The sequence below is a fragment of the Streptomyces sp. NPDC104106 genome, assembly GCF_055584345.1.
In genome coordinates this window covers 57263-101030 of sequence record NZ_JBVJMF010000029.1, presented here as the reverse complement: position 1 = coordinate 101030, position 43768 = coordinate 57263, and the positions used below count along the sequence as shown (strand labels likewise).

40 protein-coding genes and 6 pseudogenes (1 of these 46 only partly in view) are annotated in these 43768 nt (G+C 67.4%); 12 read left to right on the top strand and 34 right to left on the bottom strand.

Annotation, left to right across the window (positions count from 1 at the left end; translation table 11 throughout):
* Positions 1-205 (top strand): DUF6233 domain-containing protein (locus tag ACZ60X_RS40725; RefSeq protein WP_469610247.1); only part of this gene is annotated, 205 nt, incomplete at its 5' end.
* A gap of 148 nt (positions 206-353) precedes the next feature.
* On the opposite strand, the gene ACZ60X_RS40720 is transcribed toward ACZ60X_RS40725, so the two are convergent.
* The 7 genes from ACZ60X_RS40720 to mobF form a co-directional block, all read right to left on the bottom strand.
* A complete protein-coding gene (locus ACZ60X_RS40720) occupies positions 354-797 on the bottom strand; it encodes a peptidase inhibitor family I36 protein (protein ID WP_469610245.1) in 444 nt (147 codons plus the stop codon).
* A gap of 279 nt (positions 798-1076) precedes the next feature.
* Complete coding sequence (locus ACZ60X_RS40715) at positions 1077-1607, bottom strand: Ku protein (protein WP_469610242.1); 531 nt, start codon at positions 1605-1607, stop codon at positions 1077-1079.
* A 155-nt stretch (positions 1608-1762) separates the two neighbouring features.
* Positions 1763-1966: a hypothetical protein gene (locus tag ACZ60X_RS40710; protein WP_469610239.1), complete on the bottom strand. Its 204-nt coding sequence runs from the start codon at positions 1964-1966 to the stop codon at positions 1763-1765.
* Between the two features lie 321 nt (positions 1967-2287).
* Positions 2288-2980 carry a hypothetical protein gene (locus tag ACZ60X_RS40705; RefSeq protein ID WP_469610237.1) on the bottom strand — a complete coding sequence of 231 codons (693 nt, stop codon included), beginning with the start codon at positions 2978-2980 and terminating at the stop codon, positions 2288-2290.
* Between the two features lie 40 nt (positions 2981-3020).
* A complete protein-coding gene (locus tag ACZ60X_RS40700) occupies positions 3021-3629 on the bottom strand; it encodes a hypothetical protein (protein WP_469610234.1) in 609 nt (202 codons plus the stop codon).
* Between the two features lie 424 nt (positions 3630-4053).
* Entirely contained in the window at positions 4054-5217 is a 1164-nt protein-coding gene (locus ACZ60X_RS40695; RefSeq protein WP_469610232.1) for a hypothetical protein, read from the bottom strand.
* Positions 5111-6001: a MobF family relaxase gene (gene mobF, locus ACZ60X_RS40690; RefSeq protein ID WP_469610229.1), complete on the bottom strand. Its 891-nt coding sequence runs from the start codon at positions 5999-6001 to the stop codon at positions 5111-5113. The genes ACZ60X_RS40695 and mobF overlap by 107 nt, the downstream gene beginning before the upstream one ends.
* Positions 6002-6447: 446 nt before the next feature.
* Between mobF and ACZ60X_RS40685 the strand changes: the two genes are divergently transcribed.
* The 3 genes from ACZ60X_RS40685 (at position 6448) to ACZ60X_RS40675 (ending at position 11055) form a co-directional block, all read left to right on the top strand.
* Positions 6448-8076, top strand: coding sequence for a restriction endonuclease fold toxin-2 domain-containing protein (locus ACZ60X_RS40685; RefSeq protein WP_469610227.1), 1629 nt, complete (start codon positions 6448-6450; stop codon positions 8074-8076).
* A gap of 34 nt (positions 8077-8110) precedes the next feature.
* On the top strand, positions 8111-8545 hold the full coding sequence (locus tag ACZ60X_RS40680) for a hypothetical protein (RefSeq protein ID WP_469610225.1): 435 nt from the start codon (positions 8111-8113) through the stop codon (positions 8543-8545).
* Between the two features lie 698 nt (positions 8546-9243).
* Complete coding sequence (locus ACZ60X_RS40675; protein ID WP_469610223.1) at positions 9244-11055, top strand: NAD-binding protein; 1812 nt, start codon at positions 9244-9246, stop codon at positions 11053-11055.
* Here ACZ60X_RS40675 and ACZ60X_RS40670 read toward each other — a convergent pair.
* Both ACZ60X_RS40670 and ACZ60X_RS40665 read right to left on the bottom strand, forming a co-directional pair.
* Entirely contained in the window at positions 11035-11676 is a 642-nt protein-coding gene (locus ACZ60X_RS40670) for a hypothetical protein (RefSeq protein WP_469610220.1), read from the bottom strand. The two genes, ACZ60X_RS40675 and ACZ60X_RS40670, sit on opposite strands and share 21 nt — an antisense overlap.
* 443 nt (positions 11677-12119) lie before the next feature.
* Positions 12120-14840, bottom strand: coding sequence for a BTAD domain-containing putative transcriptional regulator (locus ACZ60X_RS40665; protein WP_469610216.1), 2721 nt, complete (start codon positions 14838-14840; stop codon positions 12120-12122).
* A 267-nt stretch (positions 14841-15107) separates the two neighbouring features.
* Between ACZ60X_RS40665 and ACZ60X_RS40660 the strand changes: the two genes are divergently transcribed.
* From ACZ60X_RS40660 to ACZ60X_RS40650, 3 genes are all read left to right on the top strand, one after another.
* The gene (locus ACZ60X_RS40660) at positions 15108-15491 is read left to right on the top strand and encodes a peptidoglycan-binding domain-containing protein (protein WP_469610213.1); all 384 of its coding nucleotides are present in this window, start codon (positions 15108-15110) and stop codon (positions 15489-15491) included.
* 146 nt (positions 15492-15637) lie between these two features.
* Positions 15638-16015: a peptidoglycan-binding domain-containing protein gene (locus ACZ60X_RS40655; RefSeq protein WP_469610211.1), complete on the top strand. Its 378-nt coding sequence runs from the start codon at positions 15638-15640 to the stop codon at positions 16013-16015.
* Between the two features lie 428 nt (positions 16016-16443).
* Entirely contained in the window at positions 16444-16764 is a 321-nt protein-coding gene (locus tag ACZ60X_RS40650) for a hypothetical protein (protein ID WP_469610208.1), read from the top strand.
* A gap of 91 nt (positions 16765-16855) precedes the next feature.
* Here ACZ60X_RS40650 and ACZ60X_RS40645 read toward each other — a convergent pair whose 3' ends face one another.
* Positions 16856-17173 (bottom strand): hypothetical protein, encoded by a 318-nt coding sequence (locus tag ACZ60X_RS40645; protein WP_469610206.1) that lies wholly within the window; start codon positions 17171-17173, stop codon positions 16856-16858.
* A 302-nt stretch (positions 17174-17475) separates the two neighbouring features.
* On the opposite strand from ACZ60X_RS40645, the gene ACZ60X_RS40640 reads away from it, so the two are divergent.
* The gene (locus tag ACZ60X_RS40640) at positions 17476-17766 is read left to right on the top strand and encodes a hypothetical protein (protein WP_469610204.1); all 291 of its coding nucleotides are present in this window, start codon (positions 17476-17478) and stop codon (positions 17764-17766) included.
* Positions 17767-17790: 24 nt separating this feature from the next.
* Here the strand turns inward: ACZ60X_RS40640 and ACZ60X_RS40635 are convergent, their stop codons facing one another.
* From ACZ60X_RS40635 to ACZ60X_RS40580, 12 genes and pseudogenes are all read right to left on the bottom strand, one after another.
* The gene (locus tag ACZ60X_RS40635; protein ID WP_469610201.1) at positions 17791-17991 is read right to left on the bottom strand and encodes an SCO3870 family protein; all 201 of its coding nucleotides are present in this window, start codon (positions 17989-17991) and stop codon (positions 17791-17793) included.
* A 64-nt stretch (positions 17992-18055) separates the two neighbouring features.
* Positions 18056-18670, bottom strand: a complete 615-nt coding sequence (locus tag ACZ60X_RS40630) for a response regulator (protein WP_469610198.1) — start codon at positions 18668-18670, stop codon at positions 18056-18058.
* Positions 18667-18828 (bottom strand): hypothetical protein, encoded by a 162-nt coding sequence (locus ACZ60X_RS40625; protein ID WP_469610196.1) that lies wholly within the window; start codon positions 18826-18828, stop codon positions 18667-18669. The genes ACZ60X_RS40630 and ACZ60X_RS40625 overlap by 4 nt, the downstream gene beginning before the upstream one ends.
* A gap of 257 nt (positions 18829-19085) precedes the next feature.
* Positions 19086-19274 carry a hypothetical protein gene (locus tag ACZ60X_RS40620; RefSeq protein ID WP_469610193.1) on the bottom strand — a complete coding sequence of 63 codons (189 nt, stop codon included), beginning with the start codon at positions 19272-19274 and terminating at the stop codon, positions 19086-19088.
* A 118-nt stretch (positions 19275-19392) separates the two neighbouring features.
* Positions 19393-19704 (bottom strand): hypothetical protein, encoded by a 312-nt coding sequence (locus tag ACZ60X_RS40615; RefSeq protein WP_469610191.1) that lies wholly within the window; start codon positions 19702-19704, stop codon positions 19393-19395.
* A gap of 101 nt (positions 19705-19805) precedes the next feature.
* Positions 19806-20687: a transposase family protein gene (locus ACZ60X_RS40610; RefSeq protein ID WP_469610189.1), complete on the bottom strand. Its 882-nt coding sequence runs from the start codon at positions 20685-20687 to the stop codon at positions 19806-19808.
* 577 nt (positions 20688-21264) lie between these two features.
* Positions 21265-22145, bottom strand: a pseudogene (locus tag ACZ60X_RS40605) (IS1380 family transposase); the annotation flags it as partial.
* Between the two features lie 49 nt (positions 22146-22194).
* A pseudogene (locus tag ACZ60X_RS40600) lies at positions 22195-22673 on the bottom strand (transposase); the annotation flags it as partial.
* 505 nt (positions 22674-23178) lie between these two features.
* Positions 23179-23511, bottom strand: coding sequence for a hypothetical protein (locus tag ACZ60X_RS40595; protein WP_469610186.1), 333 nt, complete (start codon positions 23509-23511; stop codon positions 23179-23181).
* Positions 23512-23602: 91 nt separating this feature from the next.
* On the bottom strand, positions 23603-27814 hold the full coding sequence (locus ACZ60X_RS40590; protein ID WP_469610184.1) for a golvesin C-terminal-like domain-containing protein: 4212 nt from the start codon (positions 27812-27814) through the stop codon (positions 23603-23605).
* 477 nt (positions 27815-28291) lie between these two features.
* On the bottom strand, positions 28292-28600 hold the full coding sequence (locus tag ACZ60X_RS40585; RefSeq protein WP_469610182.1) for a hypothetical protein: 309 nt from the start codon (positions 28598-28600) through the stop codon (positions 28292-28294).
* A gap of 114 nt (positions 28601-28714) precedes the next feature.
* Complete coding sequence (locus ACZ60X_RS40580) at positions 28715-29344, bottom strand: hypothetical protein (protein ID WP_469610180.1); 630 nt, start codon at positions 29342-29344, stop codon at positions 28715-28717.
* 247 nt (positions 29345-29591) lie between these two features.
* Here ACZ60X_RS40580 and ACZ60X_RS40575 point away from each other — a divergent pair.
* Both ACZ60X_RS40575 and ACZ60X_RS40570 read left to right on the top strand, forming a co-directional pair.
* Positions 29592-29777 (top strand): annotated as a pseudogene (locus ACZ60X_RS40575) (ISAzo13-like element transposase-related protein); the annotation flags it as partial.
* Positions 29701-30947: pseudogene (locus tag ACZ60X_RS40570) on the top strand (telomere-associated protein Tap); the annotation flags it as partial. The pseudogenes ACZ60X_RS40575 and ACZ60X_RS40570, both read left to right, overlap by 77 nt.
* Positions 30948-30979: 32 nt before the next feature.
* Here the strand turns inward: ACZ60X_RS40570 and ACZ60X_RS40565 are convergent.
* From ACZ60X_RS40565 to ACZ60X_RS40555, 3 genes and pseudogenes are all read right to left on the bottom strand, one after another.
* Positions 30980-32212 carry a cytochrome P450 family protein gene (locus ACZ60X_RS40565; protein ID WP_469610178.1) on the bottom strand — a complete coding sequence of 411 codons (1233 nt, stop codon included), beginning with the start codon at positions 32210-32212 and terminating at the stop codon, positions 30980-30982.
* A 339-nt stretch (positions 32213-32551) separates the two neighbouring features.
* A complete protein-coding gene (locus ACZ60X_RS40560) occupies positions 32552-33685 on the bottom strand; it encodes a SagB/ThcOx family dehydrogenase (protein ID WP_469610175.1) in 1134 nt (377 codons plus the stop codon).
* A gap of 189 nt (positions 33686-33874) precedes the next feature.
* Positions 33875-34324: pseudogene (locus tag ACZ60X_RS40555) on the bottom strand (YaaC family protein); the annotation flags it as partial.
* Positions 34325-34948: 624 nt separating this feature from the next.
* Between ACZ60X_RS40555 and ACZ60X_RS40550 the strand changes: the two are divergent.
* Positions 34949-35572: an RICIN domain-containing protein gene (locus ACZ60X_RS40550; protein ID WP_469610173.1), complete on the top strand. Its 624-nt coding sequence runs from the start codon at positions 34949-34951 to the stop codon at positions 35570-35572.
* Between the two features lie 516 nt (positions 35573-36088).
* Here ACZ60X_RS40550 and ACZ60X_RS40545 read toward each other — a convergent pair.
* Entirely contained in the window at positions 36089-36991 is a 903-nt protein-coding gene (locus ACZ60X_RS40545; RefSeq protein WP_469610170.1) for a LysR family transcriptional regulator, read from the bottom strand.
* 98 nt (positions 36992-37089) lie between these two features.
* Here ACZ60X_RS40545 and ACZ60X_RS40540 point away from each other — a divergent pair, with 98 nt between their 5' ends.
* Positions 37090-37833 (top strand): SDR family oxidoreductase, encoded by a 744-nt coding sequence (locus ACZ60X_RS40540; protein ID WP_469610168.1) that lies wholly within the window; start codon positions 37090-37092, stop codon positions 37831-37833.
* A 25-nt stretch (positions 37834-37858) separates the two neighbouring features.
* Here ACZ60X_RS40540 and ACZ60X_RS40535 read toward each other — a convergent pair.
* The 8 genes and pseudogenes from ACZ60X_RS40535 to ACZ60X_RS40500 form a co-directional block, all read right to left on the bottom strand.
* A pseudogene (locus ACZ60X_RS40535) lies at positions 37859-38595 on the bottom strand (transposase).
* 344 nt (positions 38596-38939) lie between these two features.
* Positions 38940-39359 carry a DUF1349 domain-containing protein gene (locus tag ACZ60X_RS40530; RefSeq protein WP_469610165.1) on the bottom strand — a complete coding sequence of 140 codons (420 nt, stop codon included), beginning with the start codon at positions 39357-39359 and terminating at the stop codon, positions 38940-38942.
* 12 nt (positions 39360-39371) lie between these two features.
* Positions 39372-40163 carry a cyclic nucleotide-binding domain-containing protein gene (locus tag ACZ60X_RS40525; protein WP_469610163.1) on the bottom strand — a complete coding sequence of 264 codons (792 nt, stop codon included), beginning with the start codon at positions 40161-40163 and terminating at the stop codon, positions 39372-39374.
* A gap of 2 nt (positions 40164-40165) precedes the next feature.
* A complete protein-coding gene (locus ACZ60X_RS40520) occupies positions 40166-40474 on the bottom strand; it encodes a hypothetical protein (RefSeq protein WP_469610161.1) in 309 nt (102 codons plus the stop codon).
* 768 nt (positions 40475-41242) lie between these two features.
* The gene (locus ACZ60X_RS40515; RefSeq protein ID WP_469610158.1) at positions 41243-41731 is read right to left on the bottom strand and encodes an HIT family protein; all 489 of its coding nucleotides are present in this window, start codon (positions 41729-41731) and stop codon (positions 41243-41245) included.
* A 228-nt stretch (positions 41732-41959) separates the two neighbouring features.
* Positions 41960-42523 (bottom strand): DinB family protein, encoded by a 564-nt coding sequence (locus ACZ60X_RS40510; protein ID WP_469610155.1) that lies wholly within the window; start codon positions 42521-42523, stop codon positions 41960-41962.
* A gap of 226 nt (positions 42524-42749) precedes the next feature.
* Entirely contained in the window at positions 42750-43313 is a 564-nt protein-coding gene (locus ACZ60X_RS40505) for a hypothetical protein (protein ID WP_469610152.1), read from the bottom strand.
* A gap of 393 nt (positions 43314-43706) precedes the next feature.
* Positions 43707-43768, bottom strand: partial view of a PPOX class F420-dependent oxidoreductase gene (locus tag ACZ60X_RS40500; RefSeq protein WP_469610261.1) — the end only. The gene runs 397 nt beyond the window's last position; 62 of the gene's 459 nt are visible here — the last part of the coding sequence; its start codon lies off the right edge, out of view — the gene reads right to left on this strand; it ends in the stop codon at positions 43707-43709.

Below are 43768 nucleotides of genomic sequence, written 5' to 3'. Positions count from 1 at the left end.
CCGGCCGCCGCAGCCGGAGTGGCTGAGCCAGTACGGGCTCAACCGCAGCAACGTCGACGCCGTGCACACCGGCGGCTGCTGGGCGGCCGCCCAGAGCGGGCGGTGCCGCCCCGCGACCCGGGACCAGGCCGTGGACGCACTGCGGCGCCAAGTACCCGCATGCCCCCACTGCCGGCCGGACACCGCCCTCGGCATCCTGGACTAGGGCCTGGCCGATAGATCAGCCTGCTCCACGTGTTTCACATCAGTCCCGCTGCCTGCCTTTCCGTGGATGTCCGAGATGAAGACGTCCCTCCCCTGGGGGCGGGCCCGTTGCACGCCGCCAAAGGAGGAACGCCGACAGGCCCTTCCGCCTATCCGATGGTGTAGGGCAGGAACTTGACGGAGGAGGCCACGTCGTTGAAACCGTTGCCGTTGTTGAAGCTGATGGACTCGCCGGGAAGGAGCGTCACGGGCACGCCCTTGAAGTCGTAGTCCGGGTAGATCCGCACGAGGTAGCGGCTGTTGTTGACGACGGAACTGGTCACGTCGTTGAAGTTGTAGTCGTCCAGGTGCGAGATGTCCTCGGTGGTGCGCAGGATCCGGGCGCTGCCTGAGGCGTTGTAGTCCCAGTTGTCGTAGAGGCAGACATAGTTCCGGGTGCAGGCGTCGCGGCCCTGGCCCCGGATGATCGACGCGTCGGCGAAGGCCGGCGCGGCCGCCGTCAGCAGGGCGGCGGTGACGAGTGCGGCACCGGGCACGAGGCGGGAAAGAGCGGCAGCGATGCTGCGCGTACGCGAGGGGGCAGCACGGAGCACAAGCGATCCCTTCTGGAGAAGGAAGAGGGGCCGGCCACACGGCCGACCGTGAACCCTCACCCAGGATTACGACCACGAGGCGTGACGGCAATACTACAATTCGTAGTCTTCGAAGGTGCGGGAGCACATCCCAGCAGCGCACCCTGCATCAGCGCCTCCACGCCCCCGCCCACCCAGCATCACCGCTGGCAACGCTCCAGCTTGGACGGCTCATGACGGGGGGCGGCCCGGACAGATGACGGGACCTGACTCATCGGACAGGCCGTAGTGTCAGCGTGGTCAGGCGCTGCGCGGACGGCGGCCCGTCGTCTTCTTCACCGCGGTCTTCTTGGCCGGCTGCTTCTTCGCGGCCGCCTTCTTCGTCGGCTTGGGCAGCTCGTGCACCTCGGCCGGGCCTGCCTTCTCACCCCGGGATGCCCTGGCCTGTTGCACGGAGGCGTTCAGCGCGGCCATCAGATCCAGGACCTGGGCCGGCTCCTCCGGTTCCGGCGCCTTTGGGAGCGGCTGCTCCTCGCGCTTGGCCTCGATGAGCTGGGCTACCGCCTCGGTGTAGCGGTCGGTGAACTCCTCGCCTTCCAGCGCATCAACCGTCAGGGTGTCCATCAGGGCCAGCGCGCCCTCGATCTCCTCCTCCGACACCTCCACCGGCGGCGGGAGCAGCTCGGTGGGGTCGCGGATCTCGTCCGGCCACAGCAGCTCCTGCAGGACCAGGGCGTCGCCGCGGACCCGGAGCATGCCCAGCCTCTCCCGGCCGGACCAGGCGTACTTAGCAATGGCCACCCTGCTGGAGCGGCGCAGCGCTTCGACCACCCGGTGCGCACCCGCCGCGTTTCTCCTTGACCACGACCCGTGTCAAGGAGAAACGCACCGCCCTCAACCGGCCCGCTCCACCGCACACAATTCCAACGGCCGCCAGGGGCACGCCGGTTACGCCCGCGCCGCGCTGCTGCAGGCGGCAGATCAGGTCACTGGCGGGTGGTGAACCGGCCGTCGGTCAGTTTGCGCAGCCAGCCGCGGTCGACGAGTCTGACCAGCTTCCCACGCAGCGGTTCCAGCTTGGACCGCACGCTGACGTCGATTCCCCATGCGTCGCCGACGTGCCGGGCCATGACCGGACCGGCGGCCTGCCGCACGGCGGCGAGAATGCGCTGGTAGTCCGGCGGGAGCATGGTTTCCTCCATGTCCGTTGTGCGGTGCGGGATCAGCATCACCGCACGTCCACCCCACCTGCCCGGGCATCGGAGTGACAGAGGCGCGTTCGTCGGCGAGCTGTTCGCTCATCCGCTCAAGGCCCCGCTCGGCGACGGCGAGCTCGTCCCGCTCGGCCCGCACCTCCGCCAACTGCTTGCCCAGCTGTTCTTCGAGCGCTCCACGCGCCGCGCAGTGATCCGTTCCAGCAGTTCGGGCTCCATGCACCGGATGGTAGAAGGCCAGCCGGCCCCAGCGAGCAGGAACCGGCGAGCCGATCTGCACACTCGGCGGGCAGCGTGCTACGCCCAATGAGTGAGGTCGTAGACGGCGTCACAGTTGGGGTCCTCTGCGTCCGACACCAGGTGCGCAGCGAGCGTGGTTGGCTCGTCAGGGGTGAGGATGGCGTTGAGCTTGGTCGAGGCCCACCAGCCCGTCGAACGGGGCATGCCCGTTTCCTCATCGACAACAGCCAGATCGATGCCGATCGTACGCGGGGAGTACGGAAGTTCCAGATATACGCGGACGCGTTCTTCCGTCATAAGGTCGAACCCGATGAGCTGGTACAGCTCGGGGGCGGGACTGTGCCGATTGTGCCAGGCGGGGTCAGCGAGGAGATCGCCGATCACGTAGTCCAGGCTGTCGTCCGTGGTCGTTTCGGATGCAGCCGGAATCACGCCGTCGGCGATCAGAGTTTCGCCGTCGAGCACCTGCGCCTCATGCCCTTGGGAGGAGAGTCGGCCGTTGGTCTCGGCCCACTGAGCGGCATGACGGAGGGCGCCCACGTACCACCAGGTGGCGATCGGGACTGCCTCGTTGGGGCGACGCGTGGGAAGGGTGAGCATCACGTGGCGGCGTTCTGAGTCTTCCAGACGCAATCGCAGCCCTTCGCCTTCCCCGACGAATCCGCGCAGCCGCAGACGCGTGTCCGGAATGGGGACGCCGATAAAGCGCCGCAGCGCCAGCAGAACGTCGGTGGTGTGGGCGTTCTTCACAGCAACTCCTACCCTCGATTGCTGGCGCTGCGGGCTGGGATCAGAGGTTGTTGACCCAGTCGCGGCAAACCGTTTGGCCGCGGCAGAAGGCGGTCACTGTGCCGATGGGGCGGCCGTCAGGAGTGTGGACTCCGCCGGGGCCCTTTTCGCCTTCCTCAGCTACGCTGGTGGTCACCATCCTGACGCTCGAACCATCGGTGACAACGCCGTCGTACTCGAGCCGGGTTCCGTTCACTCTGTCGGGCTTGCCGTTGTAGGGAGCGTTGATCGGGTGTTTTGCGCACATGTTGTGTTTCTGGCACGCGTGGTGCTGCCCGAAGCCGTCGTTCCCGTGGCGCGTCGGGATGTCGCGGTGGTCCCAGTCGAGCGTCGACCAGTAGATGTGGTACCAGGGAATGCTCGGATCCCGAGGCAAAGCCGGGCCGTTCTCGGTAGTGCCAGTCGGCAGCGGGACTCCCTGTTCCAGCGCCTTCTTCACGCCGAATCGCGCGACATACTCGTCGTTCGACATCACCTGAAGCTTGCCTTGAGGAGCGCTGCTTCCAGAAGCCGGTGATGGTTCCGCATGGGCACCGCCAGCCATCGCAGAGCCGACAATACAAAGAGTGGCGGCGCTTATAAACGCCGTCTTCTTGAAGAACGAATGCATAGACCCCTCCCGTCTATGGGCGTCCACGACGCCCATACCAGCCCGGATTGCCCGGGCATCTCCGCATTCGGCCCCGTGGTCAAAGGGGCCGCAGAGGTGCCTGCGGCAGCAGAGACTCCTGCAATCTACAGATCGTCATACAACGACTACAAGCAATAAAGAGGCATCGAGACGACATCCGGCCACCCGCTACCCACCTCTTGCGCGCCCTGCTCGTCTTGACGAACCTCGGAGTCAACCGCTGACGGATGATCTACTCCTCAGACAGCGGCCCACGACCAGCGTGAGCCCCCTGAAGGCCCATCACACCAGCCCTGTGACCTGCGGCTTCAAGTTGGCGGAGGCTCAGTGGACGCCACTCGGTGGAGTGGAGTTGAGCATCGCCGGTGCGCACCACTACACCGGGTGCGCAAAACCGGGTGCATCAGTGGCCGGCCTCCCGGCCACGGTGCAGTCCGGGCTCCTGCGGGCGGTGCGCCCGCTGGTCGTCCTGGCGCACCGGGCGCACTGCGTCGGCGTCGTCCTGATCGGTGTAGCGGTCCCTGCGGGCGAGGGAGTCGTCGGCCGCCTTGGTGAACGCGTCCTGGAGGCGACGCAGCCTCTCGGCCGTGAGATCGAGAGCTTCCACGTCCGTACGGGACTCCCGCAAGGCCCGCAGCGCCGTCATGTCGATCGCCTCCCGGCGTCCAGCCTCCGGCTCCTGGGGGTCGTGCCCAAGGTCGACGGCCGGGGGCGCGAGCAGCTGCTCGGGCATCGCCGCCTGCTGGTGCGCGACGACGTCGTACGCCCGGCCCCGCGCGACGGTGGTGCGCAGCTTCTCGCGGACCACCGCACCGGCGAGGACGGCCCGTTCGTACTGCAACGGGACGCGGGGTATCTCCCGCTCCCCCGGCTCCAGGTCCAAAGGCCGGGACGCGGGCGGTGTGCGCCGGTCGGCCGGGGGCTGCCGGTCTGGTGCGGCGGTGGGCGGGCGGCGGGCGGGTTCGAGGTCGGCCAGCGACCAGCGGGCGGTGTAGAGCCGGTAGCCGGGCTCCAGGCCGCGCGCGGTCTTCGGCTCGCTGATGTCCAGGCACTGGGTGGAGATGGCGGCCGCCACGATCCGGTCGTCCAGGCCGGGGTCGCGGCGGCGGCCGCGAAGGGCCAGGGCGAGGTGGCGGCGCGCTTCGGCGAGCAGGTGCCGGCGGTGGAACCGGCCGCCGTCGTTCATCACGAACACCGGCGCGGTGACGTCGACGGCCGCCAGGGCGACATCGACCACGGCGGCGATCCGGGACCGGATCGCCGCAGCCGCGGCATGGGCGTACTCGAGGAGGGAGTTGATGACGTCGACGGATACACCGGAAAGGATCGCGCTCACCTTCCACCACGCGCGCAACTGCGCGAGCGGCCGGGCCTTCTGCTTCGGCGGGCGCGTCATCTTCGCGGCGATCCCGTTCAGCTTGGCGCGGGCCCGCTCGGAGACCACGGGCAGGAACCGCGGCTCACCGTCGTCGTCGACGGCGGTGACGTACTCGTGCTCCAGCTCTGCCAGGCAGGCGGCGATCTGGTCGCTGCGCCGGGAAGTCCAGCGGATCAGCTCGTGCGGCACCCCGGCAATCTCCATCACCGGCCGGCGCCCCGACGGCGCGCGGCTCGGCCGCCAGCCCCAGCGCCTCGCAGACCTCCGCGGCCACGATCTCGTTGTAGAGCGCCGAGGCGGCGACGGTGTTCTCGTGCAGCGCCAGGGTGTGGATCGAGCCCCACTTGCCGTCCAGGCGCTGCCCCTTCACGGACAGAAGTAGATGGTCATGGAGCAAGGGCATCCCCGACCGTGCCTCGTAGTGGCGGAAGCGGGCGGCGACCAGACCCCCGGGCGGCCGTACCCGGTAGATGCCGCTCTTGCCGTACCGGATCACCGCCACCTCGTCCTCGATCCACTCCAGTACCCGCTCGATCGCGCGCTCGTGCGCGGCCTCGATCACCCGCCGGGTCTCGTCATCCCCCAGCGCCCACAACAGGTAGATCGTCGGCTGCGGCCGGAAGACGAAGTCGACACCCGTGGCCGTCACCTGGCGTCCGAGGGCGCCGGCCCTCCACGCCTTCTTCGGGGAGTTGCCCATGGCGAGCAGGTCGGCCTCGATCCGGTCCGCGTACGGATGCCGGCCCCGCTCGCCGAAGAGGTTCCGCAGCTGCTGCTCGGTGACCTCCTCACCCGGCGGCAGTCCGAGCACGGCCAGGCCGCGGCCCATCCATCGCCCGACCGGGACACCGGCCTCCTCCTGAGCCTCGCGCAACGGCGTACGGGCCGGGCGGCGGCCGTCGCCGACGACGGTCTGGCGCAGGTAGTAGCGGTACATCTGCCCGGCTCGGACGACCCTGATATCCACTGTCATGGAGACCACGCCACACAGCCCTGACCTGCAATAAAGGGCCGATCTGGCTCATGTTCCGCCACGCGGGAGCAGCGCCCGAACTTTCTTCTCAGTTGCCCGTCAGACGGGAAGCGGCCCCGGGCCGGCGAGCCAGTGTCATCGCTCTCCGGCACAACCACCCGGACGACACCACCCATCAGCCCCCGGCACCCTCGCCGCGGGCTTCGTCGTGGTACAGCCCGGAGAGCACAGTGCCTGCCGACGAGACAGCCCTCCGTTTCAGAGCCGACTTCCATTACCTCGCCCGCCCAGCGTCGGCATTTCCGTCCGGGGCATATCGGCAGAGGCTCGATATGCCTTGCCTCCGTGGTCTTTGGCTCGACGCGACGCTGTCATGAGGATCTTCGTGCGATAGAACGGAGGTCTGATCGCCCGCCTTTCCGGGCGAGTGAGCGCGGAGGGATTCTGTGGGGCTGGCACCTGACGTGAAACTGGTCGTGGACGGGATGATCAAGGCGTCCATGGGCATGGTGGACACGGTCATGGTCGGCACCCGGGACACCGCTATCGCCCTCTTCCACGAACTCGACCGGCAGCACGGCATGGCTGGCGACGACGATGCGGGACACGCGTTCGCGAAGGTGTACAGGTCCGCGGCAGCCACGACGCTCGACAAGATCGGCTTCAGTGCTTACGTGATGGGCGAGACCGGCAAGGGGCTGATGCGTACGTCCCGCGAGCTCATGGCGCGGGAGAGCAGTGTCGCCTCGGCGGCTCTCGGCCGGCAGGTGGATCTGACCGACGGCATGGGCGATCCCGCAGCGGACTGCTCGGAGAGCTTCCTCGGGCTGGGGCAGGAGCTTCCGGAGGTCGTCGGCGACACCGCGTGGTACGACCGGTACGCGCCCGCCGGGATGAGCGACCGTTTCCGCGGCTCGCCGGAGAAGCTGCGGGACGTGGCGGGTACCTGGCGCAGGGGCGCGAAGCTGATGGTGCGCTTTCTGGAGGACGCGCAGGCGTGCGCCCACACCGCTGACAAGGCCCACTCCGGGCAGGCCGCAGACGCGTTCCGCAGCTACTTCAAGGGCTTCGTCGGTTTCGCCGCCCCGCCCGAGCAGGCTCACCCCGACGAGCCGCTGGTCGCGAATCTCGTGGCTGCCTGCACCCAGCTAGCCAAGGCGTGCGACCGCTACGCCGACCACGTCGAGTCGGCCAAGGTGAAGATCGCAGACGACCGGGCGAACATCTTCCACGTGGAGATGCCCTGGGACTCTCCCATGTTCGGCGGCAACGGCGACGACGGCGGCCTCCTCGACGCCGTGCTGGGTGATCCGTGGATCCACCGGCTCGGCGATGTCGCTCACGCGCTGGATGATTCCGAGAAACGCGTCAAGCTCCCCCAGGGCTCGGACGGTCCACCGGGCCTCCCCGGCCTGCCGTTTCTCCCAGTTCCTGAGCCGGTGCCCGTGCCGGTGGCTCTCGCGTCGTACAAGGGCGGCCTGCCCGGCGTCATACCCGCCGCCTACCGGGACCCCGACTCCAACGTTCCGTACAAGGCTCCGCTGCCGCCGGTGGCGGGTACCACCCAGTTGCTCAACGCCGCCGACCGGAAGGCGTTCGTGACGTGGGTGAACACGCTGCGGCCCATGGGATTCGGCGGGAAGGGCACCGACCCGACCGATCCCGCCAACGCCTACCAGCTGCGCACCGCCGGTTATCCCGAGCGGCTCATCCCGCTGCCCGCCGACGCCCGGAAGGGCGCCATCGCGGACGGGATGCGGCCGGACGACGGATACATGGTCGACGCCAAGTACGTGCAGAACACGGACGACGAGTGCAAGAAGAACGCGTGGCGCACGCCGGACACCTTCGCGCTCGAAGACCAGTACGACAAGAACGGCAAGAAGAAGTGGAGCAAGAAGGACATCCTCGTCGGCAAGGACGAGGACGAACTGGGCGACTACGGGCAAGCCATGAAGGAACACAAGCAGATCCGCGGCCTGGAGATCATCACCAACGACAACGAGGCAGCCGCATACTGGCAGACGCTCATGGCGGCCCAGGGAGTCAAGGGAACCTCCCGGTACGTGCCCTAGCCCCGAACGCGAACGACGAAGGACGCCTCCCGCTGTGGACCTCGACGAGTACCAGACGACCTACCTGCTCTACGCACCCGCCAAGAACCCCGCCGGCTGGAACCTCGACCTGGCCGCATTCGCAGCCGCGCTCGACACCGCGTTCCCCGACGTCCGCTACGAAACCCGACAAGGCCGCCAACTGCGGCTCTCCTTCTGGGCCGTGACGCAGGACGGGACCGAGTTCACCGGCTTCGCCAGCAACGAGGGGCGGGACACGGTCGTCCTCACGGACAACACCGCCGACGAAGCGGCCGTCTTCATCGCCTGGCTCCGCGACACATTCCTGCCCTCACCGGACCTGATCCGCTTCAGCTCCGAGCCCGCCGTGGAGCGAGGGATCGAGACGGACTGGCCCATGCCTGCGGCCGCGGACACAGCAAGCATCGCCGAGGAGCTGAAGCATCACATCCAGGTCGTCGAGGGCTGACCGGCGGCCCGTGCCACGCAGGGCGTCTACAAACGCCTGGGACGGGAGCAGGCACCCGACCGGAGAGTACGGGCCGCAGCAAATATCCGGCGGCTGCCACATTGTGTGGCGTCGGTCGGCGGCCACGGCATCCTCACTGGTCCGTGAGCAGGGGGGCACGACGAAAAACCTGCCCTCTTGATAGGCCGGTCGCTGGTGTAACCGTCACGGTGGTCGGCTCGTTGACGTCACTGGCGCCTCCCTTCATTGCCGCGACGGTGCCCGGCTGAGTTCTTCCGGCCCATGACCGCTGGATTGGTAGGCCCTAGACGCTCCGCGTCATCGCAGCAGCCAGTGTGTGGCTACGCCACGCGAGGCAAATGCTCGAGCAATTCGCCGGGGACGTGCGTGGCAATGAACGTGTTCGCGCGGCCGGTGCCGGCCAGGGCGGAGATCAGGCGGACGGCACGGCTACCACTCGCGCGGGCGCCTGCCCAGCGCGCTGGCCCTCGCCGGCCTCGCCCAGGATGCCGAGATGGCCATGCAGAGCTGGAACCTGCGGGCGATGCTCGCCCGCCAGCGCAAGCGCTACCCCGAAGCGGTCGCCGCCGCCCAGGCAGCACAGGCAACCACCGTCGCCCGGCTTTGAGGGCCTGGGATGGTACTCGTGGCGAGGCTGCCGCCCCGGCCCTCTGGTGAGGTCAGTAGGATCTGACGGCATGACACGCGATGGGGGCGCGACCAGTCCGGCTCGTCGGCCCGTACCACCCGGGCCGTTCGTCCACCACTACATCGTCTGCGGCGGCAACGCCCTGGCTCACCGGCTGGTCTTCGAGCTCGTTGAGCACTACCAGGTTCCCGTGGTCGCTGTCGTTCCCGACCTCAGCCGTGACCACGCGATGCGCATCGAGCGGATGCCCGGCGTCAGCGCTGTCATCGAGGCGCCCGCCGTCACCGGCGAGACGCTGCGCGACGCCGGTGTGGCACGCGCCCTCGGCCTCGCCCTGGTCGACGGCGACGACCAGACCAATATCCATGCCGCGCTGGCCGCCCAGGGCCACAACGCAGAGCTGCGGATCGTGCTGCGGCTGTTCAACCAGCGCCTTGGCGACCATGTGCAGAAACTGCTGAAGAACTGCACGGCGCTCTCCGGCTCCGCCACCGCCGCCCCGGCCTTCGCCAACTCGGCGCTCGACCGGCCGAACACGGTCCAGGTCGGCGACCGCTATCTGTACATTGCCTATGACGCGGACATCTCCTCCAACAGGGTCTGCATTGTCGCCGACCGGATCGACCACCAGGACCTCAGCCGCATCAGGGTGCTGCCCGAGGTGGAGAGCGAAGCCAGAAGGTTCATCGACCTGGCCACCAGGGTGGGCCCCGAGGCGCCGGTCGAGCTGCCCGCCCCCCGTACCGAGCGTTCCCCGGGCGAGCGCGGCGGGGTGGCCGCGCTGCAGTTTCTGAGCAGCGAGCCGCAACTTGCCGTCTCCTGGCTCACCCGGCTGCGCTGGCGTGCGGTCGACACCTTCCTGTTCTTCACCGGCGCCCGGCTGCGGCTGGTGCTCCTCACTGCCTTCGCCGCGATCGCCGGCGGCGCGGCGGTGATCTGGTACTTCGGCAAGAGCTTTTGGTGGACCGTCTACCTCACCCTGCTGGACATGGCCGGCGCCGCCCAGCCCGACTCACCGGCCGACCCCTCCGGCGGCACCGGCGGACCGTGGCAGCGGACCGCCCAGGTGGTCATCACCTTCTTCGCCATCACCTTCGTACCGGTGGCCACCGCGATCCTGGTGGAGTCCCTCGCCACCGGCCGCCGCAACCTGCCCAAAGGCCCGAGCTCCGGCATGCGCGACCATGTGATCGTGGTCGGCCTCGGCAACGTCGGCACGCGGGTGGCCGGCCTGCTGCGCGAGGACGGCGTGCCCGTGGTCGGCATCGAGCGCGACTCCAGCGCCCGGGGCGTGATCGCGGCCGGGGCGCTAGGCATCCCGGTGCTGGTCGACGACGGCCCACAGGAGGGTCAGCTGCTACGGGCCCAGGTCAAACGCGCCCGCGCGGTGGTGGCGGTGACCAGGGACGATGCCGTCAACCTGGAGGCCGCCCTTGAGGCCCGGGCGGTCAACCCCGCCATCCGGGTGGTACTGCGGCTGTTCGACGACGACTTCGCCCGGCACGTCTACGCGACCCTCGACAACGTCGCCTCCCGCTCGGTCTCCTACCTCGCCGCCCCTGCCTTTGCCGCCGCCCTGATGGGGCGCGAGGTGCTCGGCACGCTCTCGGTCCTCCGCAGCGTTCTGCTGATCGCCGAACTCACCGCGGACGAGGACTCCGGCCTGATCGGGATGAACCAGCACGACATCGAGGACCTCGGCGGCGTACGCGTCATAGCCGTCCGCCTGGCCCGCCGCCCCGACGACTACCTGTGGAACCACGCCGACCACGCCCGCGGCCTCCTCGCCGGCGACAGCATCGTCGTCGCCGCCACCCGCATCGGCCTCGCCCGCCTCAACTCAACCGCGATAACCCCATAGCGGGCAGGCGCAGGCTCTCGCCGAGATGTCTGGGGACCAGGCCATCAAGTTCCGCATCTGGAGCCACACCGGCAGGATGTACCGGCACCTGGGACGGCCGGCCAACGCACTCCGTCGGTTTCGAGGACCCGCGCATGCTGCGCCGCCTCCACGCCCCCTCGCGTCGGCGGGAGGACTTCTCGACCGTGGGAGGTCGACGTTCGCCACGGTGTCGCTCAGCTCGTTGCGACTCTCGGTCGCGGCCGGCCTCGTCGGGTTCGGGCCGCAGCTCCAGGTAGCGCGGATCGTCCTCGAAGGACACCTCGCGCACATCGGTGACCCGGCGATGCGAGCTGAGCAGCGGACGAGTTCCATGGTGATGTACTCCTTGCGGGTGGGCAGGTCGGGGGCGTAGGCGCCGACGGCGCGGCGGTCGAAGCCGAACCGGATGTTGAGCCGGTCGCTGCCCGACTGGATGGCGACGCCCAGCTCCAGCGCCTGGCCGAGGGCCTGGATCCCGACGACCATCGCGAGGTCGCCGAGGTTCGGGTCGAGGACCAGGTCGCCGTCGTCGAGTGTGAGGCTGCGGCCCAGGCTCGGAGCGCCGCCGCCCCCGTTGTCCGGGGCCGTAGGTCTGTGCACCGCTCGGAGTAACCCTGCACGCCGGCCCCCACCAGCTGCCCGACCCGCAGGGCGGGCAGACCGAGCGCGGTGAAGTCGAACGCGGACCCCTGGGCCTCGTCCACCTCGTCGGTGACGAGGCTCTGCTTGCCGGCCGCCCCCAGATGCACCGGTTTGAACTCGGCCAGCCGGGCGGCGGTTTCGTCCGCCCCCGCCCGAACCCGGATGCCCCCTCCAAGGACGGGCCAGCACGGCACTCCGGACAAACGTGATCACGCAACGGCCCCTGCATCGTCGGCTGCGACGGGTATGGCTTCCAGTCCGTCACCTCCTGGATGAGCCACCTTGTCGCAAGCAGTGGCGTTCCACCCGACAGTGTGGGAGGACTGACGTCACGGGCTGCAGGAGGCGGGTAGTCACCGATGATCGCCACATGAGGAGGTCGCAGGGCCGAGAGATCGTGGTCAGGTCCGTGAGAGACGGTCGTGTAGTCGAGCGTGGCGGAACTGGTAGATCGAGCCGACTTGGCGCAGCACGCCACGGCGGTGGGCGTCTTCAAGGAATTGGTTCAGCCGCAGGGGTGTCCGCCCGAGAAGCGCGAGCCAAGCCCGGCTGAGCAGGTAGACACCCCACGATCGAGACAGTGCCGTGGTGAGTCCGATGGCGAGCCCGAATACCGCTCCTGCCGCGAGGCCAAGGCTTAACGGAATGTGTTGGGCCATTGCTTGGCCGCCGATGGCGAAGCCAGCGAGCCCGTAGCTCACGCTGCCGATGGACCGGAATGCGAACCAGCCGAACAATGCTGATACGAGTCCGGCCGGCAATGCCCGGACGAAGTGAAAGGGGTCCGCGGCCGCGCCGAGGTTGGAGTGCGGCTGGCTGACGGAGATCGCGAACCCGTAGAACAGCCCGATCGACACGCCCACTGACAACGCGAACGCGAGTGTCGCGAGACGGTCCTGAGCGTAGGTCGTCGCCGGGCCGGACGCACGGCTTACCTCCCGCGGCGCCTCCAGCCAGACGTGCAGTCCCATGCTGAACCCGATGGCGAACGCGAGTATGACCACCGTCCAGGTCGGGAGTGACCAGACCACCCCGATCACGACACTGATGACCACCCCGATCAGGAACCGGCCGAGGAACGGCAACGCCGTGCGTCGGAAGCGAGCCTTGACCCGCAATGGTCCTGACCGTGTTCCCCAGCCGTGGGCGGCACAACCGCCCACGGCGGTGGAAAGCCCGTAGATCCAGGCCAGAATGGGGCCTCTGGCCAGCAGGCCGGCGATGGCGAACAGACTTGCCGCGGGCAGGCTGAAGACAAGTCCTCGTACGGGCCGGGGTAGCGCGCAAACCAGGTGCTGCCAGGCGAAGTCGCGGGTTTGCAGGTGCTGTAGGTGGCGAGCGAGGAATGTCAGCCATTGTTGGGCCTGGTCCGGACCGTAGTTCCGGACCGCCGCGGTCTGCGGACCCGGCGGTTGAGGACGTCGGGCATAAACAGCGGGGATCCACGTGTCGAGCAGTTGGTCCTCGATCGTGGTTCGGTCGGGGAACTGTTGCGGATCAAGGAGTTCTCTGGGGTCGCTTGTGGGGTCGCGGTAGGCCGTCCGGGCGAGGTCGACCATCAGCGGGGTAGACAGCGCCTGTGCAAGTGGGCCGTCGCGGTGGTGGCGCAGGTGTTCGACGACGGGTTGCCAGCGGGTATCACCGCGGTGGTGGCGTGCGGTGAGGAAGGTGATGGCGTCGTCGAGTTCAACTGGTTCGATCTCCACCACCGCGGCGCTGGCAAGGATGGCGCCGTGCCGGACTGCGTTCTCGTACTCGTTGGTGCGGCAGGTCACCACGAGTGGCCGGCCGCCCGCTATCGCCTGGTCCATCGCATCGATCGCGGCGGTGTGCAGGCCCGGTGGCGTCTCGTCGAGGCCGTCGAGCACCGGTATCACCCGCTCATCGGTCACCAGGCGGGTCGCGGCATCGCGTCCGTACGCCTTAGTGTTGCCCAGACCGGGGTACTCCTCCAACAGCCTGCGCGCCAACCAGGTGTGCAGGTGGTCTCGTTGGGGATTCCAGGACGTCAGCGACATCAGTACCGGCGTCGGATCGCCCGGCGTGCGGTCGGCCAGCAGCCCCAGGGTCAGCAAGATCGCCAGCACGGTCTTGCCTGCCCCCGGCTCGCCGAGCACCACCAGTTGACGTACCGGAAGCGACCGGAACTTCAAGGCCACGTCAAAGATGTCACCACAGACCACCTCGCTCTCGCCTGTCACTGGCCGACCGGTGGTCGACCACCGTAAGCGTATCGGCGCCGGCCGGTGCAATGAGCGGATCTCGGCTTCCGCGGTCCACTGCCGGGTTATGGCGGTGGCCAGTTCGCGGGCCGCCCGATCCAGTTGAGTGTCCGGTGTGGGCTCTTCGGCAGCGGCGGTCGCGGGCGGCCCAGAGGCGGCCAGGTTCGGGTCGGCGGTCAGGATCCGCTGGTGCAGCTGCCGCAGGGCGGGACTGGGGTCGAGACCGAGTTCCTCGGCCAACCGCGTTCGAGTCTGTTCGTAGCGGGCAAGGGCGTCAGCCTGCCGGCCCGACCGGTACAGGGCGAGCATCAGCTGCCCCGCCAGTCGCTCGTCCCACTGGTATTCGCTGGCCCGGCTGGCCAACGTGGGCACCAGCTCCGTGTGCTGGCCCTGCGCCAGCCGCAGATCGGTGAAGTCAAGCTCGGCCGCGAACCGTTCCTTGTGCAGGGCCTCCCGGACGTCGTTCAGCCAGGGCGTGTCCATGCCAGAGAACGGATCGCCCCGCCATAATGCCAACGCTTCGTCGAACAACGCCATCGCAGCTGAGTCGTCCTCCGCCGCACGCGCTTGTCGTATCAGCTCACCAAACCGGTGCACATCGACCAGGGCTTCATCGACCGAGATGAGGTAGCCACCGGTTTGTCGAAGGATGTCCACCCCTGACATGACAGCCACAGCTTTGCGCAACCTGTGCAAGTAACCGTAGAGCGTGTCCCGTGCGCGTTGCGGGGGCCGCCCCGCCCACACCCGCTCGACCAGCTGGTCGACAGGCACGATCCGATTGGCCTCCACCAGCAGAACGACCAGCACCGTCCGCTGTCGGCGATGTCCCAGATCAACCAGTTGGCCATCGACACGGGCCTCGATGTCCCCCAGTAAGCGGAACTCAGCCGTCATCATCCCCTCCCCAGACGCTCCCGCACACCGTTCACTCCAGCGTCGCTTACCCATCGCCAGGCACATCCCAGGCGAACGATTGGTCCCACACGTGCCTCACGGCCGCCGAGCAGACCAAGCACCGTCGCCATAGTTCCCCTCGTATCCAAGACTCCCCGCGCCTTGGATACCCCGCCTCAGCAGCGCATACAAGATTGATACCAGGTTCGCACCCGGGCGGCCGCCCACAGTTATCCGTGTGATCGCCGACCCCAAAGCGAAAGGCATTCCATGATCCGCAAGAGCATGATGGCCAAGGCTGCCGTAACGGCGGCCTCCGCTGCCCTGCTGGCGCTCGGTGCAACAGCCGGCTCCGCCTCCGCGAACCCCAACGCCGGCTATGTCGGCCCGGGCGAGAGGAACAACACTCACGCGGTGTGGTGCGTGCAGAAGCTCATCGACGACTCCCCCGCCCCGGCCTACACCGCCCAGGACGGAGTCTTCGGGCCCAGCACCGAGGCCGCGATCAAGACGTTCCAGACCTGGGCACGCCAGCACGGCTGGGGGACCGCCAGCGACGGTGACGTCGGGCCGGCCACCGGCGACGCCCTGCTCGGATCGTTCAGCGACTACTACGACGGCTACTGCTACACCTATCTGCCCACCACCTACTGACAGTCGGGCTACCCGGCGTACCGCACCTCGAATCGGCGGGGCGCGGTACGCCGGGGTGCCGTCACCCGTGCTCTGGGCCTACGGGGGAGCCCAGAGCACGGGCCGTGATTCGCACCGATTCGCCCAGCCAGCGAGGAGACCCGAACGTGACCATACGCACGAGCCCTGCGGCCGCTACCGCCACGCTCTGCCTTGCCTCGGTAGGTGCCCTGGTGGCCGCCCCCGCCCAGGCAGTCACCAGGGGCCCGGTCCGCCCCGCCCATCTGGCCTGCGCCTACCTCGTGGGAGACCCCTCATTCCCCATCGGCCGCACCGGCCCGGCCGTCGCCCAACTGCAATGTGAGCTCAACAGTGTCCTCGGCCGCAGTGACGGGATCGTGACCGGGGTCTTCGACTTCGGCACGAAGCGGGACCTCCTCACCTTCCAGCGGTGCGCGGGGCTGTCCCCCGACGGCATCGTCGGCCCGGACACCTGGTCGACTCTCGAATACTGGTGGCTCAACGACCTCCGCTGCCGCGAGTAGGCGGTGGCGCAGGAAGATGTCGTCGGTTTCTTCTGACGGCGGTGCCGAGAGCGAGCGACGAGAGCCGCGACCAGAAGCGCGACCGGAGACGCGAGCAGAGGTGCGACCAGAGACGCGACCCGCCGGGCCTACCCACGACCTTCGGCAAAGTCCGCCCTGCGCTCGGCGGGAGGATCGGGAACCGGTCACGCTGGGGCTGGGTTCACGCGTTCAGCACTCAACTGCCCTGCCAGAAGACAAAGATGCCCGCATGACGTCACCCCAAGACCCGGGCATGGACCTGGTGAGTGCATCCCTCGACCCGGCCGCGAAGACGGCGCGGATCCGTACGGATTCCCCCGCGTGCCAGGTGGTCATCCGGGCAGCCGAAAGCGACCTGGCTGCGAGTGGCGCCGACAACGTCAACATGCTCGCGATCGGCGCCGGGGGTGGCGGCGGCGGGGCTGACTGCCTGGCTCGCTCAGCAGCGCGATCGCCACGCGGCCGCCATCATCGCCGACTTCGAGAAGGCGGCCGCAGTCCAGGGTCTTCCTCGTGCCCCGCTCGTGGAGATGCTCAAGACACTGCTGACCGGCCCCACCGGCATGGACCAGACGGCGGACTTCATGGTCCGGCTTTTCCACGACGACGAAGAGGCCTTCTACGACCTCATCGTCGACCTTGGCGGCTACATCGCCTCCTGCATCGGCCTGCTCGCTACACACGGCATCAGCAACCGCGACGACACGCTGGAGGCCTGGAGGCGCTGAACGACATGCTCGACCGGAGTGATGCCGGAACCAACTGTCTGTCAGTGCCCTCTCCAGCCGCGCGGCCGAAAGCCGTGCACCGGATGGGGCGTCAGCCATCGTGTGACTTGAGCGAGCGGACGAGGTTGGTGGCTTCCTTCAGGCCGAGGTCTGGCCGTGCGGACCGAAGAGCCTGAATGGCCTTCATCTCTTTCTTCGTGGGGTCTATTCCAGCGACGGCGAGTGTACGACGAGCCCAGTCTTGCGTCACAGGGCCGTCGGAAGAGAGGAAGCCATCGAGGATGTCCAGTGCACGGCGCAGGCCAGCGCGCTCTGTTTCATCCGCGTCGTTGAGAGCTTGTTGAAGAGCTTCCTTAATGGGCGCGAGGTGGGGAAGCGGATTGGGTCGTTCCGACTGGAAGATGAACATTTGATTTTCCGTCAAGTATGGGGTCGAAGTGTCTTTTCTGGTAATTTTCACGAATGATTCTCAAGGAAGAGTGCTGCAGCCTTGCGAGTCCCTTCCCGATGCCACAGCGGCCGGCAAGCTGCGCTTCGGGCGGCGACCAGTGAGAGGAGTTGATTCTTCTCCGCGATCGCAACCGTGTGGACGGCCTGACGAAGGTATACGATCAACGGTGATCGTACGAGACTGTCTGTGATCGAATGCCTGCACCAACTGACCATTGGACGTGCAAGGCGGCTCGGGGGGAGAACATGCCGATAGTTGGAGTGCCTACCAGTCCCTGGCAGGGCCATGAGATCAACTCCACACGGTTGAGCGGTGCGGCACAGGTCAACGCAGCGACGGAGCAGATCCTTTTCGAGGCGCGGCTGGAGATCTGGAGCGCCGTCCGTTTCGAGCGTCTTGGACCAGAGAGTTTCGGTCTCTATGCGTATCTTTCGTCGCGCTGCCTACGCAGAGGGCTCAGGATCCGGTTCGTGGCTCCGACCCGCTCGAAGTACTTCAAGGACGTGCTCAAGGACCTGGAGAGCCTGCGGGCCGCCGGAATCGCCGAATAGCGGCCGTTCAGAGCCCGATCATCATCAGTCCGAGTGCGGCCGACGGGCACGAACCCACGTCACCACAATCAGGGCCGAGGCCACATACATCACCACGCTAGCCGTGGCCACAGAGTCGACGTACGGCTCATAGCCATCCGCACGAAGCCGGAGCGCGAGGAAACCGAGCACCGTCCCAAGCGCCGCGATCGATGCGACCAGGGGACCGAACGAGACCTTCTTCATAAGTACTTCCTCCACACTGTGATCTGCTGCTGAACCGCCTTGGGCGAACTGAGACACTCCTCGGCTACACCCAGCCCTTCTCGCGCGCGAGCCGTACCGCCGCATGCCGGTTATCCCCTCCGACCTTGGAGACGGCCGACGACAGATAGTTGCGCACGGTCCTTGGTGACAGAGCGGCCCGCTCGGCGATCTCCGTGACGGAAGCTCCGTCAGCGGCGAGTTCCAGCACCTCCGCCTCCCGCTCGGTCAGCGGTGAGTCGCCCGCGGAGATGGCATCGGCGCCCCACTCGAGATCGACGTAGCGGTTTCCGGCATGCACGGTACGGATGATCTCGGCGAGGCGCTGCGCGCTGACTGTCTTCGGGACGAAGCCACGCACGCCCGCCGCAAGCGCCCGCTTCAGGTGCCCCGGCCGGCCATGGCTGGTCACGATCAACACCTTGCAGCCCGGCTGCTCGGCCTGGAGGGAGCTGGCGACCCGGACTCCGTCCGCACCGGGCATCTGCAGATCGATGACAGCCACGTCGGGTTCGTGCGCCCGTGCCATCGCCAACGCCTCCGGCCCGGTCGCGGCCTCGGCGACGACGGTCAGATCGTCCTCCAGGGACAAGAGCGCAGCGAGTGCTCCCCGGACGAGGTGCTCATCGTCGGCCAACAGCAGCCGCACCGGCGCCGTCACGGCATCACCTCGTTCGTCGCCGCTACCAGTGGCGCCTCCTCCACCAGCACAAACGCGCTCTTCCCGGCCACTCCCGCCTCCAGCGTCGCCCCGTCCACCGACGCCAGCCGCTCGCACAGTCCCGCGCACCCCGAGCCGCTTCCGCGCTCCGCCGTCATGGCCCCACCGTTCTCGACCGACAGCACTACACGTTCCTTCGCTGCCCGTACCTGCACCGCACACCGTTTCGCGTCCCGGTGTCGGAGGACGTTTCGCCGTCCTCATGTGTTCAGCTTCTCCGGGGAGTTGCCCCTCAGGCAGGGCACATCATCATGGAATCGTGTGACATATGTCAGTGGTGGCCGGCCCGTTGTGTCAGGAACCGATCCGTCGCCCTGCCCGGCAGCGCGGCACCGCTGGAGGCCGCATCCCTGGGCTAGCTAGCGCTGGGTGTGTCCGGATCGATCGAGCCGTCCGTGATGGTCTCACCGGCGCCGTCGCCCTTGGGGGTGCCGACGCCGCAGACGTCCGCGAAACACAGGCCTGTGGGGTCACTGTTGGTGACAGGGCTGTCACCCGCGTAGGTGTAGCCACCGAGTTCCTGCGGGCTGCTGGCCTCGAACACGGGGCGACGCTGATGAAGCGGCCTCCAGGCAGAAGGGCTGTTCGTTCGCCACACACGGCTGATGGCCCGGCGGATTTCTCCACCGGGGCATCGGCCGTCAGTCCTCAGACCGGCCGGGCTATTGCGGTTGTCCCGTCCAGTTCTCCGGAACAAGTGGTGCGGGCATCAGGTACGCGGCGAAGGCGATCTGGCACAGGAGCTGGAACACCAGCGGCTGGGGAAAACTTGCCCCGAGGAGAGGCCACACGAAGAACGCCATTGGGAAGGCCAGCCCCGCCCGGAACTTGGTGACGTCCATCTGCGTGTGAGCCAGGCCCGCGAGGAGAGCGAGGAGCAGCGTCGGTATGCCGATGAAAGCCAGCATGCCGAAGCCGAGCCGCATGACGTCGGTGAACGAGTCCTCCGAGGACACGAGGAGGGCGATGATCACCCATGCCACGGTATGCAGGGCCACATACGTCAGGACCAATCGCCCTATCCGCTCCAGTACCCGGCGCACGCCAGGACCGCCCGAGGATTCCGTCTCTCGCGTCAGCATCCCGAAACGCACTTCCCGTCCGTCCACGTCTTGTTGATCTTCGTGCCCCACCAGGGGGCCGAGTCCATGCCGCTCTCGCTCGCCATGCGATCCGTAGCGATCACGCGCGGCGCCTGATTGGTCCGGTACTGAACCACTTCCATACCAGGATAGGCGTCCCCCTGCCGGCTCACGGTGACGGAGGTCTGCGTCGGCTTGATCTTGATGTTGTTGTCGACCGCGAAGAAGTTCATCAGGCTGTTGACGCAGTGCACACCGATGTCAAGCTGCTCGGCGGTCGACTTGTGTCCGAGGGAGTCGACGTCCAGGACATTGTCGCCACCCCAGGTGTCACCCGGCCACCCCTCCATCTTCAGCGGGTTGGCATGGAGCATCTCGCTCGGATCGTCGACCATTCTGGTGCGGGCGAGGAGGCCGACCCCATCTGCCACGAGATGCTTCGAAGGACTGGTGTGGGACGTGCTGATCGTAAAGGTGCACGCGCCCAATTCGGTGTTCCACACGAGCGACATCCGATACGGCAGGTCCGGGTCTATGCTCGCGTCACGGTTCGACCGGCGGTGCCGCTCGGACAGGCCCGGCACCTGCTCGACGAACGTCCTGCGGGAACACCTCTTCCGGTCGCAGAAGTACCGGCGCACCCGGAGTCGGACGACGACCCGCTGCGATCCCAACGGACGCTCATCCAGGCTGCGTTGGTACGAACTGTGCACCCGTCTCGCCTGCTTCTGGCAGCCCGGACAGCGGCCCGGACGTGCCGTCGACACCGCCTCCCCCGTCAGGATGTCGCAGCAGTCGCTTACCCGCTCCACCCGCACATCGATCCCGGGAAACAGCACGTCCTCGACCGTCTTGCTCGCCGCGGCAGGAAACACACTGCCGAAACGATCCCGCGTTCCCGCCGTTGACCAGGGGGTTCACGGAACTGCGGCCAGAGCCGCAACGCTACCCACCGGATCCGGAGTGCGGTGCGGGATCAGCATCACCGTCCGGCGCCCACCTGCCCCGGGGCCGGAGCGACCGAGGCGCGCTCGCCGGCGAGCTGTTCGCTCACCCGCTCAAGGAACCGCTCGGCGACAGCGAATTCGTGCCGCTCGGCGTTCAATCCGCGGGGCCGCGCCCTCCGGACCGCGAATAGCCCGGCCCAGACGCCTCCGAGCCCCCGGCGCGTGCAATGCAGGTGAGATGGTCGGCGGAGAAGTACGCCTTATCCGCGCGGAGCTTGCCGGGACGGCGCCGACGCAGTCCGCGGCGGGATCGGACCGCCGGTATTCTACGGATTAGCGGTTTAACCTCGAACTTTCGTGATTGGCCGTCAGTTCTTGCTGGCGGCCGATTTGCGTTCGGCGGTGACTTTCGGGTGTGACGGCGGCCCGACTGTCGCATCGGGTGGGCGCCGGGTTCCACGGCTCCGGCGGGGCGGTGCTACTCGTAGGGACGGGAACGTGCTGGTCAGCCAGGGTTCGGAAGGGCTGCGAGTCCTGGATGGCCTCTGTGATCACGTCGGTCCAGGGCCAGTGGCGGACGAACCTGAGGTGCCGGCGGCGGGCGGTGGTGACCAGCTGGGCGGCGGCGGAGAGCAGGCGGAGTCGTAGGCGGCGGGGTTCCCAGAGCCGGGCGGTGCCGGTGAGGGCGAGCATCGGCATCCAGGCAAGCAGGTCGAGCGCGGTCTGGACGATCTCCAGCCAGATCTGGTTCTGTGCGCTGTCGTGCAGGGGCAGGTTGCGCAGGCCGGTGGCGCGGGCGGCGCGGATGCGGTCCTCGGCGCGGGCCCGCTGGCGGTGGCGCAGCTCCAGCCGGGCGGTCTTCTGGCCGGTGGTGTTGGTGGCGAAGCAGGTCAAGCGATGGCCGTCGGCGTCGGTGTAGCGCAACTGGGCTCCGAGGTGCGGGCGTTCTTTGCGGACGATCAGCCGCATTCCCTTGGGCCAGCCCTTCAGGCAGTCGCTGCCGGCGTCGAGTTCGGCGACCCAGGCGCCGTCGCGGACCTCGCCGTCCGGCTCGACGGCCGGTGTCCACGCGGACCCGGGGACCTTCAGGACGGCCTGGTGGATGGCCTCGGTGATGGTCATGCCGACCGAGTACGACAGCCACCGGTCGCGGGCGGAGAGCCAGGCCACGAACTCATGGGTGCCACCGCCGGAGTCGATACGGATGAGTGTCCGCCGGCCACGTCGATGGTGTTTGGGCAGCTGGGCCAGCGCGAGCTGGGCCGTGGTGATGTGGTCGGCGGCGGTGTTGCTGCCCGCGTTGCCGGGTCGCAGCAGGCCCGCGACCGGCTCGCCGCTCCCGCCCCGGCCGTGGTCGACGAAGCCCATCAGCGGATGGTGCCCGAAGTCGGATCATGCACCGCCCGCTGCTTCCGCCACGGCGTCAGGGCCGCCTATTGATGAAGACGACCGGGTAAACCGCGTCGAGCGGCCGGCTCTGCCATTCCGCCATCCCCGCGACCACGCTGTCGGTGATCGTGGAGATGGTCTGCTTGGAGACGCTCGCCCCATAGACCTCGGCCAGGTGGGCGGAGATCTCGCCGCGGGTCAGGCCCGTGGCGACAGGGACAGCGCCATCTCATCGACACCGGCAAGGCGCTTCTGGCGCTTCTTGACCATCATCGGTTCGAAGGTGCCGGCCCGGTCCCGGGGAACCTCGATCTCGACGGTGCCGATATCGGTGGTCACTGTCTTGGCCCGGTGGCCACTGCGGTAGTTCTCCCTCCGCCCGGCCTCAGCTCGCTCGCCGTTTTCGTGGCCCAGGTGGTCGGTGATCTCGCCCTCCAAGGCGGACTCCAGCAGCTTCTTGGTCAGCTGCTGCAGCAGACCGCCCTCGCCGGCCAGCTTCATCCCGCCGTCCTTCGCACGGGCCATCAGCTGCTGGATCAGGGCATCGTCCACGACCTCGTCACGGGCACCTCCTGGGCCTTGGCGTCACTCACCACGTCAGTCATCAACTGTCGCTTCCAGCTCGGGAGTTACACCAGTGACCGTACAGTCCCGGGCCGGGACAGGGGGGCCGGTACGGCAGGCGGTGTGCAGCCTGGCGGCCAGGACGCGGGCGGCGATGACGGCACGGTCGTGGCGCAGCGGCACGCACGAGATGTCCACTCCCCGGCCCCAGGGGGAAGGAAAGGTGTGACGAGGTGGCGGCAGGCCTGTGCTCCCGGCAAGGCAATGCGGCCGGTGCCCGTCGGCACGGTGAGGGCCCAGCGGGCTGCGTAGATGCGGTAGCCGGGCTCCTCATTGCGCTCGCTGGGGCCTCGGTGATGTCCGTGCTGTGCGCGGTGAGCGCGGCCTGGCCCTCGGACGCCATCACCGAGATCCAGAAGATCTACCGAGTGGCGGAGGCCGAGGCCGGGCTGTGAGCGACTGGAAGTCACCAGCCAGCGATCGAGGCGACCCCGAATGCCATGAAGATCCCGACCGGCAGAATCACCGTTCCCGCAGCAGTGAGCATGCCCGCCTTCAGAGATTTCTGGTCCGCGGCTCTGAAACTGACCATCATGACAGGAACGAGATAGGCCAACAGGAGGAGCATTCCGGGCGCGAGGATGGAAAGCACTGCAAAAGGGAGAAATATCCCACCAGAGGCGATCAGTGTAGCCATCTTCCATGACGTGTTCTCTGCGGCTTTCACGCAAAGGAGGGTCACCAGAGTGACGTAGAGAAGGAATAGAAAGAAGATGACTGTAATGGTCCCGGTTCCCATGGGTGCACTGTACCTTCCGAACGATTGGTGGGGAGGCGACCGGATCCCGGCGCCTCCCCACCATGGCTGACTGGCTACTGCGATACCAGGCTTACTGCGTCAGGTTGACGTCGAACTCCTGGAGCGGGTCATCGCAGTGGAAGACCTTCGACGGCTGGTTCCCGGGACCATCTCCGATGAACGGCACAGGGGCGAGCACGTTCCACGGGTTGCCGCCGCTGCCCCGGTTCTTGACGTCGCACCGCCCGTAGGCGTTGCCGTTGATCGTTGCCGGGGGCGGCGGGTTGGAGAAGTCCACCCAGTCACCCGCGTGGACCCGCTGGTTCGACGGACGGCCGAGGTTGTCGGTCATCTTGTCATCGACGTACACGTACAGGTCGGGCATGTAGCTCTGGAAGACTAGCCCGTTGTGCGGGTCGATGTCCGTGTCATCCTGACGGTGCATCGGCTTGATGGTTCCGTCGGCGCAGAACGCGCCGGCGATGTCGTGCCAGATCGGGGGAGCGTTACCGATCAGACTGCCGAACACGTTGTTGTCGCCGCTGTTCTTGAAGAACATCGAGTAGACGTCGCCGGCGAAGTTACGCACCGCGTAGTTCGTCTTCAGGCTGGCCTTGACTTCGTCTACCCATGCCTTGACGTTGTCGTTGATGTACTTGTGGCCGATCATCGCCCGGTAGCCGTGGACACCGCCCCCGACCGCCCGGAAGTTGACGCACTGCCTGGAACTGTCGAGCTGAGCGGCCTGGAAGTGCGGGAAGTACGCCTGGCCAGGGGTGTCACCATCCGCGTAGGGCCGGGACTCCACGACGTTTCCGTACTCCAGCGCATCCTGCGTGGTGTAGTCGATGTCGGGCGCGGGGATTCCATAGTCCGCCTCGATCGCCTTCATGATCTTCGTGACGAAGGAAGGGAGGTGGGCGTTGCCGACACGGGCCCGATAGCTGGATCCCACCGTGCCGTCAACGATCTTCCCGTCATCACCCACGATGTAGGTGACCTCAACATCTGACCTGATCTTGTAGCTGTTGGGGTCCTGGTACGCCTGCGACGCCGGAAGTGACGTATCGGGCCGCCGGTTAGCCATGCCCATCCACACCGGAACCGACATCGCCGGAGCGGACCCGTCAGCCGTGGGCTTGAACCCGCCGGCCTTGATGTCCTTGTACCACTCCTCCGCCGCGTCCCAGGTCTTCTGTCCCGTGCACTCGCCCTCCGCCTGGGCCGTGGCGCAGCGTGCCTCATACGTCAGTCCGGTTGCGTTCGCCTGGGAGTTGTCCCAGCGCGGCCCCTGGTAGGCAAGCCCCATGGCCCAGTCGTACAGGGCCACCTCCGACTTCAGCGGAGTTGAGTTGAGCTGCCCCAGCTGCGGGCCCGGGTCGATCTCCTGGTTCGGGTCGAAGACTGACGCGGCGGTCAGGGTGCGCTTTGCGAACGTTCCCTTGATCGGCTTGAACGCCACGGAGTTCCACGCGATGTCATGGTCGCCGGTGCCGGTCTTGGTGTAGTTCGTCAGGGTCACCTTCGGCGTGGAGGTGAACTTGTAGGCGCCGAGCTGCACCCACTTGCCGTTGTTGGCGTTCTGGTCGACGACCCGCGTGTAGGGGCCGTCCTGGGCTCCGCTGATGGTGTATTCGGCGTGGCGGGCCTGCGCGCCGGTGTCCGGGACGTACGCGTACACGGCTGCCAGGTCGTAGGACTTCCCGGCGGTCCACTCGCCCTTGATGGTCATCCGGTTGTTGTCGCCTCCCAGATGGTCATCGTTACGGGTGTGGGTGTACCAGAAGTGCCCGCCGTCTCCGCCGCCGATGGAGTACAGGTCGGCCTTGGCCTCGTAGTGCTTGTCCCAGTCCGGATAGAACGTGAACTGGAACTGACCCGTGGAGGACGCCTTCCCGCAGTCCGACCAGGTCTCGGTCCCGTTCGGGATCGAGGTGACAACGTCGGACCCCGCCGGCTGCGTACCGCATACAGGGGCGCCGTTCTTGAGCCGGTATCCGCGCCCCGGCTCGGCACGCAGGGTGGTGTATTTGATGTTCTCGTTGCCGCAGGTGGTGTCGCAGTCCTTCTTCCAGGTGGCGGTGGGTTGGTTCCACCAGAACTGCTTGTAGCAGTCCTCGTCCGGACAATCGACCGGGCTGGACGGATTGCAGCTGTTTTGGGTGTTGCAGAACGTGTCGAGCGGTGGCGAGACGTGCGCCCGGTTGTATTTCGCGCTGCCTTCCACCGTGGCGGGCAGGTTCGTGCCGTTCCAGTAGGCGGGGCGGAACCCGGCGGAGGCGAAGCCGGACTCGCCCTTCCAGTCCTGCCGGCCGTCGGTGCCGTAGGAGAAGCCGGTGTCGATGGACCAGGCGGACCAGCCCATCACCTTCTCCTCGTACGGCCAGTACTGTGGGTGTGCGGCGTCGGTGATGTTGTTGGGGTCCAGGTCCACGTTCATGAAGGGGTGGTCCCAGGCGCCCTCCTTGTACAAGGGGTTGGCCGGATTGTTGTACCAGCCCAGGCCCCAGTGTCCGCCATTCTTCGAGGCGGCCGACTTGGGGTTGAAACCGAGATTGTAGTTCCAGGCGGCGGTGAACCAGTTCTCCACCTTCGCCGAGTTGTCGTTGTTGACGGTGACTTTCTGCCCGTCGGTGTGGACCTCGTTCCACTTGTCGGCGAGGATCTTCATCGACGCGGCGATGTTCGTCGCGTAGTCGATCGCGATCGCCTTCTGCAGATTCGGGTCGAGACTGGTCTCGTTGGGTTTCTCGTGTCCCTTCAGCCGCATGCCGTCGGTAACCTGGCCGACACCGTATCCGCAGTCGGATTTGTTCCAGTTGATGCGCCAGTAGCCCAGCAGGGTGTCCTTGGCGCTGTGCCCGTAGTAGCCGTCCACGGCTGCCAGCGGGTTGCCCATCTGGCCGGGGATCGCGCCGGATTCGGCCTGCCACAGGTTGGACTCCTGCGCCAGGATGCCCAGCATCACGTTCGCCGGGATCTGCCCTCCCCCGTTCAGCTGGGGACGGGGGAACAGGCCCTGCGGGTCGATCGTGCCCAGACCTGCCTGCGAACGCCAGCCGCCCTGGCTGATCCACTGGGAGCGGAGCTGGCCGCGCACCGCCATGTCCACGGCCCACTCGACCTGGTTCGGCGTCGGCTGCAACGCCTGGACGCTCATATCGTTCCGGGAGACGGAACACCACCGGTCGGTATCCGTGGGATCGTTGGAGACGTCATCCTTTACCCGGCTCACACCGCGTGGCGCGGACGAACCGGAAAGTGCCGGAGAGAGCGCGTTCCCGGAACGCGGCTGGACCAGTGTGACGTGCTGGGTGGGCTTCTTCCCCGTGTCCACGGCCGTGGACCTGATGACCGTGGAGGTGTCCTCGACCGCCGACTGCGGTGCCTGCCCGGACCGGTTGCGTATACCGGCCTGCGGCTCGTCGACCTTCGTGAAGCCCTTTCCGGCGGCCTGGATGCGGGTCAGTCCGGCACGGATTCCAGGTGTGAGTACAGGCTCGACGGCCAGCTGGCCATGGGAGGAGACGTCGGTGTCTGCCGGAGCGTTCAGCCGGCTGACACCGCTGCCTTCCGTCCCGTCCGTGCTGGGGTGCCCCGTAAGGAAGACGCTGCCCTCGGAACCGGAGACCAGGTCGAGGTCTCCCAACGGCCCGGCTGCCACAATTTCCGGTCTGCCGTGCCCGGTGAACACCTTTGCCTGGCCGGTTGTGGTGCCCTTCCGGTCCATGAAGCCGGTCTTTCCGCCGGGCATGGGCCGGATGTCGAACGGAACGCTGTCGCCGTGGGCAAGTTTACGGATCCGGCCGTTCTTGCCGACCTGCACCAGGTCCTGGCCCAGACCGGCCACCACGCCGTCCTTGACCGGAGCCGGAGAGGAAACCTGCCCCCGTAGCTCGCCGCTCTTGTAGAGCGTATTGCCGGCCGTGTCCACCGTGATGACACGCGTCCGCACCTTCGACGCATCGTTCATCTCGCGGTACTGCGTGAACGCGGCCGTGTGCGTGACGGTGTTGCAGGACGGGTCGAAGTAGGCGAGCGTCCCGGTGAACGGCAGCTTCGTCACGTCACCGGTGCTGGTGTTGATGATCGCCGTGAACGCACCGCCCTGCATCAGGTCAGGTCTGTTCGTGAACGACCGGGGCGCGTACACAGCAGCCACATGGTCGCGGTCCATCACGCACATGTTGCCGATCCACGAATCCGCCGGCATACCCGGCTCGGACAAGGCCGCGGCGGTCTTCCACTGGTACGCGTCGGATTCGTCCGCGACAAGAATCTTGAACGATGTCGCGTCAGCCACGCCTGTGACCACCCGGTCCGTGGACGTCTTCCACCCGCCACCCAGGCTATGGTCCGGATCGGCAACCCGTCCGGCAGGCGACGGCGACGGAGCAGGGCTTGTGGCAGAGCTGTGGCCGCCTGAAGAGGCAGGGGCTGCCGTGGCCGGGACGGCGTGCAGCAGGCCGCCCGTCAGCGCCGTACACACCGCAAGGACGGCCAAAGGTAATGGTGATCGTCTTCTGGATCTCAAAAGAAGTTCCCCGAATTTCTGGTGTGATGGGATGTCCCGTCCCTGGTCTGCGGGGACGGTTTGACCCGCCCATGGGCGCGCAAGGGCGGATCACATGGGCGGTGGCTTGAGGTTTTCGGGCCGGATGCAGAAACCGCCTTGCCCCGGTCGGAGGGAGCGCGGGGCAAGGCGGTCAGCTCAGGGGGCCGGTAACGGGCCCCTATTGCTCATTGCCGGTCTTGGCGAGGACGGTGTGCGGGCTGTGGATCACTCTGAGGTGCTGACGTCGGCGACGCGTACCTCGGAGGGGGTGCCATCGGCCGAGGGACGTGGTTTCTCGAACGGTGTGCTGATCGTTCCCTGCACGGACACGCCGGGCCCGATGCGCCTGGTCACGGTCTGGGTGGTCCCGTTCTCGAAGTCGAACACCACCCTGAAGGTGACCGCGTGTCCCTCGTCGTTATGGATGGCGTAGTCGGCGCTGAACACCTGCTTGCCGTGCTCGTACCGGACACCGGAGTCCGTGATCTTCACGGCCTCCGGCGAGCCGGTGTCCGGCTGGGTGCTGGCATTCATGCGGTGCGCGAGCCAGGCTGCCGCCCCGAAGACAACGGCGGCAGCCACGATCCAGCCAACGACAGTTCTCCTGGCTACCACCACGTCTCCTCTGATATCTGACGGCAGGACGGCTCAGCGTGCCGTGCTGACGCTTGCCAGGACGGCACGTGCCTTCTTGAGTAGCAGGGCATCGCGGTTCTTCGCAGCCTCCAACTGCTGTTTGTGCGCCGTGATCTGCTTGTTCTGGTAGGCGGTTTCCGCCGTGTACCAGGTCGACACCAGGCTGGCGGTGCTCTTGCAGGCGACGTCGTCGGTGGCCATCGATACTTCTGCCTTCTCGGGCTGAAGCCCGGTCCTGCCGGGCTGGGCGAACCGGCCCTCGGCGTCGTCCAGGCTCTTCACCTGGTGTCCGTGGCCTGCCATGCAGGAGGACCAGGACGCGAGGGCGCGCTGCACCTCGGGCTGGGAGCGGGTGGCCTTGAGGGACTGCCCTGCGAGGTCTCCGGCAGTGTCGGAGGGAAGCAGCACGCCCACCTTCTGGTTGGCCTCGGGGATGCACGTCTCGTTCATCGCCTTGTCCCAGCCTTCGGCCGAGGACTCCTGGTCTTCCCGCGCGAGTTCGGCGTCCTGATCCGCCTGGCTCGGTCCGCCGGTGTCCTGGGCCACCGCGAACCCGTGGGCTGCGGCCTTCGCGGGGTCGGTGATGCCGTAGCGGCGTTCCATGTTCATCTCGTTGTAGGAGGCCGCCGGCTGCGTGCCCATCAGTTATCTTGAGGTTCCAGAGGAAGTAGCCCAGGTGGGAAGCAAGGGACTGCTGCATGATCGGGTGACAGCGGGGTTTATGCAGCCAGAGCTGCGGGTGGGGTCATGATGGTCTCGTACTCGACCGGGGTCGGGCCTTCCCCCCAAGGCCGGGAAGTTAGCGTGTTCGCAGGTCACGCAAGGCCGTTGAAGGTTCGAGGCGAAAGCACAACGGAGCTCGTTGATACAGGCAGTCGACCAAGACAGTGATCCGGTGTCCCCGCTGCGCTGGACCACGGCCTCGCTGCGGGACTTGTCCTGGGAGTTGACTGATGCCGGTCATCCGGTCAGTGCCCCAGTGGTCGGCGGTCTGCTGCGTGCGATGGGCTTCAGTCTGCAGGGCATGGCCAAGACCCGGGCCGGTAGTCAGGTGCCCGACCGTGACGCCCAGTTCCCTCGACGAAGTGGCCGCCGCCCTGGGCGTGCGTCGGGCGACCGCCGGCGACTGGGACGCGGGCCGGACCGAGCCGCGGCCGCCGCAGCGGGAGGCGTACGCGCACCTGCTGAAGCAGCTCGCGCAGCTCTACCCCGCCTTCGAGAGCACCGGTGCACCGCAGGAGGACACGGCCGTGGCGGAGATGTTCACCGGCGCAGCGCCCACGACGCCGCCTGCGCCCGCGGGGCCAGTACCCGGGGCCACCCCGTCCGCTGTCTCCGCCGCTCCCGCCCCGGCCTCCGCGCTGCGTCCGGCCCCTGCCGTCCAGCCGTCGCCGACCTCACGCCGCTCGGACGCGGAGAAGGCCGCCCCGGCACACACCCCCGCGCCCGGCGGTGCGTACCCGCACGGTCCGCTGCTCGTCCTCGACGCCGACACCGACCGGCATGTGACCGGCTACGGCGTCGGCGGACTGATCATGGACGTGCCCGCCAAGTCCCTGCCCGCGCTGGTGGAATGGGCCCTCAAAACGCGCAGCTCGGGGCGCAGAGGCTGCACGGCTCGGGACGGGACGCTGATCCGCTGCTAGTGCTCACCGAGGCGGCGTGCGAGCGCTACGGTCTCCCGGTGGCCTTGTCCGAGGCCGAACGGCTCGCCGGGCGGCTCACCGACGGGCACAAGGTCGTCAAGCAGCTGCAGCGTGCCGACTGGCAGCTCACCAAGCGCGGATTCGGGCCGTGGGCGCGGATCTACCGCCCCGCCCGGGGCAGCCGACGGCAGTGCGTGCAGCTGTGCGTCCCTTCCTGGCACACCCTCGATGAGCGCGCCTGGGGACATGCCGCACAGCTCGAGTCCGCGGCACTCGCCCAGGTACTGGGCGTGTACGCGACGCGGGTGATGACGCCGGTCGGCTCCCCGGACGTCACCGGGCTTCAGTTGATGACCGCGCTCAACCCGCCGACCCGGGCGAGCGAGCCGGACGAGCACGGCAGGCACCACTCCGAGCACCGGTCGGGGTCGCTGGGCACGGAGCCGGTGGACCCGGCGCTGTGCGAGGCAACCGACGGGCACTCCGTCCTGGCCCACCTGCCCCGCTTCCACGTACGCGGCCCCGACGTGAAGCTGTTCGAGGAGGCCTACGACTGGGCGCGGGATCTCACCGACGCCGAGTGCATGAAGCGCTACCTGAAGCTCCCCGCTCACGCGGGGGGCGGAGCCTTCTACATCGCACGCGTGAGGTGCAGGGGGAGGCTGAGGAGGCGCCAGGCGCCTGGCTGTCGACGGCGCTTTTGGGTTTTGAGTTCTCTGGGGGCGACGGCCAGAGAGAGGTCCGGGTAGCGCCGCAGCAGGCGGCCGATGGCCACTTCGCACTCCTGACGGGCAAGCGAGGCGCCCGGGCAGTAGTGGGGACCGTGCCCGAAGCCGACGTGGTCTTCGGCGTTTTGCCGTGACAGGTCGAGGCGTTCGGGGTCGTCGTAGTGGAGTGGGTCATGGTTTGCGGAGACGAGGACGGGTTGGACGGCCTCGCCCTGGTGGATCCGGGTACCGGCCAGCTCGACATCGTGGGCGGCGTAGCGCAGTTGAGTCATCTGGACCGAGCCGCACCGGCGGGTCAGTTCGTGCACGGCGTGCGGCAGTCGCTCCCAGTCCTGTTGGAGCAGCTGTAACTGGTCGGGGTGGGTCAGCAGAGCGACGGTGCTGTGGGCGATGAGGTGGGCGGTGGTCTCGTGTCCGGCGAGCACCAGCGTCATGACGAGGGTGACCATCTCGGTCGTACTGAGCCGGGTGCCGTCGTTGTCCTGGGCCCGGGTGAGTGTGCTGAGCAGGTCGTTTTCCGGGTACGCGCGGCGCTGGGCGATCAGCTTGTGGATATGGTGAACCATGGCCGGAAAGGAGGTTGCGATCCGCTGGGGTTCCAGCGAGGCGAGGTCGCAGCCGAAGGCCCGCCAACGCGGCCGGTCCGCCTCGGGCACGCCCACCAGTTCGCAGATGACCGTGATCGGCAGCGGGTACGCGAAGTGTTCGATGAGGTCGACCGCTCCGTCCTTGTCGGCTTGCCCGGGAAGTTCGTCGAGCAGTTCGTCCGTGATCTCCTCAACGCGTGGGCGCAGGTCGGGAACCCGGCGCGCGGCAAAGGCGCGGGAGACCAGGCGGCGCAGCCGGGTGTGCTCGGGCGGATCGCTGGTCAGGAGGGACTCCAGGATGTGCACACTGTACTGCTCGGGGATACCGAGGAGCTTCATGAGCTGCTCGCCCCGGTCCGGGCAAGTGTGACTGGGGATCAGGTGCGGGTTGTTCACGAAGCGTGGGTCGCGCAAGACAGCGCGTACGTCGTCGAAGCGTGTCACCAGCCAGATGGGGGTGTCGTCCATAAAACGTGCGCGGAGGACGGGACCTTGTTCACGGAGTCGGCCGTAGCCGCCGAAGGGGTCGGCGAGGAGCTGTGGGTCCATTACGTTCGGCTCACCGGGGTGCTTGCCGACGAGTTCCCCCAGGGAGGGCGGCAGTTCACAGGCCAAGGTGGTGGCTGGTGGGGCCGTCGGCGTATCCGTTGAGGCGGCGTGCGAAGCGGCAGGGGTGTCGCCAGAGGTGGGGGGCGTAAGGCCGCCGGGCGTGGTCGTCAAGGTGCGTACTCCTGTCCGCGAGCGTGGAGGACGACCGCGGCGTTGGGACTCTGCCCGACGGGGCGCGGTCCTGCGTAGCGCGGGAGGCCACGAGCTGGCCGAGCGGTCTGGTGGTCTTCGTCCTGCTGCGCAGAGGTGCGGTGTGGGGCCGGTCTGGGGTTCCTGTGGTCACTGTGCCGGGTGGCCCGGTTCCCTGATCAGCGGGGTGTGTGCGAAGGAGCTGAGGCCGGCCGGTGGCGGCTCGTTGGGGCCGGGCTGGCGGGGGTGGCCGGCCGCCAGGACGTACAGCGGTGTGCAGCCCGCATTGTCGAGTCCGCACCGTTCGGCGACGAGGGCATCGTTGAAGGCCCCTGTCTGGGCCGGCCCCAGGCCCAGGGCCGTGGCCGTCAGGGCGAAGGACTGGCCGAGATGACCGGCGTTGAGCAGGCAGACGCGGTAGCAGCGTGGCGTGTGGTACTTCGCGGTCATCCGCTCAAGCCGCGCGGCGAGGGCCACCAGGAAGGCCGCCTCGCCGGCCCAGTCCTGGTCGGCACACAGATGCGCTGCCTCGGTACGGGTGAGGCCCTCGGAGCGCAGTTCCAGGCAGTGTTCCAGCGCGTTGTAGTGATACCAGCCAGGCGCCACACCAGTCACGTTGATCAGGCCGAGGTAGGCATCGAGTTCCTGGCGGGACCCGCCGGAGGGGCTGGTGCGGCGGTAGAGGGCACCGCGGCCGCTGTCGATGTAGTCCACGGGGCCCAAAACCATGGACAGCAGCGTGGCCAGGACCGTCAGCGAGACAGACTCACCGGTGAAGTCCCGGTGGGTACGCCGCCCGTACAAGACGTGGTCGAAGGGGACAGGCAGGTCGGTGCGCCGGCGGGGCAGTGGCAGCCGCAAAGCTTCCGGGTAGCCGGTGAACAGGGGCGGCATGCCAGCCGCGTCCGGCACCAGGGAAGGGTCTGCGGTGTTGATTCCGGTGTCGAGGTAGTCGTTCTGCGTCGCGTAGTGCAGAAAAGGGGCCTCCGGTGCCCACACGCCCCAGTGACGGTCGATCGCTTCGTCGTGTGCCGCCTCAAGGCTGTCCTCGGCCAGAAGCGCACCTGCCTCGGCGAGGGCCGCGACCGCGTCGTCGACCGTCGCGGGCGTCAGATGCTCCAAGGCCCTGGTGGCCTCAGCCTGTTCCGTCCAGTCCTCGAAGGCCGAGAGGACTTCGGCGGCCACCGGATGCAGCGACGTGGGTGTGCCGTGCGGGTAGGGATGGACGACGAACAACCTGTCGCGCCAGTAGCAGGTCAGGCATCGAGAACGGCGATAACGCACAGCGGCTCCGCGAAGACGTCAGAAGGCAAGCAAAGGTGGAAAGAGAGGGGCGGACGACAACCCCGAGGCCGGCGTCCGCCCACGGCGGGCTCACTTCGCGCCGCCTTCGCACTTGTAGATGTAGTACCCGGCACGGCGGTCCTTCCGGACAGCCGCCTGAGCGTTCATCGCGATCTTCCGCATCACTCGTCACCTCCCCTCAGTTGGTGTCTCCCTCACCCTGTGCCCACCCGCACCGCATCGGCTCGATGAAACAGCCGCAAACCCCAAGAACAGGTGAACATGTGCACTAAGCCCGCTGCCCACGCCCCGGGAATCCGCCGAAGTGCCCCGGCGCCTGCGGAGTGTCGGCCCAGGCGACGGGCGGCGCCCGGCGCAGCCGTCGCAGGCCCCACCGCGGACCGTGTTTCTCGCTCGTGTCTCCTCAGGACACCTCGCCGATCGTGTCCCGGATGAGGGCGGGCAGGTAATCCCGGGCCGCCTCCAGAAGGTGCTCGATCGCCGCGGCCTCGTGCTGCCGTCGATGTCGATGCGCTTCTGCCAGGCGCAGGGCTCGCAGCGGGCGAGCATCGACAGCACGTAGAGCACGGCCCACCAAGCCAGCAGCGGATGAAGGGGCTCTGGGTTCTCTCCGAGGGCAGGGAAGACGAATAGCTCGCCTCAGTACCAGGTAGCGACCCTGTCCGCCAGGGACGGTGTCGGCTGTCCGGCAATGGGAACACTGGCGTCCCAGAAGACCCGGACGACGGGTAGCCCCAGTACGGAGTCTTCGGCCCAGTCGATGTGGCCGTCCGGGCCGGTGCTCTGCACGTCGCCGAACCGGGGATCGACCGCAGCGTCGAGCGCTGACGGCGGTCAGGCGATCGTGGGCTGGCCGAGCAGTTGGGCGATCCACATCGTCGTCCTGGTCCATACCGCGAGGAAAGCCACGCAGACCAAGGCAGCGAGCAGGGCCGGCCACCATCCGCCCGTCAGCCGGATCTGCTCATGGAGGCGGTCGGCACTGAACTGGACGGCCAGTTGCAGTGCGTAGGAGGACGCTGCCAGCTGGAGCAGGAGGACGATCCGCGGTCACTTGTGGACCGGCGTGCGTTGCTGTCCATGCGCCCCCGAAGTCGTAAGACAGGACTGTCGGACAAGTGCCTCGTTTGAGGTATTCCTGCACCCATTTATTCGGCATCCAATTACGTGCGGGTACGCCCTGATTGCGGCGTGCCCAGCACCGACTGGTGCTGGAGAGCGCGTCCGTCCGTTGGAGGAAGAATGCGAAGAATCCCTGTTCTCACCGCCCGGATCTCGACCCTGACCGCCCTGGCCGCGACCATCCTTGCCACCACCGCTCTGGCCGGAACGGCCTCGGCCCGGCAGGAGGGCTCCGCTCCCACCCCCCGCTCCTCCAAGGCAGTCGTGACGGACTACCAGATCGTCTCCCGCGCCAACGGCATGGCGATGTACATCTACAACAACTCCACCAACAACGGTGTGCAGCTACGCGGTTCGCGCCGTAGCGAGCACAAGCGGGCTGACTACCACTGGACGCTGCGCGTTCACGGCGACGGCAAGTGGGAGATCCGCAACACCAGCACCAACAAGTGCGTCGAGGCATCGGGTACCGAGATCGACAAGGCGGTCGTCCAGCAACCCTGCGATCAGTACAGCCCGGCCCAGCAGTGGCGTCTAACCCTCGATCCCCTCACTACCCGCGCCGGAGACGACACCAGCGACCCCACCCCCAAGCACGCCTACCTCCTTCGCCCCGTGAGCGCCCCCGACCTCGCCATCACAGTCCGCGAACCCGGTGCCAATGAATGGTCCGAACTCGTCCTGGACCGAGCCGTGGCCAGCACGGACCGGCTGTGGCGCTTCCTGCGCCCCGGCCAGGTGTAACCAGCCTGGCGGGCGCGGCAGCCGCGTCCGGCCACCGCGCCCGCCAGGAGCAGCGTCATCGGTTTCCTGAGCTGCCACCACGCGCCGCGATCTGCGTGACAACAGGTCTGCCTCTGTGACAACTATCGCGCTTCGGCTCAGCTCAGGGGCGCTGGACGGCTGGACTCGCGCGAGGCCTAGTGCTCTGACCGCATACGTTCACCGGGTTGACGGTGGTCACGGTTGGATGTGGGCTGACGTCCGATCGGACTGCTGGGGGTGCTGTGGTGGCCGAGCCTGTCCGTGTGCGCAGATTGACCGACCCGGCAACCGGCAGACGTCCGTCGCGGTGAATCTGCGGAGGTGGAACACGCTCGGCTCCGCCGGTAAGCCGCAACCCCCTCCCACTCAGTGGCGCGCTTGCGCGTCCGTACCGCGTGGCGATGTACGGCTGACGGACCGAGTGGAAATCGGTGGAGTCGGAGCCACACTGGAGCGGTCGACAGCCCTATGGAACACCTCGCAGAGGCAAGGGGGTCAGTTGACTGGCAGTTCGTTGTTCTCCCGTCGGGAGGCTGTGCCGAGCAATGTACGTGCGACGTCTTCCAGCGATCCGAGCAGCGGGTTGGGGTCGTCAGCGCGCGTGATGAGCACGACCTCGCAGGGATCGATGTCGATGATGGGCACCAGGGCGATGTCCTCGCGCACAGCAGCGCGTCGATCGCCGGCAGGGAAGATCGCGACACAGTGACCGGTGGCGATGAGTTCCAGCTTGTCCTCGTAGCTGTCGTCGATCGCGGGCGGGGGTGGTGCCGGGCGGTCGCCAACCGGCTTGGGCGTGCTCCAGACAACCGGAGTGCTGACACAGGCCACCAGTTCCTCGTCCGACAGAGCCCGCAGGCTGACGGCTTTCTCGTTCGCCAGATGATGGCTCGCCGATGTGACGAGTACCCGCGATTCCTCATGGAGCTTGGTCACCCGGAAGCCGTCCGTGGGCAAGGGCAGGGGTCTGTATGCGACGAGGGCGTCGACCCGCCCCTCGGCGAGGGCGCGCGTGTCCCGCCAATCGAGGTGCCGGGTGCGGACCTGGCCGTCGGGGTGCCGACGGCGCAGTTCCTGCACACAGGCGGTGATGACCAGTCCTTCGGCGCAGCCGATGGTGACGGCACGGGGCTGGACGGCGGCTCTGGCAGCGCGAGCGGCTTGCTCGGCTCCTTGGAGCAGTATCCGGGCCCTGGGAAGGAATGCCTGACCGGCGTCGGTGAGGCTGCTGCCCTGCGGCGAGCGGTCGAATAGCCGGACACCGAGCTGAGCCTCCAGTCGCTGGATCTGGCGGCTCAGCGACGGCTGCGCCAGGTGCAGCTTGGTGGCGGCCCGGCCGAAGTTGCCATACTCCGCCACGACCGTGAAATAGCGCACGAGCCGCAGATCAACGTCCATTCGCCCAGGGTACGTCGCGCGTCTTCATACGCCTGGGACATGGCGGCATGCGGAACAGGTCTTGGACAGGGGGTGCGGGTGGGTATTGGCTTGAGGGCATGACCACTTATGACGGCAAGAAGATCGTGATCACGGGCGGAAGCAGCGGTATTGGCCTGGCTACGGCCCGGTTGTTCGCGGACGGTGGGGCGCACGTACTGATCACCGGCCGCACCCGATCCGCCCTGGACGCCGCACTGGAGCAGTTGGGGGACAAGGCGGTCGCCGTCCGTAGCGACGCCGCGTCCCTGAAGGACATCAAGGCGCTGGCCGGCACGGTCCAGGAGCGGTTCGGCGCGGTGGACGCGCTGTTCGTCAACGCCGGCGTCACTGCGTCCGCGCCGCTCGACTCGACGACGGAGGAGATGTACGACGAGTTGTTCGGTATCAACGCCAAGGGCCCGTACTTCACGGTGCAGGCGTTGGCGCCGCTGCTGCGCGAGGGAAGCGGCGTGGTCCTCACCACGTCGGTGGTGAACGTCCTGGGCCTTGACGCGCTCAGTGTCTACTCGGCGAGCAAGGCAGCCCTGCGGTCGATGACGCGCACCCTGGCCCGCGAGCTGCTTCCGCGCAAGGTGCGCGTCAATGCCGTGAGCCCCGGCCCGATCGACACGGGCATCCTGGACCGCTCCTTGCCTGCCGACGTCGTCGAGACGATGAAGGACACCTACCGGAGCACCAACCCGATGCAGCGGCTGGGGACGTCCGAGGAGGTGGCCGCCGCGGTGGCGTACTTGGCGTTCGATGCGACCTTCTCGACGGGAACGGAGTTCCCCGTCGACGGAGGGGCTTCGCAACTCTAGGTGCTCTGACCGGTTCGCCGGGACGTCAGGGCGCGGTGGAGAGGGGGCGACCGCCCCAGCGGATGCCCTTCTCGCTGCGGATGCGGGCGCGCTCGCGGCGTTGAGCGGTCAGCACGTCGGGATGGCGGGTGTTCTGGTTCCGCCAGCGTAGGTAGGCGTGCAGGGCTCGGGTCTGCGCGGTGTGGTTGCGGTGGTGGGAGTTGGCGATGGTGAACTGTCGCAGCGGCCCGAAGTGGGCTTCGATCGGGTTGGCCCAGGACGCGTAGGTCGGGGTGAAGCACAGCTCGACCCGGTGTTTCTTCGCCCAGCGCCAGGTCTGCTTGCCTTTGTGGGCGGAGAGGTTGTCCAGAATGACGTAGATCGGGGCTCCGTCCGGGCGGGCCGCGCGGATCGACTTGAGCGCGGCCAGGGTGTTCGCGGCGCCCTTCTTGGCGTGGTTGACGCCCCACAGGGTGTCGTCGCCGATGGAGTAGCAGCCGTGGAAGTAGCGGACTCCGTGGGCGCGGTGGTAGGTCGCGGGATGGCGTTCGGGGCGGCCCTGCTTGGACCAGCACGACCCTGCTGGTGAATCACATCCCGGACAGTGTCCTCGGCGGCCTGCACCAGCTTCGCGACCACCGGCACCCGGTTCCCGCCAGCCGACGCCAACAGCATCGTCGCGCGCCGATAGCGAACCGAACTGGTGCTGCCCCGGCGCACGATCTGCTGCAACTTCTGCCCTTCCTGGTCGGTCAACCTGCGCACACGGACAGGCTCGGCCACCGCACCCCCAACAGCCAGACGGACGTCATCGCACATCTAACCGCCGGCCACCCCGGCGAACCTTCCCGGTCACAGCACTAGAGGTCGAAGTCCAGCGCCTCAATGTCGGTGAACTCCACCATCAGGCCGTGGGCGCCCGCCGGGATCGACGCCGTCGCCTACAACCCGGGCGTTCGTCCCCGGCACCGGCCTCACCCGCAACGCCGGGCCCGTCGCGATGCGCCGCATCATGCCGGGGATGACCCTCACCCCGCTCCCCTACCGACTGCGCCCCCACACGAGCGGGGCTGATCCCACGCGGGTGAGTACGCATTGACCCGCTGGATGGGCTCCGCGGAGTGAATTCAGCTGGCGGGGTCTTCGTGTAGGGCCTTGTCCGCGGCCCCTAGGGCAAAGCAGGTGAAGCGGACTTGAAGTCCGGCTCGCTGGGGCGAGCAGCAGAACGGGCCCGCCATGGCAGTCGAATTAGGCGGGAGCGGTGCCAGGCGGACCATGCGCCAGGGATGTTCCTCGGTGCGGGCACGGACGGTGATTGCGTCGCCTGCGCGGCTGGCCCTGATGGTGACCAGGCGGTTGTCCCAGTCGGGGACCGGGGACAGGGACCAGTCGGACTGGTTGTGGGTGACGACGGCACCGAGGTGCGGGAGGCCGTCGGTCATCTCCACCCCGGCCTTGATCCAGGTGCGCTCGTCGACGCGGAGTGACGTGTACCCGGTGCTGTCACTGTGGCATAAGGACGGAAGAGGCGCCCGGATCGCGGGCACCCGTGCCGGCTGTCAGCCTCCCAGGGCAATCATGCGCAGCGCACCCTGGTCCTTGACCGGATAGCAACGGTTGGTGCGTTCGCCCGGACCGAAGGCCCTCAGCGCCCCGAGCTGCCGCAGTTCGGAGAGAGCCTTTTCGACGGTTCCCCGCCCCAGGCACAAGGCGTCGGCGATGTCGGCCTGGCTCGGTCCGGAAGCGACCAGTTCCTCGGTGGTCGTCATGACCAGGGCGCCGTCCTCCCGGTGCTTTATCACGTTCCTGCGGGTGGGTTCCGTCAGGTAGTTCAGTACTGAGGCGACTCGGGCAAGCGGGGTTGCTCGGCTCACGCTGTAGAGCCGTTCCGTCAGGGTGTGCCGCTTGGTCGCCATGCGCGCCAGCATCAACGCGATCGAGGGATCGGCCAGCGCCAGCGACATCAGCTTCGAGTTGGGGGCCTCGATGAAGACGCACTGCGACAGGCACGTCCCGTAGGCGATGTTCCGTCGGCTGGCGGTCGGGTGCGGGTGCTCGTCGACGTCCTGCACGGGGACCGTCCTGTCGGTGATCTGTTCGAAGAGCATCACCTCGCGCCAGAGCCGGATCCTGTCGGCACCCACCTGTTCCGACATACGGCCGTCGATCAGGAAGTAGGCGGCCCGCCTTACACCGAGCGCGAGCGGGCGGTTGCGGTCTCGGCTGCGCAGACGGCTGACGTCCGCGAGGGAGTCTGCCGAGTCCGGCGACAGGCCCTGCATGCTGAAGAACTCGCTTATGGCCTTGGCCTCGTGGTGCCTCCTGGTGGAACTGACGGCGACGCCGCCCATGCTCACCACCTCCCCGAGACGGGGGCCGAAGCCGTCGGCGTATGTCCTCCCGCCTCGCCGCCAGGGGACGCCGCGACCAGGCCGGTCGCCTTTGGCCCAGTCGGCGCGACGACCGCAGAGGGCGGTGCCCCCGACTCGGCCAGGATGCGGACGACGGGGACCAGCGCCCCGACCAGGAAGGCGAGTGCTGTGAGGACGGAGACGAGCCGGGCGGGGCGGCTCTCCAGGCGGTGCACCGCGTAACAGGCGGCGGCCAGCACGATCGCGAAGATCATGATGACCGCGACGTAGACGTCGCCGAACAAGGGCATGACCCTTCGAATGGCGGTCGAGCTTCGACCGACGCCGAAGCTCGACCGCGGGTTTTTTGGGAACCTCGCTTCAGCCGAAGGCATTTCGCGACCGCGGCTAACGGTCTGTCACCGGCCTAGCCATGAATGCTACGCCATCCGTGTGAGCCGAACACAAATCCTTCTTCGGGAGGGGTTTCTCCGTTCGTCGCATTTCGACCAGCGTCAGGAACAAAGCTTTCGATCGCTCCTGACGGAGATACACGGAATGAGGAGTACCGGTTTTCACGCAACACCCCTGAGCCGTCACAGTGACGGCTCAGACGTGACCGAGGACCGACAAGACCCCGCCCGGAGGACCGGGCGGGGTCGTCTAGTGCGGTGTTAGAAGAGGTTGGGCCGGGGCCGTCTCGGGGGAGCCACCCCCGATGGACCACCGGCCAGTGCTGAGCGAGGGCTCCCAAAAGCCGTGGTGTTCAGCGATATCAAGGTAACACCATGCGGGATTGTGAAAGTCCCCGGGGGGAGGGGTTCTACCGTACGGCTCACCCAGAACCCCCACTGGTAGGGGTTATTCAGCCTCTTCTTAGGACTGCCTAACCTTTGCAAGGGGGCTCCAGGAGATCTCCCAAGGGGCCGTTCCTACGAATAAGCAAGACAGCCGAAGGGGGCCGTCCCCGAATGTATGTCGTCTGTCCGAGCCAGAGAGAGCTGTTCTACGTCTCGATTCGGTGTGGTTTTCAGCCGTCACTGAGCCTTTGCCAACCTCATGTTGAGGTCGCGCGGTGATCAGCTGCGGTGTTCGATGCTGCTGTCGGTGATCGCTCGGAACAGCTCGCGAGCCCGCTCACAGAACTGCTCGACCTCCGTGATGTCCGGCTCGTCACCGTCGGCCAACATCCGGGCCTGGAGCTGCTCGTTACGCAGCCCGCCGTAGCGGGCCCGCACCTCAGCGGTCACCGGCTGGACCGCGATGTGCAGGTGCTTGCGCGCGTCGCGGCCGTGCGACCACAGGCAGACGTAGGTCTGCTCGGGCCGGCACAACGTCTCCACGACACGAGCGGTATCGCGCAGCAAGGGGCCGAGTTCCGACGCTGCCGTGTCGTCGAGCTCGGCGATGGCCACGACGTGCTCTCGCGGACCGACGATCAGGGTGCCGAGATTCATCGGACCGACAACGTGGTTCACCACCCACGCAGCGGTCTCGTGCAGGACGCCCCCGGGCAACTCCCGGCGCCCGGTCAGAAGGTCACACCCAAGACACCCCGTCACATCCACGCGCACCAGCCTATACAGAGCCCGCAGCCATGATGTCGACGGCCAACTTGGCTGAACCCGACGGTTGGCCTGCGCACGCGATGAAGCTCCTGGTAGCCGGGTTCACGACCAAGATCGCCTGCACCACCAGGAGCTTCGTGTGCTTGTCTACCCCTCTACCCTCGACCTGTCCACCCGGCATCTGCGGTTCCTGACCGACAGATTGGCCGCCCATCGGGCCGCACTTAGTCATACTCGGCGCGGTACGGCTCCGTTCTGCCAGCGGTAGAGGTCGCGCAGCAGGGAAATCTCGGCGCCGTGATGGATCAGCTCCTTGTTGACGTGCAGGACCATGCTCTCCATGGGAAACCGCTCGGGGCCCACCGTGGGCGGATTGTCCAGGTCAGCGTCCGAGAGCTCGCGGACCCCCGCGTTCCATCTCCCGTACATCTCATCGAGCTGTTTCAGCGCCTCGTCAGCGGTCCCTGCGTAGGCGAATGTCTGGAAGTCCACGTCCTGGCCGCCGAAGTGCCATCCGACCCGATAGCCCAGGCACGAGACGATGATGTGCGCCAGCCGCCAGGCAATCGTGGTCACCGGTGCCGGCACCGGGTCAGGGGACGCGGAGTCCACCGTCCATTCCCCCGAACCTGCCGACATCGGTGCGGCCGACGTGCCACGTGGGCGGATGCTCCAGCAGCCGCGCACCGGCTCCCAGAAGTACTCCTCGTCGGTAAGACCGTCCAGGCGCGGCCGCAGGTTCTTGCGCCAGTACCAGTCCACCTGCTCCGCGAGCCGCTCGCTTCTTGTCATTTCCGCACACTACATACAACGGAGACCTGGCGGCGCCCCTCGCGGTCGCCGTCGCCGGCCGTGGGCCGCGAGAGTGCGCCGGACCGGGAGATGACGCTGGGGGCTGATGTGCCCTTCGTCTACAGCCCCTCCGTTACAGAACGTCACAGATCGCCGGTTCTGACACAGCTTCTAACCTTGTCTTTTAAGGTCGGGGGACTTTGAAGCGGTCACGTTCGGTGTTGATCTACAGCACGTAACCGATCAATCCGTCTTCCTGAATGCCCGTCAGCGTCTCCGGGACACGTGCTACAGGGACAGCGTCGAGCAGTGCTGCCGCCGCCGCCACGAAGTGGGGGTTCATCCGTTCGCAGGTGATCTGGTGCAGCTCGTGGTGGCTCATATCGATGCGGACGAAGACCTTGTCGCGGATGTCAGAGTGCTGTGCGTCGCGGAAACGCCGACGCTGTTCGATTCTTGCGTAGTAGTAGACGTTCCCATCAGAGGAGACGGCCCACTGACCGGGCGTATACCTGCCGGCAAACACGCCTCGGTCCCAGGCGGCTGCCGTGACGCACGGTTTGTCGACGCGATACATGCCTGGATGCTCCATCGGCCCCTCGAGGTGCAGAGGGAACGTGGGGGCAGCGTGATCCCGGGCGAAGTCGAAGAACTCCCGGGCATGCTCGCGCAGGAGCGCAGCCCCCTGCTGACGGGCCCTTTGGCTCTGCGCGTAGTTGACAGCTGCGGACTCGGCGGCCTGCCTTTGTCGGCGCGCGTGTTCAGCTGCGGCGTCCTCTAAACTGGACATATCCCTCTTCCGTGGCGTGGACCTTCGACCCACCTCCTGAGTGAACCAGGTCTGATATCCCCGGGACCATCCCTGTTCTGTCAATGCCCTGAGGCCGCGCCTCAGCTTGTCTCTCATGGTCCGAGGTCGAAATGCGCCTCGAACTAGGCCGCTCACCTGGGGATTCTCCGGACACTGGGGCGGCCTTCGTCTGATCATGTGCTCCGGCCAAGGTGCACTGATCAAGACGAAGGCCGCGAAGTGAGTCTGCTGCCTGACGCCGGACCTGGGGAAGCGTTCGCGAAGGCGTCACGCTTCCGAGAGGATCTATTCGACTGTCCGACGCAGGCTCAACCGAGGCGGCGACCGCAAGGCCAACTCCGCGCTCTACCCCATCGTCCTGGCCTCATACACCTAGCCGTTGATGTCGAGCGCTGTTCCGTACAGCCGGTCCACCTTCAACCGGATGACCACTC

Excerpts from the sequence above, each read along its gene's own strand:
- ACZ60X_RS40710 (WP_469610239.1), bottom strand. The coding sequence starts at position 1,966 with ATGCTCCCGCCGGACTACCAGCGCATTCTCGCCGCCGTGCGGCAGGCC.
- ACZ60X_RS40700 (WP_469610234.1), bottom strand. The coding sequence starts at position 3,629 with ATGCATTCGTTCTTCAAGAAGACGGCGTTTATAAGCGCCGCCACTCTT.
- mobF (WP_469610229.1), bottom strand. The coding sequence starts at position 6,001 with ATGACAGTGGATATCAGGGTCGTCCGAGCCGGGCAGATGTACCGCTAC.
- ACZ60X_RS40675 (WP_469610223.1), top strand. The coding sequence starts at position 9,244 with ATGACACGCGATGGGGGCGCGACCAGTCCGGCTCGTCGGCCCGTACCA.
- ACZ60X_RS40665 (WP_469610216.1), bottom strand. The coding sequence starts at position 14,840 with ATGATGACGGCTGAGTTCCGCTTACTGGGGGACATCGAGGCCCGTGTC.
- ACZ60X_RS40660 (WP_469610213.1), top strand. The coding sequence starts at position 15,108 with ATGATCCGCAAGAGCATGATGGCCAAGGCTGCCGTAACGGCGGCCTCC.
- ACZ60X_RS40645 (WP_469610206.1), bottom strand. The coding sequence starts at position 17,173 with ATGTTCATCTTCCAGTCGGAACGACCCAATCCGCTTCCCCACCTCGCG.
- ACZ60X_RS40635 (WP_469610201.1), bottom strand. The coding sequence starts at position 17,991 with ATGAAGAAGGTCTCGTTCGGTCCCCTGGTCGCATCGATCGCGGCGCTT.
- ACZ60X_RS40625 (WP_469610196.1), bottom strand. The coding sequence starts at position 18,828 with ATGACGGCGGAGCGCGGAAGCGGCTCGGGGTGCGCGGGACTGTGCGAG.
- ACZ60X_RS40595 (WP_469610186.1), bottom strand. The coding sequence starts at position 23,511 with ATGGGAACCGGGACCATTACAGTCATCTTCTTTCTATTCCTTCTCTAC.
- ACZ60X_RS40585 (WP_469610182.1), bottom strand. The coding sequence starts at position 28,600 with ATGAATGCCAGCACCCAGCCGGACACCGGCTCGCCGGAGGCCGTGAAG.
- ACZ60X_RS40580 (WP_469610180.1), bottom strand. The coding sequence starts at position 29,344 with ATGGGCACGCAGCCGGCGGCCTCCTACAACGAGATGAACATGGAACGC.
- ACZ60X_RS40565 (WP_469610178.1), bottom strand. The coding sequence starts at position 32,212 with ATGGACCCACAGCTCCTCGCCGACCCCTTCGGCGGCTACGGCCGACTC.
- ACZ60X_RS40550 (WP_469610173.1), top strand. The coding sequence starts at position 34,949 with ATGCGAAGAATCCCTGTTCTCACCGCCCGGATCTCGACCCTGACCGCC.
- ACZ60X_RS40545 (WP_469610170.1), bottom strand. The coding sequence starts at position 36,991 with ATGGACGTTGATCTGCGGCTCGTGCGCTATTTCACGGTCGTGGCGGAG.
- ACZ60X_RS40540 (WP_469610168.1), top strand. The coding sequence starts at position 37,090 with ATGACCACTTATGACGGCAAGAAGATCGTGATCACGGGCGGAAGCAGC.
- ACZ60X_RS40525 (WP_469610163.1), bottom strand. The coding sequence starts at position 40,163 with ATGGGCGGCGTCGCCGTCAGTTCCACCAGGAGGCACCACGAGGCCAAG.
- ACZ60X_RS40520 (WP_469610161.1), bottom strand. The coding sequence starts at position 40,474 with ATGCCCTTGTTCGGCGACGTCTACGTCGCGGTCATCATGATCTTCGCG.
- ACZ60X_RS40510 (WP_469610155.1), bottom strand. The coding sequence starts at position 42,523 with ATGACAAGAAGCGAGCGGCTCGCGGAGCAGGTGGACTGGTACTGGCGC.
- ACZ60X_RS40505 (WP_469610152.1), bottom strand. The coding sequence starts at position 43,313 with ATGTCCAGTTTAGAGGACGCCGCAGCTGAACACGCGCGCCGACAAAGG.